Here is a 57,671-nt window from a genome sequence, read left to right as displayed (position 1 = left end):
AAAACATTACTTTTCACTTCACATATGGATACAGTTAGTCCTGGTATAGGAGTAAAACCTATAATAGACGAAGCTAATGGCATAATAAAAAGTGATGGAACAACAGTACTAGGGTCTGATGATAAAGCTGGTATAGCTGCTATATTAGAGGCATTAAGAACAGTTAAGGAAAATGATATCCAACATGCAGATATACAAGTTGTATTCTCAATATGGGAAGAAGGCGGATTATATGGTGCTAAGTACTTAGATTATTCTAAAGTAAATGCAGACTATGCATTTGTTTTAGATAGTGGTGGAGCTCCAGGAGAAATAATAATTCAAGCGCCAGCACAAGATGCTATAAAGGTCAAAATAATAGGAAAACCAGCTCATGCAGGTCTTGAGCCAGAAAATGGAGTAAGTTCAGTAATGGTTGCTGCAAGAGCTATAGAAAATATGAATTTATTAAGAATAGATGAAGAAACTACTGCTAATATAGGTATAATAAATGGTGGAATAGCAACAAATATAGTTATGCCAGAATTAGAAATAGCAGCAGAAGCTAGAAGCTTAAGCGAAGAAAAATTAGATGCTCAAACAAACCATATGGTAGATGTATTCAAAAAAGCAGCTAAAGAATTTGGAGCTAAAATAGAAATAGAAACTACAAGAGCTTATGCACCATTTAATATATCTGAAGATGATGAAATAGTAGTGCTAGCTAAAAAAGCTTTTGCTAATATGAATATAGAAGGTCACACAACATCTACAGGTGGAGGTAGTGATACTAATATATTAAATAAAAATGGAATAAAAGCAGTTAACCTAGGTATAGGTATGAAGAATGCTCATACATTAGAAGAATATATAGCTATAAAGGATATAGAAAATTCTGCTAAAATGGTAACTGAGTTAATAAAAGAAGCATAAATTAAAAATTTAAAACTAATTAGAAATAGTATCTAAATTGCTTTTAGATACTATTTTTATGTTAAAAGATAAGAAAAAATGTATAAAAATTAAAAAATGTACAAGTATTTATGTAGAAGGGTGTAGTAATTTCCCTGGAAATAAGTATAATAAGTAATTATGTCTTACAAAAACTACATAAAAGTAATATAATTATCTTATGATTATATGGATAAAGGAGGCGTGAAGATGGCTAAGAAGAAAAAAATCAAAAAAAAGGTTTTAGTAGCTCTTACTGTAGTGTTATTCTTTGTATGCTATTTCTTAGGATTTACCTTGTTCAAAGATACAAAAGACAAAGAACCAGGACAACAAACGACAGAGGCATTAGAAGATGACACAAGATCATTAATAAAACAATTGAGCTCTAAAAGTAAAATATACTTATCAGATTCAAAAGTAGAAAGTGTTAGAATAGAAAAGGATTATTGGGATAATATAACTGTGTTATTTACAGAATTTACAAAAATAAGAAAGCCACAATCATACACTCCTATATACAATGGTAACTCAGATGATGGAATTAGATTTTCAACAGACTTGAATTACTTTAGGGTATACACTGTCAGCAAAGAAGAGTACTATAAAGTTCCGGTTGCTACAAAAAAAGAACTTAGTAAGCTTTTAAGTGAGAGTATATATTTGTCATTTGACTTTATAAAGCAGTATAAGAGTTGGGATACTGTAAAAATAACTTATAAAGATGAAACTAAGAAAATATTTGGCTGGAATTTTAAAGACCTAGCACTTAAAATGGTTCAAAAGAGAATGGTTGGCAAAGTTCAGCCAGAAAAGAGTAAAGAAAGAAGTAAGTACAACTTTACTATAAACATTCAAGGCGAGAACTATGATGCGAAAGTAGAAACAATGGGTAAAGATTATGTAAAAATAACACAGGGTGAAGGAAAGAATAAAATTCAAGCATATTATGAAGTCCACACTGGATTATATGATTATCTTGTAAAAGACATATTTAAATTAGAGGAATAAGTATTTTAATAAGCAAAAAGGATATACTAGTTAGTATATCCTTTTTGTTTATTAATTTTCAACTAATTCTTCAGCTACCTTGTATATAGGTCCTGCACCAGCAGTTATTACTAAATCATTAGAAGAGACATTATCACGAAGATAGTCAACTATATCTTCAAACTTACTTATATAAGCAACATCAACATGGTTTTGATATAACTTTTCAACTAAATCTTTAGAATGAATATCTCCTGGATCATTTTCTCTGGCAGCGTATATGTCAGTTATAATAACTTTATCAGCAGAATAAAATGCTTCAGCAAATTCATTTAAAAGAGACTTAGTTCTAGTGTAAGTATGAGGTTGGAATATACACCATAACTTAGACTTCTTCATCTTTTTAGCAGCAGATAAAGTAGCCTTTAATTCAGTAGGGTGATGAGCATAATCATCAATTATTAATGCATCATTATATTTACCCTTAACCTCAAATCTTCTTCCAACACCAGAATAAGATTTTATATTTTCTCTTATAAGCTCTAATTCTATATTAGAAACATAAGCAACTAATATAGCAGCAGTAGCGTTGTAGATGTTATGAAGTCCTGGAACAGAAAGTTCAAATACACCTAAATTTTTACCATTCAATTCTATCTCGAATATACCATGACCTTTTTCATTGAAGCTTATATTTTTAATTAAAGCATCATTATCTAAATTTGTACCGTATTTTATAACAGTAGCTTTTACGTCGTGTAATATATCATTTGTATTTTCGTCATCTCCATTTATTATGAAATAACCATCTTTAGGAAGTAATTTACCAAATTTATTAAAAGATGCTTTTATTTCATCTAAGCCTGAGAAGTAATCTAAATGGTCTTCCTCTATATTTAAAACTGTTGATATCTTAGGGTTAAAGTTTAGGAAACTATCAACATATTCACATGCCTCTGTTATGAAATGATCAGAGTTACCTATTTTAACATTACCACCTATACTACTTAAATTTCCACCAACTAATATAGTTGGATCTAAATCCGCATATTGGAATATAGTAGATAACATAGAAGTAGTTGAAGTTTTACCATGAGTACCAGAAATTGCTATAGAATTTTTGTACTCTCTCATTATTTGACCTAAGAAAGTAGCTCTGTTTACAACAAGTTTATTCTTTTCTCTAGCTGCAATAAGCTCAGCATTATCATCATGAACTGCCGCAGTGTAAACAACCATATCTACATCATCTGCCAAATGTTCTTTTTCATGTCCTATAAATATATTAGCGCCTTGAGATCTAAGTTTATCTAATAAGTAAGATTCGTTTGAATCTGAACCAGAAACTTTATATCCTTTATTAAGGCATATTTCAGCTAAAGCACTCATGCTTATGCCACCGATTCCAATGAAATGTATCTTCATAAGAAAACCACCTTTCTTTTAATTAAGCCCTACAATATGAACTATGTTTGTGGTATAATAGTATAATGTTCAATATTTAATGATTAATATACATATACTATATTACATATACAATATATTAAAAAATTGCTTAAAACATAACCATTATTATATCATAATAAACATGGTTATGCATTATTTAGTTTATATAGAAGAAGCTGCAATCGTAGGAGGTTAAATGCATGAAATTTAAAAGAACGGAAAGAATTGGTGCCATAGTAAAGATATTATCGGACAATCCAAATAAGATATTTACATTAGGCTATTTTACAAATAAATTTAATGCTGCTAAATCTACAATAAGTGAAGATTTAATAGTAGTAAAAAATGTCTTTGAAAAATTAGAACTAGGGAAAGTAATAACAATATCAGGAGCAGCTGGTGGAGTAAAATATATACCAAAGACATCAAAAGCAGAAAATGAAGAATTTTTAATGGAATTATGTCAAAAAATAAGTGACGAATCTAGAGTATTATCAGGAGGATTTTTATATTTAATAGACTTAATATATGATCCTACTATAGCATCAAAAATAGGTAAAATATTTGCATCAAATATAGATTATGCAGAAGCTGATTGCGTAGTGACAATGGAAACTAAAGGAATTCCAATGGCTCTTATGACAGCTAAAGCAATGAATTTACCACTTGTTATAATAAGAAAAGATATAAAAGTATCAGAAGGACCTACACTAAGTATGACTTATGTTAGTGGAAATACTTCTAAAGTGGAAAGTATGAGTTTACCAAGAAGAGCAGTTAAGCCGAATAGCAAAGTTATATTAATAGATGACTTCATGAGAGGTGGAGGTACAATCAAAGGTATGACAGATCTTATGAGTGAGTTTGGAGCGGAAGTTATAGGAACGGGAGTATTTATATCTACAATGAAGCCAGAAGACAAAATGGTAAAAGATTATATATCTTTAATTCAATTAGATGTAAATGGAGATAATATAATAGTAGAACCAAATTTAAAGACATTTAAAGATGAATATCAGAAAGAATTTGTCGAAGGGGATTGTGACATAGAAGAAATAATAGAAGATTAGGTAAAAAATAAATTTACAAAAACCATAAATTTTCAAAAAATAAAAAAGGATATTCAAATATTTAATAGAATACTAAACTATAAGTAAATATATATATAAAATTTATAAATACATTAATTTGTCAAATTCAAAAGGGGGATATAAAAGGATGAAGATAACTGACGTAAGAATAAGAAAAATAACTGACGAAGGAAAAATGAAGTGTATAGTGTCTATAACTTTTAACAACTTATTTGTTGTACATGATATAAAGGTTATAGAAGGACATAATGGTTTATTCATCGCTATGCCAAGTAGAAAAATAGGGGAAGGTAATTTTAGAGATATAGCTCATCCAATAAACGCAGAGATGAGACAAGTATTAGAAGATGCAGTACTAAATGCATATCATGAAGCAGTTGCTCAATTAGAAGTTGCAGCTGAATAATTAAATAGAATTTTTTTATTGTTTATTATAAAGAGTCGAACTATTCGACTCTTTTTTATATTTAAAATTTTTGTTTAAATGTATACTTTTTTGACAAAAGGTGTTATATTAATTAGTAGTAACAAAGTATTGTATACAAACTATATTATATACATAATATAATAACATAGATAAAATAGTTATAAAGAATGGAGTGGAGAAATGAACTTTAAATCTATAATCCTTGCAGCAGGAAAAGGAACGAGAATGAAGTCTAAATTCCCAAAAGTAATTCATAAAGTATGTGGAAAAGAAATGGTTAACCACGTAATAGATGTATGTAAAAATTCAGGGGTTAACGATATAGTAGCAATATTAGGCCACGAAAGTGAAGTAGTAAAATCAAAACTACCAGAACATACAATGATAGCAATGCAAACGGAGCAATTAGGTACTGGTCATGCTGTCATGATGGCTAAAGAATACATAAATGATGAAGATATAATCGTAGTATTATGCGGAGACACACCTTTAGTAAAAGAAGAAACACTTAAAAAACTATTCGATTATCACATAGAAAATGAGTATCACACAACAGTGCTTACAACAGTAGTAGACAATCCAACGGGGTATGGAAGAATAATCAGAGATGAAAATTCAGATTTACTAAAAATAGTAGAGCAAAAAGATGCTTCAGAAGAAGAAAAGTTAGCTAAAGAGATAAACTCAGGAATATACTGCTTCAATGGAAAGAGTTTAAGAGAATCTTTAGATTTATTAGATAACAACAATGCACAAGGAGAGTACTACCTAACAGATACTATACAAATAATGAGAAATAAGGGTCTTAAAGTAGGAGCTTTCAACGGTTCTACAATAGAAGAACTAATGGGTGTAAACTCAAGAGTAGAGTTATCTAGAGCAGAACAAATAATGAGACAAAGAATAAATGAATCTCACATGGTAAATGGAGTAACAATCATAGATACTAATTCAACATATATAGAAGCTGGAGTTGAAATAGGAAATGATACAGTAATATATCCAGGAACTATGTTAATGGGAAGTACAAAAATAGGTTCAAGTTGTATAATTGGAATGAATTGTAGTATAACAAATTCAGAAATTGGCGATTATACAGAGGTGAAAAATTCAACTATAGTTGATAGTGTAGTAGGAGAAAACACTACAGTAGGACCATATGCATATTTAAGACCTAAGAGTAACATAGGGAACAATGTAAAGATAGGAGACTTCGTAGAAGTTAAGAATGCTACAATAGAAGATAATTCTAAAGCATCTCACCTAGCATATATTGGAGACGCTTATGTTGGAAAAGGTGTAAACATAGGATGTGGAGTAGTATTTGTAAACTATGATGGTAAAAATAAAGCAAAATCTATAGTAAAAGATGGAGCATTCATAGGTTCTAACTCTAATCTAGTAGCACCAGTAACTGTAGAAGAAAAAGGGTATATAGCAACAGGTTCAACTATAACAGACAATGTTCCACAAGGGGCGCTTGCAGTAGCAAGACAAAGACAAGTGAACAAAGAAGGTTGGGTAGAGAAGAAAGATCAAAAGGATAAAAAATAGCAACTAAACAGCTTATTATTTTTTTAGGCAAAAGCCTAGATTTTAAATAAATTAAACAAAGTTTCAAAAATTTTGGGAGGATTTACATGAACACTAGCGGAAGCGAAATAAAAATAATAGCAGGAAATGCATCTAATGAATTAGCTAAGAAAATAGCAGATCATATAGGTGTAGAATTATGTGACTGCCAAGTAAGTACATTCAGTGATGGTGAAATAAGCGTAAACATAAATGAAACAGTAAGAGGTTGTGATGTTTTCGTAGTTCAATCAACTAATAGTCCAGTTAATGACAACTTAATGGAATTATTAATAATAATAGATGCATTAAGAAGAGCATCAGCAGGAAGAATAACTGCAGTTATACCTTACTATGGATATGCAAGACAAGACAGAAAAGCTAAGGCAAGAGATCCAATCACAGCTAAATTAGTTGCAAACTTAATAACAGCAGCAGGTGCAGACAGAGTATTAACTATGGACTTACATGCTGCACAAATACAAGGTTACTTCGATATACCACTAGATCATTTACAAGGAGGAAGCATATTAGCTGATTACTTCAACAAAAAGAATATAGAAGATTTAGTAGTAGTTTCACCTGATTTAGGAAGTGTAACAAGATCAAGAAACTTTGCTAACAATTTAAACGGAGATGTTCCAATAGCTATAATAGACAAGAGAAGACCTAAAGCTAACGTATGTGAAGTAATGAACATAATAGGTGATGTGCAAGGTAAGAATGTTATATTATTAGATGATATGATAGATACAGCGGGAACTATAACAAATGCAGCAAATGCTTTAAAAGAATTTGGTGTTAAAGATGTATATGCTTGCTGTACTCATGGAGTATTATCAGGACCAGCTATGGAAAGAATAGAAAACTCTGCAATAAAAGAATTAATAGTTTTAGATACTATACAACTTCCAGAAGAAAAGAAAATAGATAAAGTACAAATAGAAACAGTTGCTCCATTATTTGGAGATGCTATAAAGAAAATATTTGCTAACGAGTCAGTTAGTAAGTTATTCTAGTCAAATAGATAAAGGATACCTATATAGGTATCCTTTTATTTTATCGCAATTAAAATGGATAAAAGAATATTTGATAAAGTTTAATATGGAATTTAAGGTAAAATAAGTGATTCAGGTAAAATTAAGCTAAAAAAAGATTTAGGACATTGACTATATATATTAGCTTAAATAATTTCTGAAGTAATGAGAGAAGTTGAAGATCAAGGTCAGGAGTTACTAGACCTTGTATTAACAGATACAGAAATAACGAAGTTAAAGAAGCCTTAAAAGTTTTTGAAGAATTTAATCTAAAGCTAGAGGAGATATTTCAGCTAATATCCAATTTATAGTCTATAGATCAGAAAAAGATATCCTTAGGTTAGACACAGATAACCCTCAATACTAAAAAGCCAGAAAAGTATAATCTATTTCAAGATACACTAAAATTAAAAATTTAATATACAACATTCAAATTGCATCTTAAATTTTATAAGATGCAATTTAATTATATAAGTTTACTATAGCAGTATATTTAAAAACTATAATATATGAGGAGAAAATTATGAATATATTTAATTTATTAGAAATGGCAGTAGAGTTAGGAGCATCAGATGTACATATAACAGTAGATACTCCTCCGATAGCTAGGATAAAAGGAAGCTTCGTAAAGTTAAATGAAGAAAGTTTAACTGAAAAAGACACTGAAATTATGGCCAGGGAAATAGCAGGAAATAAAAAATTTAAAATTCTAGAAGAACACGGAGAAGTGGATCTATCCGTATCTTTTAAAAGTGGGGATAGATTTAGAATAAATGCATATAAGCAAAAAGGTAAATATGCAATAGCTGTAAGGACTATAACATCTAAAATACCGTCATTTAAAACCTTAGGATTACCTGATATTATAGCTAGTTTTACAGAAAAGAGTAAAGGGTTAGTACTCGTAACGGGACCAACAGGAAGCGGTAAAAGCACAACTTTAGCTAGTTTAATAGACACAATAAACTCAACTCAAGAGAGACATATAATAACGCTAGAAGATCCTATAGAATATGTTCATCATCATAAAAAAGGAATAGTAAATCAAAGAGAAATAGGTAGCGATACAGAAAACTTTAATTCAGCACTTAGATCAGCGCTTAGACAAGACCCAGATGTTATTTTAGTGGGAGAAATGAGAGATCCTGAAACTGTTTCAATAGCTTTAACTGCTGCAGAAACAGGACATCTAGTTTTCTCAACTTTACATACAGTAGGCTCGGCTAAGACAATAGATAGAATAGTTGATATGTTCCCACCGGAACAGCAACAGCAAATTAGAACTCAATTATCAACAGTATGTGAAGGGATTATATCACAGCAATTAATAAAAACTATAGATGGAACAAATAGAGTCGCAGCATTAGAAGTTATGGTAGCCACACCAGCAATAAGAAACTTAGTAAGAGAAAATAAAACATATCAAATACAAAATATTATACAAACAAGCTCTAAGTTAGGTATGCAATCTATGGATCAAGGGTTGGTAAATTTATACAGAGAAGGAAAAATATCAAGAGATAGTGTATTAAGTAAGTGCTCTGACTACAAATACACATCTAGATTAGTTGGAGGGATTAATTATTAATCAAGCAACTAAATATAAACAGTTTAATACAAAAATATATAGATAAAATTGGAAAATATAATGAGAAAAAGTAAAATTTTTTATAGATGATATAAACTTGATACTAAAATTTAAATGTGACTCAGGATATGTAAACTATTTATAATATGATAAAAAATTAAACAAGGAGATAAATTGACAGATGGGAATGTATTATATATATTTTTTTATATTTGGAATAATATTTGGCAGCTTCTTTAACGTATGTATATACAGAATACCAAATAAACAATCAATATCAAATCCCCCATCACATTGCTACAATTGCAAAACACGACTAAGGCCATTAGATTTAGTCCCTGTACTTAGCTGGACTTTTCTAGGAGGAAAATGCAGATACTGCAAACAAAAGATACCGCCAAGATATGCATTAGTAGAACTTCTAACAGGTATATTGTTTGTATTAGTATATAAAGTATACGGACTAAACACTATAACACTATACTACTTGTTATTAGTATCACTATTAGTAATAATAACCTTCATAGATATAGATCACTATATAATACCCGATGGATTAATAATTTTCGGTAGTATAGGAGCTCTAGCTTTTAATATCCTAGGACAAGGAATCGGGTTAAAAGAAAGTTTACTAGGAGGGCTAATCTGTGGAGGAGGTACACTAGTACTAATATATCTGATAGAGCTATTAGTAAAAAAAGAAGTAATGGGTGGGGGAGACATCAAACTTTTTGGTATGGTAGGACTATTTTTAGGAATGAAATATGGACTACTAACAGTATTATTAAGTGTATATGTAGGAGCAATTTACGGAGTTTGTACTATAATATATAGCAAGATAAAAAACAAAGAATATAATTCAATGATACCTTATGGACCATTTATATCCATAGGAACATTAATTAATGTTCTATGTGGAACATCTATAATAGATTGGTATATGAGTTTGTTTTTATGATTAGATAATATAAATAGGGTCAATAATTAAATTGACCCTATTACTATGTTTAGATTATGATATATATAGTATTAATTTCAATAATAACATCATATATATGCAATAAAAAAATATATAAAATATGTGATGAACTTAATCAAAATAAGCTAAATACAATAATAATTTACACATTAAATCTGTTATCAATGTCTTTAATCTACTACAAATATGGAGTAAACGCAGAGTCAATAAAGTACTTATCGCTAATACCATTTATAATAGTTATATCAATAATAGATTATCATACTACATATATATATGATATAACTGTACTTAGTGGTATAATAATTCAAGGTGGAATTTTTCTAATTACAATAAAGTATGATGTTAACACAATGAGCCATATCATTGCACTATTAATAGGACTTATTGTACCATATATATTAGCCACAACAACAAAATCATTAGGACAAGGAGACATAGGCGTATACTGCTTATGTTGTTTTGTATTAGGGCATAACTATTCAATGTATTTAATCGCCTTATCATTTATTTTAGCTTGTCCGTATTCGATATATATACTTTTGTATAAAAGTAATAAGGAGAGGAAAATACCATTTGCACCATTTATATCTTTAGCAACAATAACAATAATAATAACAAATTATGATATATTAAATTTATATTTTGGCATAATAAGTAAATAGAGGAGGACAAAATATGTACGTAGTAGTAGGGTTAGGTAATCCAGGCAAGAAATATGAAAAAACTAGACACAATGTTGGTTTTGATGTTATAGATATTCTTGCAAAGGAATATAACATATCAGTGACGAAAATAAAGCATAAGGCCTTAATAGGAGAAGGAAGAATAGGTTCTGAAAAAGTTCTATTAGTTAAGCCACAAACATACATGAATTTAAGTGGTGAAACTTTAATAGATATATATAAATACTATAAGGTAGATTTGAGCAATATAATAGTAATATATGATGATATTGACTTAGATGTGGGTAAACTAAGAATAAGGAAAAAAGGTAGTGGTGGAACTCATAATGGTATGAGATCTATCGTTAAGTGCTTAGGTTCAACAGAATTTCCAAGGGTTAGAGTTGGAGTATCTAAGCCTATGCCAGGCCAAGATTTAGCAGATTTCGTTCTTTCAAGATTTAGAAAAGAAGAAGTTGATGATTTAGAAAGAGGTCTTGAAAAAGCATATCATGCTGTTGAGACTATAATAAAGGAAGATATAGATTTATCTATGAACAAATATAATGGATAGTGAGGGGGAATTAATATGAATGATGTATTTGTATACCCTTTGCAAAATTCCAAAGAATATAAAGAAGTTATAAACTCTATACAGAAAAACAAAGGCTCATTACTTATTAATGGGCTTTTACCTGTACAAAAACCTCATATAGCATATTCACTATACAAGGACTTATCTAGACAAATGATAATTATAACAAGTAGTGATTTAGAGGCTAAAAAAGTATATGATGATTTAAACTTTTATATTAAGGATAAGGTGGAGTATTTAGGTTTTCAAGATATTTACTTCTACCATTTAGATGCAAAGGATAGAAATGAAGAAGCTAGAAAATTAAAGGTGTTGCTAAAATTGGCTAAAGGTGAGGAAATAATTTTGGTAACATCTATTGAAGCTGCTTTAAAAAAATATATACCTAAAGATGTTCTTTTAGAGAATATATCAACTCATAAGATAGGTGATACTCTAAATGTAGAATCACTAAGTGAGAGATTAGTTGAGTTAGGATATGAAAGAGTTTCTAAGATAGAAGGTTTTGGTCAGTTTAGTATAAGGGGAGGAATAATAGATATATTCTCCCTAGAATACACAAATCCAATTCGTATTGAGCTATTTGATGATGAAATAGAATCTATACGAACTTTTGATGTTTTTACGCAAAAATCTATTGAAAAGATACAAGAATTTTCTATAACTCCGTCTAGAGAGTTTATATACCCTAAAAATATAGATGAATCTGTGGCTAGAATGAAAAAAGATGTTAGTAAGCATACAGATGATGATGTTTTACAGAATATAGATAAGATATTCAATAAGACTTACTTTGAAGGAATAGAAAATTATATAGATTATATATATACAGATGAAAATAAGAGTATTTTTAATTATTTAAGTGAAGATGCAATAGTATTTATAAGTGATATAAGCAGACTTAAGGAAAGATGTGAAAATTATATACATACTTTCAAAGAAAATTATAAGGTAAATCTTGAAAGAGGATTGGCACTTAAAAATCAAGGGAAACTTTTATATCATTATTCAGATTTAGAATTTATTGCATCTAATAAAAAGTTTGTAATAAACACTTTACTACCAAAGCCTATAAATGATTTTAATATAAAATCAATTGTAAACTTTGAGGCTAGGGAAATACCAACTTTTAATGCTAAGGTAGATATATTAGTAGAGGAATTAAATAGATTAAAATATAATGGATATAAAATAATTTTAGCTACAAATACTCTTGATAGAGCTAAGAAATTAAATTCAGATTTATTGGATTTAGGGCTTGAATCAACTATCTCAGAAAGTAGGGATATAGAGATAAAATCGTCTCAAATAATAATAATACCAGCTCGTATAAGCAGTGGATTTGAGTATAAATCTATAAAGTATGCAGTTATAACTGATAATGAAATGATAGGTGTACATAAAAGAACATCGTCATCTAAGTCTAAAAAATCTAAAAAAGGTAAAAAAATAGAATCTTTCTTAGAGTTAAGTGTAGGAGATTATGTTGTACACGAGAATAATGGAGTTGGTAGATACACAGGAATAGAGCAAATAACTGTGAATGCCGTAAAAAAAGACTATATGAAGATAGTCTATCAAGGTGGAGACAATTTATATGTACCAATAGACCAAATGGACAAAGTCCAAAAGTATATTGGGGTAGAGGAAGAGAAGGTAAAGCTTAATAAATTAGGAACAAATGAGTGGACTAAGGCAAAAGCTAAGGTTAAAAAAGAAATAGAGGATATGACAAAAGACCTTATAGAGCTATATGCTAAACGTGAAAAAGTAAAAGGTTACAAATTCTCTGAAGACACTCCTTGGCAGCTAGAGTTTGAATCATTATTCCCACATCAAGAAACAGATGACCAACTAAAAGCCATAGAAGATACTAAAAAAGATATGGAATCAGATAAAGTTATGGATAGACTTGTTTGTGGAGACGTTGGGTATGGTAAAACTGAGGTAGCTATAAGAGCTATTTTTAAAGCTTGTATGGAGCAAAAGCAGGTTGCAGTATTAGTTCCAACGACAATACTAGCTCAACAGCATTATAATACTTTTAGGGAGCGTTTTGATAATTACCCAATAAGAGTAGAAGTATTAAGTAGATTTAAAACTCCTAAGCAACAAAAACAAATAATTGAAGATGCTAAAAAAGGTTTGGTGGATGTACTTATAGGTACTCATAGAATAGTTTCTAAGGACATAAACTTACCTAACTTAGGATTAGTTGTTATAGATGAAGAGCAGAGATTTGGAGTAAGACATAAAGAGGCTCTTAAAAAGATAAAATCAACAGTGGATGTATTAACTTTATCAGCAACACCTATACCTAGAACACTACACATGTCGCTAAGTGGAATAAGAGATATGAGTGTTATAGAAGAGCCTCCTCAAGAAAGACATCCTGTAATAACTTATGTTACAGAAGCAAAAGAAAGTGTTATACAAGATGAAATAGAGAGAGAACTAGCAAGAGGAGGTCAAGTATTCTTTGTATATAATAGAGTAGAAAGAATTGAAGAAATGGCTAGTATGATACAACGTTTAGTACCAGATGCTCAAGTAGCCGTAGCTCATGGTAGAATGACTTCTAAAGCTTTAGAAGATATAATATTAGGTTTCTTAAATAAAGATTATAATGTATTGGTTTGTACAACTATAATAGAAACTGGTATGGACATATCTAATGCTAACACTATGATAGTATATGATGCAGATAAGATGGGCCTTGCACAACTTTATCAGTTAAGAGGTAGGGTAGGAAGAAGTTCAAGACAAGGCTATGCTTATCTAATGTATGAAAAGGATAAAGTATTAAGTGAAGTAGCAGAGAAAAGACTTAAAGCTATAAGGGAGTTTACAGAATTTGGTTCTGGGTTTAAAATAGCTATGAGGGACCTTGAAATAAGAGGTGCAGGAAATATACTTGGATCTCAGCAACATGGGCATATGGCTGTAATAGGATATGATTTATACGTCAAGATGTTAAATGAAGCCATTAAAAAGGTTAAAGGTGAGGCTATTATCGAAGAAATAGATGTAGAAATAGATTTAAGTGTAAATGCTTATATACCAGATAGTTATATAAGTGATGAGTTAATGAAAATAGAAATGTATAAAAAAATTGCATCTATAGAAGATAAAGAAGATATGAAGGAAGTAGAAGAGGAATTAGAGGATCGATTCTCTGATATACCTAAATCTGTTAAATGTTTATTAAGAATAGCATATATAAAAACATTGTGTAAAAAGCTAAAGATAGAAAAAGTTAGACAGTTAAAAGATGAAATAATACTTGCTCCAATAACAAGATACAAAACAAGTGAAAAAATAGGGTATAATATAGTGATTGAGTTGGAAGAACTATTAGAAAAGATGTGTAGTATAAAATAAAATTAAATGAGGTGTTCAAATGAAAAAACTAATGTCAGTTGCAGTAGCTATGATGGTAGGGTTATCTGTCACAGCTTGCTCAAACTCGCCTAAAGGTGATGGTACGGTAGCTACAGTTAATGGTCAAAAGATAACTGTTAGTGAATACGAAACAACTCTAGCGTTATACAAGCAATCAGTAGAGGCTATGTATGGAAAAAATGTATGGGACACAGAAGTTGAAAAAGGCGTTAAATATAGAGATAAGTTTAAAGAAAATATCTTAGACCAAATGATAAATGTAGAAGTAGTATATGAACAAGCAAAAAAAGATAATTTACTACCTACTAAAGAAGAAGTAGACAAAAAATATAATGAATTAAAGAAAAATATAGATTCAGATAAAGAGTACAAGAAAGATATGGAAAAAATAGGAGCTAATGATGAGTTCCTAAGAACTCAACAAGAACAAGATTTAGCTGTTCAAAATTATAAAGAACATTTTGATAAGACTATTAAAATATCTGATGAAGAAATGAAAAAGTATTATGAAGACCATAAAAAAGACTACTACAAAGATGAAGTTAAAGCATCACATATATTAGTTTCAACACAAGATAAAAATGGAAAGCCACTTTCTGATGAAAAGAAAAAAGAAGCTAAGAAAAAAGCAGAAGATCTACTTAAGAGAGCTAAATCAGGAGAAGAGTTCTCAGAACTTGCAAAAGAAAATTCTGACGATCCAGGTTCAGCAGCACAAGGTGGAGATTTAGGGTACTTTAGCAAAGGAATGATGGTTCCTGAATTTGAAAAAGCAGCATTTAATCTTAAGCCAGGTGAAATATCAGACATAGTAGAAAGTAGCTTTGGGTACCATATAATAAAAGTTACAGATAAAGTAAATGAACAAACTCCATATAATGATGTAAAAGATTCAATAAAAACTATATTACTTAATGAAAAATTCACTGAACAAGTAACTAAACTTACAAAAGAAGCTAAAATAGAGAAAAATAAAGATGTATTAGACAAAATAAAAATATAAATATAAAGGCTATGCAAATTATGCATAGTCTTTTTTGTATATTTTTCTTATCATTGGTAAAAATAAGCTTAAAGTAATTTATGGAGGGATAAACTAAACATGAGAGCGACAGGAATTGTTAGAAGAATAGATGATTTAGGAAGGGTTGTTATTCCTAAAGAAATAAGAAAAACTTTAAGAATAAGAGAAGGAGATCCTCTAGAAATATTCACAGCTAAAGATGGAGAAGTAATCCTAAAAAAATACTCACCAATTGGAGAGTTAAATGAATTTTCTCAAGAATACACAGAAACTTTAGGAGAAACACTTGGTTTAGGTGTTGTTGTTACAGACTTAGATTCTATAATAGCTGTTTCTAAATTACCTAAAAAAGAATATAAAGAAAAAAGTATAAGTGATGAATTAGAACAATTAATAGAAAATAGAGAAACAAAAACTAGTAAGGATACTAAGCTGATACCTTTACATAAAGATGACAGCATGGATTATAAAAAACAAATTATAATACCTATAATAAGCTCATCAGGTGACTGTATAGGATCAATAGCACTAGTAGCAAAAGAATCAGATGATATGTCAGAAGCTGAAGAAAAAATATTAAAAATAGCAGCAAACTTCTTAGGAAAGCAAGTACAGTAAAAGATATAAAGTCAAAGACCCAAATAAATTTGGGTCTTTTTTATAGGGAATATTAAATTAAATTTTTAAAATGTTGAAAAACTGTAAGTATAAGTAATATCAATTGATTTACATATATATAAAAGTAATTTAGATTAAGATACAAAGTCGTTTGGTTCATCAATAAAGCTAATTATTTAAAGTTATAGTAATATATTGAACATACTATTGAATATATGATATATTAAAGTTTGTTATACAAAAAATATGGAGGTCGTGTTATGAGTAATAACAAGAACAAAGACTCGTTCTTAAAAGGTGCCCTTATACTTGGATTAGCAGGTATAATTGTAAAGATAATGGGGGCATTCTTCAGAATACCTCTTGGAAACCTAATTGGGGCAGAGGGGATGGGATATTATCAAGCTGCATATCCTGTTTACACTTTATTTTTAACACTAGCAACAGCAGGATTTCCAACTGCACTTGCAAAGTTAGTATCAGAAAAGAACGCAATTGGAGACCATAAGGGTGCTCATAAAATATTTAAAGTGTCATATACAGTTTTATTTATAACTGGTTTAGTGGCATTCTGTATATTCTTCTTTGGAGCAGATTACATAGTAAATGACATAATGGAAAATCCAGGTGCATACTACGCTATGATGGCTATATCACCAGCGCTTTTATTCGTACCAATGATGTCATCTTATAGAGGATATTTCCAAGGTAAAAGAGAAATGACAAAGATAGCTATATCTCAAATCCTTGAGCAGTTCTTCAGAGTTATATTAGGGTTAGGATTAGCTTACTATCTAATGAATAATTATGGTCCAAAACTAGGAGCTGCAGGGGCTATAATGGGGGCTACAATAGGTGCAGTAGCATCTATAGGTTATTTAATACTAGTTTATTTAGGACAAAGAAAACAACGTAAATATGAGAATGAAGCTAGTGCTCATTTCAAAGACGAATCAGTGTCTAGGATAATGAAAAATCTTCTAGTAGTAGCTATACCTATAACAATAGGTGCATCTGTTATGCCTTTAGTAAATATGATAGATAATGTAATAGTTATTAGAAGACTTACAGAAGCAGGATATACTCCTGGTCAAGCATTAGCGTTATTTGGGCAATTAACAGGATTAGCTATGTCTATAATCAACTTACCATCAGTTGTTACAATATCTATGAGTATGAGTTTAGTTCCATCTATATCAGAATCATATGCTGTTAACAACAAAATTAAGGCAAGAAAAGATACAAAGACAGCTATAAAAGTAACTTTACTAATAGTTTTACCAGCAGCATTTGGTATTGCATCATTAGCAGGTCCAATAATGCATTTATTATATCCTAAAGAGCCAGCATACGTAGGAACTATATTATTAGTACTTACACCATGTATAATATTCTTAGGATTAATACAAACAATGAATGGTATACTTCAAGGTATGGGTAAACCAATGGTACCTGTAATAGCTTTATTAATAGGTATGCTATTTAAGGTAGTAATAAGTTATACATTAACAGGTATATATGAAATAAATGTATTAGGTTCAGCTCTAGGTACAGTTACTGCATATCTAGTAGCAGCGCTAATCGAAATCATTTACATAAGAAAAGTGATGAAAGTAAAATTCTCACCAAGTGAATTTATTATAAAACCACTAATAACAGTTATAAGTATGTTTATAGTTGTTAAGTTAAGTTATGGATTCTTATTTGGAATATTAGGTAATACATTATCTACTGTAATCTCAATATGTATAGGTGCTGTCATCTATGGATTAGTACTTATATTTATAGGTGGAATTAAGAAAGAAGAATTATTAACTATTCCAAAAGGTGATAAACTTTATAGAATACTTAAAAAATTTAATCTTATGAAATAGAAAAACACTACTATAGAACATCATATGTTAAAATAATTATAGTTGTTGTTAAATATAGTCAAAAAATTATGCCTAATACTAATAAGAATTAGGCATAATTTCCTTAAAATTAAATAAAAAGGCAGATTCATGAACATAATATTTATGAATTAGATAGTACATATTTATAAGATAACTAACAATTGAAATAAATTAAGAGGAGTGGTATTATGGGTAAGATAAGTATTGTAGGACTTGGCCCTGGAGATTATTCTTTAATTAGTCAGGGAGCATTAGAAGCCTTACAGTCAGCTCAAAAGATATTCTTACGAACAGAGAAACATCCAACAGTGGACAAGCTAAAAGAATCTATAAAATATACTTCTCTAGATTATTTTTATGAAAAAGAAGAAAACTTTGAAGACGTATATACAAAGATTTCAGAATTTATAATAGAAACATCTAAAGAAGGGGACTTAGTATATGCTGTCCCAGGGCATCCAAGAGTTGCAGAAAAGTCTGTAGGTATAATAGAATCTATGGCAAGAGAAAAGGGCATAGAAGTAGAAACAATTGCATCTATGAGTTTTGTAGACGCTATGTTTAACTACTTAGCAGTTGACCCTGCAGATGGATTTAAGTTGATAGATGCATTTGAGATACAAAATTCCTATATAGATACAAATACTGCAATGATAATAACTCAAATATATGATAGCTTTATAGCTTCAAATATTAAGTTACAATTAATGGAGTATTATGATTATGATCAAGAAGTATGTATAGTAAGTGGTGCAGGTGTCAAAAATCTAGAAAGTAAGAAATATGTACCTTTATTCGAGCTAGATAGAATGGAAAATAAATTCGATTATTTAACGAGTTTATATATACCAAAAAGCTCTAAAAAAGTGTATAATACAGTAAATGACTTATATCAAATAATGGAAACTTTAAGAGGTCCAGGTGGTTGTGACTGGGATAAAAAGCAGACTCATGAATCATTAAAAAAATATGTCATAGAAGAAGCGTACGAGCTTTGTCAAGCTATAGATAACGATGATATAGATGAAATGATAGAAGAACTAGGAGATATCCTTTTACAAGTTATATTCCACTGTCAAATAGGACAAGAAGAAGGATTATTTGATTTAAAAGAAGTTGTAGCTGGTATATGCGAAAAACTTATACATAGACATCCTCATGTTTTCAAAAATGAAGATATTGATATGAATACATTTGATAAAACATGGGAAGAGTTAAAAAAAGAAGAAAAAGGTGAAGACACCGTAACAGAAGGATTAAAAAGAATACCTAAATATTTACCTGCTCTTACAAAGGCTGAAAAAATACAATATAAAGCAGCTTTAGTAGGATTCGACTGGGATAATATTGATGATGTATTAAAAAAAGTTGAGGAAGAATATAAAGAATTACTTGACGAACACAAACAAGGAAATATAAAATACATAAAGGAAGAACTAGGAGATTTATTATTCTCAATAGTAAATTTATCCAGATTTTTAGGTATAAATCCAGAAGAAGCATTAAACCTTACAAGTCAAAAATTTATAAATAGATTTGAATTTGTTGAGGAAGGCTCAAGAAAATTAAACAAAAAATTAGAAGATATGAGCCTTGAAGAAATGGACAATCTTTGGAATGAAGCAAAAGCTAATAAGTTATAATTTTTAGCTAAAAACTAGAATTTAAAAATAAGAATTCTATTATTATATAAATTTTTTAGGAGGTAAGTATCGTGAATAAAGCTGAATTAGTTGCAAAAATGGCAGAAAAGAGTGAATTAACTAAGAAGGAAGCAGAAGCAGCATTAAACGCTTTTATGAAATCAGTAGAAGAAGCATTAGTAGGTGGAGAAAAAGTTCAATTAGTAGGATTTGGAACATTCGAAACTAGAGAGAGAGCTGCTAGACAAGGAAGAAACCCAAGAAACCCAGAAGAAGTTATAGAAATACCAGCTTCTAAAGCTCCAGTATTCAAGGCTGGAAAAGGTCTTAAAGATATAATAAATGGATAATTATTAAATTAAAAAGTGTGGAATTTTATACCACACTTTTTCTATATACTAATATAAATATAATTTTTTAAGGAAGTGAACTTAGATAATGAGATTAGATAAATTTTTAAAAGTGTCTAGAATAATAAAGAGAAGAACAGTAGCTAAAGAGGCTTGTGATAAGGGGATAGTTACTATAAATGGGAAAGTTGCAAAATCTTCATCAGAAGTAAATGTAGGGGATTTATTAGAAATAACTTTTGGAGAAAAAGTTATGAAGGTAAAGATAAATGAAATAAGAGAGCATGTATTAAAAAATGATGCAAAAGAAATGTATGAAATAGTAGAATAAAAATAGGATATCCTCAGTATATTTATAGTAGTATTAATTGAAAATTTACTGGGGGGGTACTATGGAACATAATATAACCTTAAAGGATAGGAGCAATTTAATTGTTTCTGGTGTAGAGCACATCTACTCCTTTAGCGATAAAAAGGTAGAAGTTAAAACAAGCGCAGGTGAAATGGTAATAGAAGGTGAAAACCTAGATATGAGTAAGCTGAGCATAGACGAGAAAGTTATAAATGTAGATGGAACCATAAATGCTATAATTTACTCCAAGGAAAGAAAAACACAAGAAAGCTTTTTTAAGAAGGTGTTTAAGTAGATGACTCCGTTTACTCAAGATGCTAGTTATTTTTTTGCAACTATTTACGGTGGGATAGTTGTAGGCGTATTATTTGATATTTATAGAGTTATAAAATCAAATTTTAAATTTATAAAATACTGCTCTTTAGTTTTTGATGCATTATTTTGGATTTTAACTACAATAACAGTTTTTATAACCGTAAATGCAATAGAATCTTTTGAACTGAGATATTATCATTTTTTAGCCTTATTTATTGGTTTTATTTTATATTACAACACCATAAGCAAATTTGTTTTAGCAATAATGAATAAAGTATTATATATTTTAACAGCATTAATCAAAAATACCACAAAGTACATAGTCAGTATTTTGAAGAATTTGTATTACGTTATGATATACACACTACACTTTTTATTTGATATGATATTTTATATACCTAATATGATTGTACTTATAAATAGGGGAGTAAAGAGAAAAACATTAGGTAAGATAAAAATAAGAAAAAAGGTGTAGGTTAATATGAACTTAAGAAAAAAATTTTCGAGCCAGTTTATAGTATTAACATTATTTTTAGGTGTCATAATAGTAGGCATGATGAGTGGATTTATATTTCAACTAAAAAAGTATAAGGAATATAAAGAAGAAATTTATAGTCTCAATGAGCAAATAAAAGAGACTAGGCTAGAAATAAAAGAGGCTGAAAAAGCAAAGAGTAATAACGACCTAGAGACTATGGCTAGAGAACGCTTAAATATGGTTAAGCCAGGGGAAATCATATATATTGATATAAAAGAAGGTAACTAAGTTACCTTCTTTTTAGATGATAAATATTTAAGGTATGTGAATGCATGTAAATATGAGATAATTAACATATATAGTTAAAAAATTAGTTGTACCTTATTATTGAACAAAAAAGACAAAGGAGATATACCAATGAAGATAGGAGCAATTGATATTGGAACAAACTCAATGAGACTTTTAGTGGCTGATTATATAAATGGCAAGATAGAAAATAGAAAAAAATTTATAAATACTACACGAATAGGACAAGGTGTAGATAAAGAAGGATATATAAATAAAGAAGCGATAGATAGAAATATAAAAGCACTAGAAACATTCTCTGATATATGTAAAGAAGAAGGTTGTGAAAAAATATATGCAATGGGAACTTCTGCATTAAGAGACAGCAAGAATAAAAATGAATTTATAGACTTAGCCAAAGAAAAAACAGGCATAGATATAGAAATAATAAGTGGCGTAGAAGAGTCAAATTTAGGATTTAAGGGTGTGTTAGAAGGTCTAAATGAAAAAGATAATATATTAGTAATAGATATTGGTGGAGGATCAACAGAGTTTATAATTGGAAACCGAAAAGGAATAAGTTTTGCTAAAAGTGAAAATGTAGGAGCCTTAAGGATGACAGAAAAATTTTTAAAAAAAGATCCAATAGATAACAAAGAATTTGAAGATATGGAAGTTTTCATAGAAAATACATTAAAAGATACATTAGAGTATATAAAAAGTTGCAATATAAGTTATCTTGTAGGCATAGGCGGAACTATAACATCTTTATCAGCAATTAACCAGGAATTAGAAGTCTATTCTATGGAAAAAATACACAATAGTGAAATATGCAAAAAAGATATAGATATAGTTCTACAAAGTTTAAAGAATATGACACTAAATGATAAAAAAAGATTAAAAGGATTACAGCCTAAAAGAGCAGATATTATAACTGCTGGTGTAAAAATACTAGATAAAATAATGGAAAAACTAGAAAGTCAAAAAATAATTGTAAGTGAATACGATAATTTGGAAGGATTAATCTGTCAAAAATCAAAAAATATGTCTTAATGTTTTTATTATAGAGAACTCATTATGACAAAAACATTACCCCCCTCTTTGTTACAATCTCATTATAAACAAAAGAGGGGGATTTTTTTATGGAGAAGAGTTCAGTAAAATTAAAAGATAAAACTATTAAAATTAATTATAGAAAATTTAATAGATATATGGAATTAAACACAATTGTATTTATATTAATGGCATTTTTGCTAAGTAGGACTATTTTGATGGATACTATAGCACCTCTGGGATTAGCATTTTTCATATATGTATCTAAGATAGAAAAATATAGACTTCCTGCTTTTATGGCAACGTTGTTGGGAATAATTTTATCCGGAAACACTATGCCTTATATTTTGAAGTATATCCTATGCTTAATTATATATATGTCAATAAACAAGAAAATTAAAGGTGTTAATTCAACCTGGAAGATAGCTCTTTTGGGAACTTTTATTATATTACCTATATCTATTGGACAAGCTCTTTTATCTAATAGATATGTATATGATATTTTTATAGCAATTATGGAATCATCTATAGTATTTATCGGAATATATATATTTTCTTATGGTATTGATTTGCTGAGTAATTCTAATAAGAAAATAACTATGAATGTAGAAGAAATTATATCTTTAAGTATAATAGTTACTTTAAGTATTATGGGAATAGGAGATATGTATATCTTAGGGGTGTCTTTAAAAACAGTCTTGTCTACAATACTTATTCTTATGGCATCTATTATTGGAGGTGCAGCTATGGGAGCTACTTCTGGGGTTATAGTTGGAATAGCATTTATGATAAGTGATATAACTAGTGCTATATATATGGGAGTGTTCTCTGTATCGGGACTAATAAGTGGGGCTTTTAACAAATTAAACAAATATATTTGTATAATAGGGTATATATTATCTTGGTTTATGATATATGGCTATAGTCTAGGTGTTGGATTGGATATTCAACAAATGAGGGATATGTTAATAGGGTGCTTAATAGTATTATTATTACCAAAGAAAGCTTTTGATAGAATAGAAAATAGGATAAGAGTTAATGTGAACTCTAATGAAGTAGTTAATGACTATATAGATAGAATGAAAAGCTTAACTAATAATAGACTATTAAATATGAGCAAAGCTTATGATAGTATAGCAGATACTTTTGATAAGATTAGAGAAAAAGAAAAAGTTGTAGATCAAAAGGATATAGCAAGTATAATAGATATGATTTATATTGATCAGTGTAAAAACTGTGGAATGAAAAGAAGATGCTGGGACTTAAAATTTAATTATACATATACTCTTATGAATGAGATATTACAAAGGATAGAGGAAGAAGGAGAGCTTAAAATAGACAGCGTACCAGAAGATTTTGTAAAAGAGTGTATAACTCCAGAGGGAGTAATTAAAACAATAAATAATTATTATAAATTATTTTTAGTAGATTATAACTGGACAGTAAGATTTTCAGAAAGTAGAAAATTAATAGCAAACCAAATAAGAAGTATATCAAAATCTATGAAGTCTATATCCTATGATTTAGAAAATAATATTGTGCTAGACTTAGAGAAAGAAAATGATTTAAAAGATGAATTAGAAAGAAACTGCATTTCAGTAAACAAGATAAATTATATAACAAAGAGTGATGATGACTTTGAAATAGTAATAAATAAAGATAACTGCATAGATGGATGTCTATGCGATAAAAAGCTAACAAATATTATATCTGATTATATGGGAACTAGTGTATCTGCTCAAAAGGTTGGATGTAGATCTTTAGGTCAAGAATGTAAAATAACTTTTAGTAGAAGTCAAAAATATAAAGCTATAACTGAAGTGATATCAATGTCAAAAGATGGACATATATTGTGTGGGGATAATTATACACATATGGAGATAAGAGATAGTAAATATATGATGGCCATAAGCGATGGAATGGGTAAAGGTCGAAAAGCATATGAAGAATCATCTATAACTATAGATATATTAGAAAAAATGATGGATGCGAAAATTGAAGATGAAATAGTTATCAACACAATTAATAACATGTTATTATTAAAATCGTCAGATGAGATGTTCTCTACATTAGATTTAGGAATAGTTGATTTAAAAAGAGGAATACTAGAAACTATAAAGATGGGGGCATGCCCTACATATATAATGAGAGATAATAAAGATATAGATTTAATATCCTCATCATCATTACCAGTGGGGATTTTATGTGATATAAACTTAGATAGAAAGACAACAAAGGTTAAAGATGGTGATTATATAATTATGGTATCTGATGGAATATTAGATGCTGGTAAGAATAACAATATGGGTGATAACTGGTTAATATACTTCATAAAAGATATGCAAACTACCAATCCAAAAGAGATAGCTAATTTAATACTAGACAAATCTCTTGAAATGCAAGGTGAAACTATAGAGGATGATATGACAGTATTAGTTACTAAGATATATAAAAATTAACTTATCAACATATTGTTAATAATATGTTATTAAAATGTGGATAAGTTTAGAGTTGAGTAATATTAGCCTATATATATTGAAAACACAAAGTTCGACAAAGTAAAACAATAAATAAAAAAATATTTTTTTGATGCAATGAAATTGTATACAAATAAACTAAAAGTATTTATTAACAATATAAGTGAATAACCTACAAAAACTTGTTGATAAGTATTAAATAATTGTTAATAAGTATGTTAAAAGTCAAAATTAAAAAAATTCCAATAGAATAAGAATATTGGAAAAACTAAATATTTGTCGTAATATAGATTGTTAATATGTTGATAAGTATGTGGATAAAGTGTTTATGTATAAATATTTAAAATGGTAATAGTTGAATAATAAGGAACAAAAAAGCCATCCTATAAGTAAGTAGATTTTATTGAAAGGATGGCTTTTTATGAGCAATAAAATATATTATAAAGCAATTATGATTTTGTCTATATCTGTTTTTTGTATAGGAGCTATGCCAGAAATATCTTATGGTAATGATTTTTTGCATAATAAAAGTATTATAGCAATAGACAATCAAGAAGAGACTAAACAAGAAAATAAGAAACATATTGACTATAATAAGATGTGTTGGAATCTACAAGCATTATATAAAAATGATGCTGAATGGGAAAAAGATTTAAAAAAATTTACAAAAGATATAAAGGAATTAAAAAATTATACAGGTAAAATTACCAAGTCTAAGACTCATTTGGATTTTGCACTAGAAATAAAAGAAAGATTAGATATAAAATTAAATAAGCTTGGAGGATATGTAAAATTAAAAAAGGATATAAGTAAAAATTCGTATAAATACTTAGCAATGGATGAAAAATTAGATAATGTATATAGAGACTATAGAATGGTATGTTCAGGTTTAGAATTAGAGGTTCTGAAATTATCAGATAAAGAATTTAAAGAAATCTCATCTAGTAAGAAAATAAAAAGTAAATATAATAGATATTTGTCAAGTATAAGAAGTTCTAAAGATTATTATCTAGATCAAACTTCAGAAAACATACTTGCAGATGTATCGAAAATAACATCATTACCAGGATATATATATGAACTCTTTAGAAATATGGATAAAAAAACAAATTTAAATCCATCTGAGTATAGTCAAGCTTTAGAATCTTTTGATAGAAATGAAAGAAAATCAGCTTACCAAAATGAATTTGTATCTTATAATGACAATATAAATACTTTAGCAGGGCTATTAGTAGGACAAGTAAATAAGAATATATTTTATTCCACTCAAAGAGGATATGAGTCTTCTTTAGATATGTACTTAAAAAGTGATGGGGTAAACACCAAAGTATATGATAGATTAATCGAAACTGTGAGTGATAATACATCTAGCTTGCATAAATATATATCCTTAAGAAAAAAGGCTCTTAATTTAGATAAAGTATATTATTATGATATGTTTGTTCCGATAGTAGATAGTGTTGATAATAGTATAGGATATGAAAAAGCACAAGGAATTATATATTCAGCATTAGCACCTTTAGGTAAAGAATATAGTGATATAGTATATAAAGCTTTTAATGAAAGATGGATTGATGTATATTCGAAAGATGAAAAAGTAAGTGGTGCATATTGTTTATCTGTTTATGATGCTCATCCATATATATTATTAAATTATGGAAGCAATTTAAGTTCAGTATCTACATTAGCTCATGAACTTGGGCATGGAGTATACTCTTATATGAGTGCCAAAAATCAAAATTATTATAATTCAAATCCATCTATATTCACTCATGAGGTAGCATCAACAACTAATGAAGCTTTATTGTATGAAGTGTTAATAAAGAATGCTACAAATGATAAAGAAAAGGCATATTATATAACTCAATACTTAGACTTAATAAAAGATACAGTATTTATTCAGACTATGTATGCTGAGTTTGAAAAAATTATACATGAGATGATGGAAAATGGAGAAGTTTTAAATACACTAGTATTAGATGATACTTGGGGAAAATTACTTCAAAAATATTATGGTAAAGATTATGAATTAGATCAATTAGCAAAAGTAGGATGGTCTAGAATACCGCACTTCTATAATAGTTTTTATGTATATAAGTATGCTACAGGATGTAGTGCAGGTGTTGCATTTGCACAAGATATCTTAAAAAATGGTTCAGATAATTATATTAGTTTTCTAAAAAAAGGAAGTTCAGATTCCCCTACAAATCTTCTGAAAAAAGCAGGAGTAGATTTAACGAGTACACAACCTATAGAAAATACAATAAATAAATTTGATGAATTAGTTAAAGAGTTAGAAACGATTATAGTTAAATAATATAGGTTATTAGTAATATAACTATATAAAAAGTCCTATTTTTGCTAAGTAGGACTTTTTATATAGGATTGATTATTAATGGAAGGAAAGTCATATATAAGAATATAAAATGATTTTTTAAGTTATCAAAAGCATATTTAATATGATTAATACAATATGGATATAATTGAAGCAAAAAAGTAATTTTAAAAGATACTTATAAATATGGTATAATAGCAGCTAAGTATATAGAAGAGAGATTTTAAAGAATAATTTGTGGAGTACATTAACTCAATTATAGAGAGTATAATAAATAATTTATTTGAGGTGGAATAAATGGCAAAAAATCAAAAGAAAAAAAATAAAATTATAGCAATATCAGTAGTAGTAGTACTTGTTGCTACTAGCATGACGACACTATTTGGATTATTAGCAGCTATGATGTAAGAAACTAACCCTTTGGTTAGTTTTTTATTTTAAAGAAATTAAATTAGGTTCTATATAAAATATTAATTTATAAGATTTGTATTAGACATTAAAAAAATATATCTTTATATTAATTTATCATCTAATAAATTAAGTAAAATTTATTTAAAATATAACATACTAGTATGTGTAGGGTTATTATAATACACTAAATAATAAAAAGTGATACACATGTTTACTAATTAACAAATATAATATATAATTTTTCTTAGTAAAACTAACTAAGGAGATGGAGTATATTATGGATAGAAATTTAGCGCTAGAACTTGTTAGGGTAACGGAATCAGCTGCATTAGTATCTTCTAAATTCATGGGTAAAGGAGATAAAAATGGAGCAGATGGAGCAGCAGTAGAGGCTATGAGGAGAGCTTTTGAATCAATAAAAATAGATGGTGAAGTTGTTATAGGTGAAGGTGAACTAGACGAAGCACCAATGCTTTATATTGGGGAAAAAGTTGGTATGAGAACGAAGGGGAGTATGGAAGTTGATATAGCAGTAGATCCACTAGATGGGACTACATTAATAGCTAAAGGACTTCCAAATGCTATATCAGTAATAGCCATGGGAGCTAAGGGAAGTTTATTAAATGCACCAGATACTTATATGAAAAAAATAATAGTAGGGCCAAAGGCAAAAGGAAGTATAGATTTAAATAAATCTCATGAAGAAAATATAAAAAATGTTGCTAAAGCTTTAGGTAAAAAAACAACTCAAATGACTATAATAGTTCAAGATAGAGAAAGACATAATGATATAATAGAAGCTGCAAGAAAACTAGGGGCTAGAATAAAAATGTTTGGAGATGGAGATGTAGCAGCTGCTATAGCTACTTGCTTCGAAGAAACAGGAATAGATATGCTTATGGGAATAGGTGGAGGACCAGAAGGTGTAATAACTGCTGCTGCCATAAAATGTATGGGAGGAGATATGGAAGGCCAAATATATCCTTTAAGTGAACAAGAGAGAGAAAGATGTCATGAAATGGGATTTTCTGATGAGGACTTACAAAAAGTTTTAACTATTGATGACTTAGCAAAAGGAGATGAATTATTCTTTGCTGCTACAGGAATTACAGAAGGTGATTTATTAAAGGGAGTAATACAAATAGGGAACAATAGGGCTAAGACACAATCTGTAGTTATGAGAGCAAAAACTGGGACTATAAGGTTTGTTGATGCAATACATAATTTAGATAAAAATGATATATTAGTAGATTTAATGAAAAAATATAATATGGAATAGAAGTATAATAAATATAGGTTTATTGTCTGAATAAGCCTATATTTTTTTATCGAGGAAATATAAATATACATAAATAGTTTAAAGTTTTTAAAAATAGTATAATATATAGTATATAGAATAATTATTATATATAGCTATGTTTGTATGTTGACCAGTATAGAAGATAAGTGATATTATAAAAATTAATTATAAGTAAATCTTTTCTTTTTCACACCTTTAAATCCCATAGATTAAATGGAAGATATAATAAAGAGATATAGATGAGGAGGATTCTTTTGAATATAGATAACATAAAAGTATCTGAATTAGACGATAAGACTCTACTTCAGTTAAAAGAGATAGCAAAAGAAATAGGCATAAAGTCTATAAGCAAGTATAAAAAGAATGAATTAATAGATATAATAAAAGAAAGTTTAGAAAAAGACAGTGTAGAGAAAGAACAGAAAGTTAAACAAATAGAAGTTAAAGAAGAGAGAAATAGTCAACAAAGAAACGAAGAAAATAGAAATAATCGTAATACAGAAAACAGAAATCATAGAAATAATACGGAAAATAATCATAGAAATCATATAGAAAATAACAATACTAGAAATAATAAAGGATACTATACTCAAAAGGTAGTAGATGAATCTAAAATAATAGATGAATTTAATACATCAAAAGATGATGAGGTAGTAGGAGTTCTTGAAATACTTCCAGATGGGTTTGGATTCTTAAGAGGGTCAAATTACCTATCTACAGAAGGAGATGTTTATGTATCGCCTTCTCAAATAAGAAGATTTAATATGAAAACTGGAGATAAGATAAAAGGAATAACTAGACACCCTAAAACAGGAGAAAAGTTCAGGGCTCTTTTATATGTTCAAAAAATAAATGACGAGAAGCCTGAAACAGCGATACAAAGAAAGGCCTTTGAATTATTAACTCCAATATACCCAGAAGAAAGACTTACATTAGAAAGACATCAACATGATATAGCTACCAGATTAATAGATTTAATATCTCCGATAGGAAAGGGTCAAAGAGGATTAATAGTTGCACCTCCTAAAGCAGGTAAGACAAGCTTATTAAAAAATGTAGCAAATAGTATAGCTAAAAATCATCCTAATGTAGAACTTATAGTACTTCTTATAGATGAAAGACCAGAAGAAGTTACTGATATGAGAGAATCTATTAATGGAGATGTTATATACTCAACATTTGACCAAGTATCTAGCCACCATGTTAAAGTCGCTGAAATGGTATTAAATAGAGCACAAAGACTAGTTGAACATGGAAAGGATGTAGTTATATTATTAGATAGTATAACTAGACTTGCGAGAGCTTATAATTTAACAATATCTCCAACAGGAAGAACTTTATCTGGAGGACTTGATCCAGGAGCATTACATGGGCCTAAGAAATTCTTTGGTGCAGCTAGAAATATAAGACAAGGTGGTTCGTTAACTATACTTGCGACTGCTTTAGTAGAAACAGGTTCTAGAATGGATGATGTAATATTTGAAGAATTCAAAGGAACTGGAAATATGGAGCTTAACTTAGACAGAAAGTTAGCTGAAAAGAGAATATTCCCAGCTGTAGATATATACAAGTCAGGAACAAGAAGAGAAGATCTATTACTTACAGAAGAAGAGAAGTCAGCTTTATATAAATTAAGAAGAGAAATGAGTAATAATTCTGTATTAGAGGTTACAGATAAAGTTATAGAATTATTAAAAAGAACAAAGAATAATGAAGAGTTTATCAAATCGATAAAAGGAATTTAATCTAAAGAAAAACTGCTTGTACCAATAAAAAACTTATGTTATAATGGTGTAGTTGATAATGCAAAACGAAAAAATTAATATAGTTAATTTATAAAATTTGAGAAGAGGTGAATATGATGCAAAAAGATATACAACCAAAATACGAAGCTGTAGAAGTACGTTGTGCTTGTGGGAACACTTTCAAAGCTGGTTCTGTTAAGGACGAGATAAAAATAGAAATATGTTCTGAGTGCCATCCTTTCTATACTGGAAAGCAAAAGAATATAGAAGCAGGTGGAAGAATAGACAAGTTCAAGAAGAGATTCAAAATGGACTAATCTTTACAAAAATGGAGTTGGGCAGCCAACTCCTATTTTAATGTAATCTAACAATCATAGGGGGTACGAAATATGTATAGACCTGTAAATCACGGGTATATAGAGGTTGTCATAGGACCTATGTACAGTGGTAAAAGTGAAGAGCTTATAAGAAGATTGAGAAGAGCTAAAATAGCAAAACAAAATGTAGTAGTATTTAAGCCTCAAATAGATAATAGATATAGTAAAGAGGATGTTGTTTCACATAATGGAGACAGTATAAATGCAATACCTATAAGTAATGCAAGAGAGATATATAATCATATAGATAATAAGACTCAGGTGGTAGGAATTGATGAAGTTCAGTTCTTTGATGAAGAAATAGTTGAAATAGCTATGAACTTAGCAGATAAAGGTATAAGAGTTATTGCTGCTGGTCTTGATATGGACTTTAAAGGAGAGCCTTTTGGACCAACACCAAAGTTATTAGCTGTTGCAGAATTTGTTGATAAGATACAAGCTATATGTTCAGTATGTGGACAGCCAGCTAATAGATCTCAAAGATTAATAAATGGAGAACCTGCAAGATATGATGACCCTATAATACAAGTAGGGGCTGTTGAAACTTATGAAGCTAGATGCAGAAAATGTCATGTGGTTTATAAAGATAAAAAATAATTGAAAGTAAAGGGAGTTTCTTAAAATGATGTTAATCACCAAGGAATGCTCCCTTTTATAATATAAAAAGTCTATTTTAATACATACTCTTATATTATAATAAAGAAATAAGTAAAGTATAAAATAAAGAGGTGAATTAATGAAGAAGCAATCTGTAGGTGGTCAGGCTGTAATCGAAGGGGTTATGATGCAGTCTAAAGAAAAAAGAGCCGTTGCAGTGAGGAAAAGCAATGGGGAGATTGTTGTAAAGAAAAATAGAGTAAAAAGTTGGATAAAAGATAAGAATATAGATAAAATACCATTTTTAAGAGGTTCATTTGTATTAATCGAGACAATGGTAGAAGGTATTAAAAGTTTAAACTTCTCATCAGAATTTTTTTTAGATGAAGAAGAAGAGGATGCTTTTGACAGGTTTTTCAAGAGTATATTTAAAGATAAAGCTAATGATGTGATGATAGGTTTGACTATGATAATATCTATTATTTTATCAATAGGATTATTTGTACTAATTCCTACTGTAGTAGGAGGTTTGTTTTCAAAATATATACAAAGCGATTTCGTATTAAACCTAATAGAAGGCTTTGCTAGAATAGCTATTTTATTTATATACATAGTAGGAATATCTAAGAGTAAAGATATAGAAAGGGTATTTCAATATCATGGTGCCGAGCATAAATCTATATACTGCTATGAAAGTGGAGAAGAGCTTACAGTAGAAAATGCTAGAAAATTTACTAGACTACACCCGAGGTGTGGGACTAACTTTTTATTTATAGTTATGTTTACGTCTATTATACTATTCTCTTTCTTTGGATGGCCTAATCCCATATTAAGAGTGGTTATGAGAATAATATGTATTCCTGTGGTTGCTGGAATATCTTATGAAATAATAAGATTTCTTGGGAAATATAATAATAGTCTTACTAAAATTGTCGCATATCCAGGAATGTTTTTACAAAACTTTACAACTAAAGAACCTGATGATGAGCAATTAGAAGTAGCACTAACAGCATTAAAAGCTGTAATAGAAGAAAAATAAAGGTGATAATATGACAATAAGAGACATACTTATAAAGTATATGGAGGAATTAAAAGAAATAAGTGACACTCCAAGATTAGACACGGAAATTATTTTACAAAAAGTACTTGGAGATGTGGATAGAATTTATATCCATTTAAACTTAAATAAAGAATTAACTAAAGAACAATATAAAATGTTTTTAAGTTTAATATCAGAAAGGATAAATGGAAGACCGATAGCTTATATAGTAGGTAATAGAGAATTTATGGGACTTGATTTCTTTGTAAAAGAAGGTGTTTTAATACCTAGACCTGATACAGAACCTTTAGTGGAAGAAATTATTGAACTTTGTAAGGATAAAGAAGTTAATATAGTGGATATAGGAACAGGTTCAGGGGCTATAACTGTAAGTCTAGCTAAGTATATAGAAAAATCTAAAGTTGTATCTTTAGATATATCGGATATACCTTTAGAAGTGGGAAAAATAAATGCAATAAACAATGGTGTAGATGATAAGGTCGTATTTAAGAAATCAGATTTATTTTCAGCTATTGAAAATATAGAAACTAAATTTGATGTTATAGTTTCAAATCCACCATATATACCTAAAAGGGACATAGAAACACTTCATACGCAAGTTAAAGATTATGAGCCATACAATGCCTTAGAAGGTGGAGAAGATGGACTTGATTTCTATAGAGATATAACCAAACAATCAGTAAGATATATTAAAGAAAATGGAATATTGGCATATGAAGTTGGGCATGATCAAGCAGAAGATGTAAAGCGAATTATGGAAGCTAATGGATACACAAATATATATACAAAGAAGGATATACAAGGTATTGATAGAGTTGTTATAGGCTATAAACTATGATATAATGAAAAATTGATATGTTACAATAAACGAGGTGAAAAAGGATGCTAAAAAAATTAGATGTATTAGAAGATAAATACAAAGATTTAACAGAAAAAATAAGTGATCCGGAAATAATAAATGATCAAAAAACTTGGCAAAAGTACATGAAAGAACATTCTGACTTAGAGCCAATAGTAATGAAGTATAGAGAATATAAAAATGTTTTAACTAGTATAGCTGATTCAAAGGAAATACTACAAGAAGAATCAGATGAAGAGTTAAGAGACCTAGCTAAGATGGAATTATCTGAGTTAGAAGAGCAAGTAGAACCTCTAGAAGCGGAATTAAAGATATTATTATTACCAAAGGACCCTAACGATGAAAAGAACGTAATCGTTGAGATAAGAGGAGGAGCTGGTGGAGATGAAGCAGCTCTATTCGCAGGGGACCTATTCAGAATGTATTCAAGATACGCTGAAAGAAGAAGATGGAAAATGGAATTATTAAGTGCAAGTGATACTGGTGTTGGTGGATATAAAGAGGTATCATTCTTAATAAAAGGTAAGGGAGCTTACTCAAGACTTAAATATGAGTCAGGAGTTCATAGAGTTCAAAGAATACCATCTACTGAATCAGGAGGAAGAATCCATACATCTACTGCAACAGTTGCAGTTTTACCAGAAGTTGAAACAGTAGAAGTAAACATAAACCCAAATGACTTAAGAATAGATGTTTTCCGTTCTTCAGGAAATGGTGGGCAAAGTGTTAACACTACTGACTCTGCGGTAAGAATAACTCACATACCTACAGGAGAGGTAGTATCTTGTCAGGATGGTAAATCACAGTTAAAAAATAAAGAACAAGCATTAAAAATACTAGTAGCAAGACTTAATGATAAAGCTATAGCTGAGCAAAACAAAGATATAGCAGCGGAAAGAAAGAGTCAGGTTGGTACTGGAGATAGATCTGAAAGAATAAGAACTTACAACTTCCCTCAAGGAAGAGTTAGTGATCATAGAATAAACTTAACATTATATAAGTTAGATTCATTCTTAGATGGAGATATAGATGAAATGATAGATGCTTTAATAACTGTAGATCAAACTGAGAAAATGGCATCACTATAATTTGATTAAATCTAATCCTTCTATTAATCCCTATTAATTTAGGGATTTTTATATAACATGAATAAATATGTTCCTTCTTTAAGTATACATTAGTATATAAAATTTAAAGGAGGAGCATATGATACTTAAAATAACATTAATAGGACTTTTAGCAGGTGTAATAGGAACTGGTATGGGTGGTGTTATATCCGCAGTTTTCAAGAAAAATGTGGACAAATATCTTAGTTTTTTTATGGGGATATCTGGAGGCATAATGTTAGCTGTAGTAGTTTTCGATTTGATGAATGAGTCAATGGAGGAAATGGGAATAGCATATACTTCCTTATTTGTATTAATTGGTGTACTTATCACCATGTATATAAAAAATAAGCTCGATATACCTAGTGACTTAAAATCTGGATATCTTGTTTTTATTAGTATATTACTTCACAATCTACCGGAGGGGTTAGCGATTGGATCGTCTTTTATATCGGAGGAATCCTTTGGTATAACTTTAGCAATAATAATTGGAATTCACAATATTCCAGAAGGATTAGCTATGGCACTTAGTTTAGTGGGGTCTAAAATTAAAATACCAAAAGTGATTGGATTTACACTGTTAGCAGGAGTTCCTATGGGTGTGGGTAGTTTTTTAGGTGGTTGTTTTGGGATAGTATTTAATTCTTTAATGGGTATTTTTCTTTCTTTAGCTGCAGGAACTATGATATATGTAGTTTTAGAAGAAATATTTCCAAAGTCAACGACATTACATTGTATAATTGGTTTTTTAGTAGGTACAATAATTGTAAAGTGTATTTAAGCTAAAAATGAAAGTAGGCATACAAAAGATGAAAACAATAATAAGTAAAATAGATGTTAATAACATAAATGTAGAAGAATTAAAAAAACAAGCAGAATTATTAAAAGAAGGAAAGACTGTAATATTCCCGACTGAAACAGTATATGGTCTAGGAGCAAATGCTCTAGATGAAAATGCCGTAAAGAAAATATATGAAGCTAAAGGCAGACCTAGCGATAATCCACTTATAGTACATATATATGATAGAGAAGAAGTTAGAGATCTGGCTAAAGATATAAGTAATAAAGCCGAGATTGTTATGGATAAGTTTTGGCCAGGACCAATAACTATAATACTTAATAAAAAGGACATAGTTCCTAACACGACTAGTGGAGGATTAGATACGGTAGCTATAAGGATGCCGTCTCATAAAATAGCAAGAGAACTTATAAAACAATCAGGACTACCTATTGCAGCACCATCTGCTAATATATCAGGTAGACCATCTCCAACTAAAGGTAACCATGTAAAAGAAGAAATGGATGGAAGAGTTAGTGGTATTGTTTTAGGTGGAAATTGTGATTTTGGACTGGAATCTACAGTGTTAGACCTTACAGGTGAGGTACCTATGATACTTAGACCTGGAAGTATAACAAAAGAAGATCTAGAAGAAGTTTTAGGAGAAGTTTTGGTCGATCCTTCTCTATTAAAAAAAGAAGATAATAAAAAAGCAAAAGCACCTGGGATGAAGTATACACATTATTCTCCTGATGCAGACGTATACATAGTGTCAGGGAATGATAAAGATGTTATCAATAAAATAAATCAAATCATACGTGAAAACTCTGAAAATGGTATTAAATCTGGAGTGATGTGTGTAGAAAAAAATAAAGAAGTATATGAAGGAGAAGTTATTTCTTTGGGGAATACTTTAGAAGAAGTAGGAAGCAATTTATTTGATGTACTAAGAGAAATGGATAAAAGAAATGTAGATATAGTTTATTCTGAATCCTTTGAAATGACTGGTGTAGGTCAAGCTATAATGAATAGATTACTTAAATCGGCAGGATATAAAGTAATAAAAGCATAAATTTATGGCAAAAGTAGGTTAAAATATATTATAATAATATAAATTGGAGGACTAGGCAGATGAAAATAGGACTAGGTAGTGATCATGGAGGATATAATCTTAAGGAAGAAATAAAAAAGCACTTAGAAGCTAAAGGCATAGAGTGTGTAGATTTTGGACCAAAAAATGACTTAGAATCAGTGGACTATCCTATATATGGGGAGATAGTTGCCAATTCAGTAGTAAATAAAGAGATTGATTATGGAATAATTTGCTGTGGAACAGGAATAGGTATATCTTTAGCAGCTAATAAAGTTAAAGGAATTAGATGTGCTGTAGTATCTGATGTTTTCTCAGCTAAGATGTCTAAAGCTCATAATGATGCAAACATGTTATCTTTAGGCGAGAGAGTTTTAGGAAGAGGATTAGCTTTAGAAATAGTAGATGCATGGATAAATACAGAATTTGAAGGCGGTAGACACTCAAAAAGAGTTGATATGATAAAAGAAATAGAAAAAAAGCACAGCAAATAGGAGGTAGTCATAATGGGTAAAGTAATAATCACAGATCATCCATTAATACAACACAAGTTAACATTAATGAGAGATAAGAACACTGGGTCAAAGGATTTCAGACAACTTTTAACAGAAATAAGTATGTTAATGGGATATGAAATAACAAGAGACTTACAATTAGAAGAGGTGGAGATAGAAACACCAGTAGTAAAAACTGCATCTAAGGTTATAGCAGGTAAAAAGTTAGGAATAGTACCAATACTAAGAGCAGGTTTAGGTATGGTAGATGGACTTATAAGTTTAACACCAGCTGCAAAAGTTGGTCATGTAGGCTTATACAGAGATCCAGAAACATTACAACCAGTAGAATACTACTGTAAATTACCACAAGATATAGAAGAAAGAGAAATGATAGTTGTAGATCCAATGCTTGCTACGGGTGGATCTGCAGTTGCAGCTATAGATGTACTTAAAGCAAGAGGGGCTAAGTTTATAAGATTAGTTAACTTAGTTGCTGCTCCAGAAGGTATAGCAGAAGTTCAAAAATATCATCCAGATGTAGATATATATGTTGCATCAGTAGATGAAAAATTAAATGAGCATGGTTATATAGTTCCAGGTTTAGGAGATGCAGGAGACAGACTATACGGTACAAAGTAATAAGACAACATGGAAAAGGTATCTATAAAATTTATAGATGCCTTTTTAATAACGAGTAAGGAAAAGGATATCTGTTAAAGAGGTGAAGTTAAAAAAATAACAAAACTTTAAATGAAGAAATTTCTATATTATGCTAGTCGGTTTAAATTGTTATTGAGAATCAGAATATTTAATTATTAATCTTAAAACATGCATAAATGAGTGAATAGGTAGAATAATATACAAAAACCATTAAAATTTTATAAATATATATTAAATATTATTTAAATGGGATAGAAATTGTATAGTTTGAATAATATATTTATGAAAACATTTTATTCAAGTTATATACCTATAATGGCTTAAATTGGTGCTTTCACAAAACTTCAAATGAATTCAAAAAAAATCAAATTTAATAAAAAAATGTTTAAAAATTGCTGAAAAAGTGGTAATATAGGATATATGGTTTTTTATATAAAGGGCTCAAAGTGGGTCTTATAAATCATGTACATAAGTAAATTTAATGAATATATAAGAAACTATTCATAGAGAGGTATCTAATGTATGAGTAAACACAAGATATACATGGAAATAGCTAAGATGCTTTCTTTGATAAGTCAAGTAGGGTTGATGATATTAATTCCTATATTTGGGTGTACCTTTTTAGGAAAGTTTTTTGATTCCAAATTTAATACAGAACCAATATTTATGATAGTATTTTTATTATTAGGAGTTGGTGGAGCATTTATGGGAGTTTATAAAACTTTAATAGTATACACAAAAAGGAAGTGATTATATGCATACAAAACTACAAGATGAAATAAACTACGTAACAAAGGGAGTTATAGTTTACGATCTTATAGCTATTATATTATTGTTGATAACTTCAACATTTAGCAAAGAAATGCTTTTAGGGTTGATATTTGGTACGATAATAGCTGTACTTAATTTTAGATTGTTAGCTATAACAATAGAAAAATCGGTAACTATGCCTGTTTCTAAGGCTCAAATATACTCAGCTGGTCAATATTTGCTGAGGATGACTGTGACAGGAGTAGTGCTATTTGTCTCTGTAAAAGCCCCATACATACATGTATTAGGGGTTGCAATAGGGTTATTAAGTCCTAAGTTTGTTATATTAACAAAAACATTCTTAATAGACAAACTCAAAAGAAAGGAGGCGTAAGTATGAGCCAAGCAAAATGGGTTATATTTTTCGGTAACTTTAAATTAAGTGAAACCGTAGTAACAAGTTGGTTAATACTTGCAGGGCTTGCTTTAGCTTCTTACTTAATGACAAGAAACCTAAAGAAAGTTCCAACAAGTAAATTGCAAATATTCTTAGAATTTGCTATAGGTGGGCTTGCTAAATTAGTAGAAGATACTATGGGTAAGGAAACTGTAAAAAGAATGCCAAATGTGGTTCCGTACATAGGAAGTTTATTTTTATTCTTTGCGGTTTCTAACTTAATAGGATTATTAGGATTTAGATCACCTACAACAGATTTAGATACTACATTAGCATGGTCATTAATAACATTCGTTATGATTTATTATGCAGGTGTTAAATTTAATGGTCCAGTATACTTCAAAGGATTATTAGAGCCAAACCCACTGTTATTACCACTTAACTTAATAGGAGAATTAGCGAAACCAGTTTCACTAAGTTTCCGTCCATTTGGTAATATACTTGGTGGAGCCGTTATAATGGCTTTACTATATGACTTCTTGGGATATCTATCAACATTAATCCCAGGTGTTACAATACCTTTTGGTCAGTTAATAATACCAGTACCACTGCACTTATATTTTGATATATTTGCTGGATTATTACAGTCATTTATATTCATAATGTTAACGATGGTATTCGTAGGAAGTGCAGCAACAGAATAAAAAAATATTAAATAATCAAAATTTTAAAAAATTAGAATTTCTAAGGAGGAAGTAATTATGGAAACAGCTATAATAGCAGCAGCTTCAGCTATAGGAGCAGGTATCGCAGTTGCAACAGGTATAGGAGCAGGAATAGGACAAGGATTCGCAGCAGGTAAAGGTGCAGAAGCAGTTGGAAACCAACCAGAAGCACAAGGTGATATAATAAAAACAATGTTACTTGGAGCAGCAGTAGCAGAGTCTTCAGCAATATACGGACTAGTTATAGCAATAATCCTTCTATTTGCTAATCCATTAATGTAAGGAAATTATGAATGAATATTAAGAAATTTTGTAAATAGGAGATGGGGAGAGCCATCTCCTACTTACGAATTGTGATTAGTAGGAAGGAGGATAACATATGGAATTCAAGCCACTTATAGGCATATCATATGAATTAATATTCCAGCTTATAAATACATTCCTAGTATTTGTAATATTAAAGAAACTTTTATTCAAACCAGTATTAGGAATAATCGAAGCTAGAGAAAAAGACATCAGAGAAAACTTAGCACAAGGAGAAGTTGCTAAGACAGAAGGTTTATCTTTAAAGAAAGAATATGAAGAAAAGATAATCTCAGCTAAAAACGAAGGTCAAGAAATAATAAAACAAGCTACATTAAGAGCAGAGCAAAAAGAATCTGAAATGATAGCTAATGCTAAAAATGAAGCACAAAATATAAGAGAAAAAGCTAATAAAGATATAGAACAAGAAAGACAAAAAGCTATGAATGAAATCAAAAACGATATATCTGATATAGCATTATTAGCAGCATCTAAAGTTATTGAGAAAGATATAGATAAATCTAAGCACAAGGATTTAATAGATAACTTTATAAAAGAGGTAGGCGAAGCTAAATGATGAATGTAGTCGCGAGTAGATATGCTGAAGCCTTATTTCAAGTAGGAGAAGAAACTAACACAACTGCTAGTTTAAATGAAGAATTAGTAGCAGTTGTAAACATACTAAAATCTAACGAAGATTTTTTCAATGTTTTAAAATCTCCTCTTGTAGGAAAAGGAGAAAAGAAAGACTTATTAAAGAAGGTTTTTCAAAATCAGTTGAGTGAAAATTTAAGCAATTTCTTAAAAATAATGATAGATAAAGATAGAGTTTCAGTTATAGAAGCTGTTCAAAACTCATTTAAAGCATTATTAAATGAAAAAGAAAATGTGTTAGAAGGAACTGCAATAACTGCAGTACCTATGTCTCAAGAAGAAATTAAAGAACTTGAGTTAAAACTTTCAAAAAAATACAACAAAAATGTTACTTTAGAAAACAACGTTGATGAATCTATACTAGGAGGAGTTCTAGTTAGACTTGGAAACGAAGAGATAGACGGAACTGTTAAAACTCGTTTAGCAGGAATGAAAAATATACTATCTCAAGTAATATCTTAGAATGGTGGTGAACCCATGAACTTAAGACCTGAAGAAATAAGTTCTATAATTAAAGAGCAAATAAAAAATTATGAGAATAAAGTTGAATTAACAGATACAGGTAGTGTTTTAAAAGTTGGGGACGGTATAGCTAGTGTTTACGGATTAGATAAAGCTATGGCTGGTGAATTATTAGAGTTCCCAGGAGAAGTATACGGAATGGCTCTTAACCTTGAAGAAGACATGGTTGGGGCAGTTATATTAGGTAACGACTCTGGAATAAAAGAAGGAGATATCGTTAAGAGAACTGGTAATATAGTTCAAGTTCCAGTTGGTGATGCTATGATAGGTAGAGTTGTAAACTCACTAGGGCAACCAGTTGATGGAAAAGGACCTATAAACACTAATAAATTTAGACCAGTTGAATCAGAAGCTACAGGAATAATGGCTAGAAAGTCAGTTCATGAGCCTCTACAAACAGGAATAAAAGCTATCGATGCCATGATACCAATAGGTAAAGGACAAAGAGAGCTTGTAATAGGTGATAGACAAACAGGTAAAACATCTATATGTATAGATACAATACTTAACCAAAAAGGTAAAGATGTTATATGTATATACGTTGCAATAGGACAAAAGCGTTCGACAGTTGCACAAGTTGTTAGTACATTAGAAAAAGGCGGAGCTATGGACTACACAATAGTAGTGTCTGCTACAGCATCTGAATCTGCACCACTTCAATTCTTAGCACCATATGCAGGAGTTGCTATGGGTGAAGAATTTATGTTCAACGGAAAACATGTATTAATAGTATATGATGATTTAACTAAGCACGCGGTTGCATACAGAGAAATGTCATTATTACTTAAGAGACCACCAGGACGTGAAGCTTACCCTGGGGATGTATTCTACTTACACTCAAGATTACTTGAGAGAGCAGCTAAATTATCTGATGAGTTAGGTGCAGGATCTATAACTGCATTACCTATAATAGAAACTCAAGGTGGAGACGTTTCTGCTTATATACCAACTAACGTTATATCAATAACAGACGGACAAATATACCTTGTGCCAGAATTATTCTACTCAGGAATAAGACCAGCAGTTGACCCTGGTATATCAGTATCAAGAGTTGGTGGATCTGCTCAAATAAAATCAATGAAAAAAGTTGCAGGACCATTAAAACTTCTTTACTCTCAATATAAAGAACTTGCAGCATTCTCTCAATTCGGATCAGACTTAGATGAAGATACTAAGAAGAGACTTGCTCAAGGGGAAAGAATAGTTGAGGTTCTAAAACAAGGTGAACATCAACCTATGGATGTTAAAGATCAAGTAATAGCTATATTTGCAGTTGTTAACAACTTATTAGCAGATATACCTGTAAATAATATAAAGAGATTTGAAGCAGAATTAATTGAATTCATAGATGCTAATTATCCACAAATAGGAGAAAAAATTCTTGCGAATGGAGATTTCACTCAAGAATTAACAAACGCTATAAACGATTTCAAGAAGAAATTTGTTATAGAAGCGTAATCCTTTTTAAAAAAGGAGGTAACCCAATTGGCAGGAGCTGGAATGAAAGAAATTAAAACTCGTATTGCCAGTGTTGAAAATACTAAGCAAATAACTAAAGCTATGGAATTAGTTGCTTCTTCAAAGTTTAGAAAAGCTAAGGAAAGAGCAGAAAGTTCTAAGCCATATTTTAATACTTTACAAGAAGCTGTTCAAAATATAGCTAAGAATACGAGTGGAGTTAAAAGTGAATTTCTCAAAGAAAGAGAAGTTAAAAATAAATGTTATATAGTTATAGCAGGAGATAGAGGACTTGCAGGAGGATACAACTCGAATGTATTTAAAACATTAGTTGCAGAGACTCAAGGTTCTAATAATGTTAAGGTTGTAGCTATAGGAAAAAAAGCAAAAGAGTTTGTTAGCAAAAGATCTTTTGACTTAATTGGAACAATAGATTCTGTTGAAGACGTTAAGTATGAAGATATAATCGAGATATCTAATAATATAATGGATTCTTATCAAAACGGAGATATAGATGAAGTTAAGTTAATATATACAGAGTTTGTTTCAGCATTAAGTCAAGAGCCAAGAGTAACTAGATTGTTACCAATAGCAGTAGACAAAGATAAAGAAGAGAAGAATAGTAGAGCTTCTGTTCAATACTTACCTTCTCCAGATGCTGTACTTGGTTTTATCGTACCTAAGTATGTTTCAGGAAGAATATACGGAGGTATAGCTGAAGCTTATGCTTCAGAACAAGCAGCGAGAAGAACAGCTATGGAATCAGCTACAGACAATGCTAATGAAATGATATCTAATTTAGAGTTACAATACAATAGAGCAAGACAAGCAGCAGTTACTCAGGAAATATCTGAGATAGTTGCGGGGGCTTCTTCAGCTCAATAATAAGGAGGTTAGGACATGGCAAATGTAGGTAAAATAGTTCAGGTTATCGGTCCAGTTGTTGACGTAAAGTTCGATGATGAAAAAAGCTTACCTAATCTATTAAATGCATTAGAGATAAAGCACGGAGATAAAAAAATAGTTATAGAAGTTGCACAACATGTTGGTGATGACACAGTTAGATGTATATCGATGAGTTCTACTGATGGACTTGTAAGAGGTATGGAAGTTGTTGATACAGGAGCTGCAATAAGTGTACCTGTAGGAGACGAAACTTTAGGAAGAATATTCAATGTATTAGGTGAGCCAGTTGATGGTAAGGAAGCACCAAAAAATGCTCCTAAGAGTCCTATACATAGAGAAGCTCCAGCATTTGACGAATTAAAGCCAGGTGTTGAAATACTAGAAACAGGAATAAAAGTTGTTGACTTACTAGCACCATACTTAAAAGGTGGTAAAATCGGTCTATTCGGTGGAGCCGGAGTTGGTAAGACAGTTCTTATACAAGAGCTTATAAACAATATAGCTACTCAACACGGTGGTATATCAGTATTCGCAGGTGTTGGGGAAAGAACAAGAGAAGGTAATGACCTTTACGGTGAGATGAGTGAGTCTGGAGTTATTAAAAAGACTGCTCTAGTATTCGGACAAATGAACGAGCCACCTGGAGCAAGAATGAGAGTTGCTTTAACTGGTCTTACAATGGCTGAGCACTTCAGAGATCAAGAAGGACAAGACGTTTTATTATTCGTAGATAATATATTCCGTTTCACTCAAGCAGGATCTGAGGTTTCAGCATTACTTGGACGTACTCCATCAGCAGTTGGATACCAACCAACACTAGCTACGGAGATGGGTAAATTACAAGAGAGAATAACATCTACAAATAAAGGGTCTATAACATCAGTTCAGGCTGTATACGTACCTGCCGATGACTTAACTGACCCAGCACCAGCTACAACATTCACACACTTAGATGCTAAAACAGTTTTATCTAGACAAAAAGCGTCTCTAGGTATATTCCCAGCTGTTGACCCATTAGAGTCTACATCTAGAGTACTTGACCCAGCTGTAGTTGGAAAAGAACATTATGAAGTTGCAGTAGCTGTTCAATCTATACTTCAAAAGTATAAAGAACTTCAAGATATAATAGCTATACTTGGTATGGACGAATTATCTGATGAAGATAAGGTAACAGTACAAAGAGCTAGAAAGATAGAGAGATTCTTATCTCAACCTTTCACAGTTGCTGAGCAATTCACAGGATTTGAAGGTAAATATGTACCTGTTAAAGAAACTGTAAGAAGTTTCAAAGAAATATTAGAAGGTAAGCATGATGACTTACCAGAATCAGCATTCTTATTCGTAGGAAGTATAGAAGAGGCAGTTGCAAAAGCGAAGGAGAGTAGATAATAATGGCAAGCGAATTTGCGGTTAAAATTGTTACTCCTGATAAAATCTTCTATGAAGATAAAACAGAGATGATAATAGTTAGAACTACTGAAGGAGACAGAGGTATATTAAAAAACCATAGACCTTTAGTTGCAGGATTATCTGATGGAACTCTACGTCTAAAAAAAGAAGGTAAATTTAGAGAAGCAAAAATATCTGGGGGATTCATGCAAGTTGAAAAAGAACAAGCTGTTATTTTAACTGAATCTGCAGAGTGGTTATAAAAAAAGACTAGAGTTAAACTCTAGTCTTTTTATTTTAAAAAAACATCAGTACTAATAGAAAATTCTAATTATCTATTAAAAATAATTCTACTGTAGTATTATAATAGGCATATGACAGGATTTTATAATGTCGAGTTGAATATATTTATATATATGCAACAAAATAATACTATAATAGGAACCGGAGGCATCTATGAATATATTAGATATTGGTATAGATATAGTGGAGATAGGAAGAATAAAAGAAGCTATAAATAAAAATAATAGATTTTTAGAAAAGATATTTACAGAAAATGAAATAGAATATTTTAAATCTAACAATTTTAGAGTTGAAAGTATAGCAGGGAATTTTTCAGCCAAAGAAGCTATAAGCAAGTCTTTAGGGACAGGTATAAGAAATTTTAATTTTAAAGATATAGAAATATTAAGGAATGAAATAGGAAAACCTATAGTTAAAACCTATAATAATTTGGAGAAGATATGCATAGACTATAATGTTTTAGAAATAAAAGTATCTATATCTCATTGTAAAGAATATGCGGTAGCTAATGCTATAACTATAATTAAGGAGTGATATTATGAACAATAAAATAGCTAAGGACATAATGACAACGGATGTAATAGTGGCAAATAGAGAAGAAAGTATAGTTAATGTTGCAAGGTTACTAATTAAAGAAAGAATAGGAGGGGTACCTGTAGTAGATGAAGATAATAAGGTAGTAGGTATTATTTCTGAGACAGACATAATGAAGAAAGAACAGCATGTAGAAGCTCCTCATATAATTAACTTTTTCCAAGGGTTAATATTTTTAGATGATTACAAGAAGATGGAAGAAGAGTTTAAAGAAATAGCAGCATACAAAGTAAAAGACTTAATGTCAACTGATATAGTAACTGTAAATGAAGAAGATAATTTTGATGATGTAGCTAATATTATGATAAAAAAATCAGTAAATAGAGTTCCAGTAGTAGATAAAGAACATAAATTAAAAGGAATTATATGTAGATACGATATAATTAGAGCTATGTATAATGAATAAGAATTAATATAGGAGGATTTTGTGAGAAGTAAGCTAACGCTACTAGCAGTGCTTATTATAAGTATGCTAGTTATTATTGTAGGTTGCCAAAAAAGGCAATTAACTAAAGAAGAGGCCTATGAAGAATTTCAAAAGGTAATATCTGAAATTGACTCATATACATGTAAGGCTGAAGTAGAAGTAGTTGGCAATAAGAGTTCACATAATTACGTATTTATTCATAATTATAATAAGCCAGATAATTATAAATTAGAGTTAGTATCACCAGAGCATTTAAAAGGTAAAACTATTGAATACAAATCAGATAAAATAATAGTAAAAAACCCAGGAATAAAAGATGAAATTGAACTACCTAATGTAGGTGAAAATGATCAAAATATGTTTATTGGGGATTTTATAAAAAATTACCTGCAAAGTGAAGAGGTTGATATAAAATTATCTGATGGTAGTCTTGCCTTAGAAACGTACATACCAGGTGAAGATGAATATTTTAACAAACAAATATTGTATATTAATATTAAGACTAAACAACCAGAAAAAATGGAAATAATAGATTCTAAAGGAATGATTAGATTCACTATTACTTACAAAGATTTTCAATATGAAAAGTAAGGGGGAACTAAAGAAATGAACAAAATAACAGCTCCGACATGGGCAGAGATAAATCTAGACAATATCAAATTTAACCTTGATAATATAAAAAAATCCTTAAATGAAAATACGAAAATTTGTGGTGTGCTAAAGGCTAATGCCTATGGGCACGGTTCAGTACCGATTGCAAAATTATTAGAAAAAGAAAATATTGATTATATAGCAGTAGCTAGATTAGAAGAAGGAATAGAATTAAGACAAAATAAAATAATGCTTCCTATACTTTGTTTAGGTTATATTCCGGAAGAAGCATTAGCAACTGCTATAGACAATGATATAACTATTACTATTTACTCAGTAGAAATGGCTCAAAAACTTAATGATATCGCCAAGCATATAGGTAAACATGCTAAAATCCATATTAAAATTGACACAGGTATGTCAAGGATAGGGTTTATACCTAATTCTCAATCAATAAATGATATAAAGTCGATAAATGATTTAGAGTTTGTAGACATTGAGGGTATCTTTACACATTTTGCTACAGCAGATGAAAAAAGTAAAGAATTCACTAAGCTTCAAGTACAAAGATTTAAATATATGGTTGAAGGGTTAGAAGCTATAGATATAAATATACCTATAAAACATGTATCAAATAGTGCTGCAATTATAGATTTACAAGATTTGAATCTTAATATGGTAAGATGTGGAATAATACTATACGGTCATTATCCATCAGAAGAAGTAGATAGAGACATTATTCAATTAAAGCCTGCAATGACTTTAAAAACGAGAGTAGCTCATATAAAAGATGTGGATAAAGGTACTGGGATAAGTTATGGATTAAAGTATAGAAGTGATGAAACAGAAAAAATCGCAACTATACCTATAGGATATGCAGATGGATTTTCTAGAATACAAAAAAATCCTAAGGTGATGATTAAAGGAAATATATTTGATGTCATAGGTAGGATATGTATGGATCAGTGTATGGTCAAAATTAACAAGAATATAGACATAAAAATTGGCGATGAGGTTATAATATTTGGGGAAGAGAAATTGACAGCAGAAGATGTAGCAAAAAGCCTAGAGACTATAAACTATGAAGTGTTATGTATGGTATCAAGAAGAGTAGATAGAATCTATATGGAAAGAAATTCAATTTTACAATCAGATAGTTATTTGATAAAATAATAATGATAGTATACCCCGGGAGGCGATTTTGTGCACAAAAAAAGTAAGGAAAAGATAGTATTTACTTTACCGGATTCCCTCGTTTCTGAGGTAGACCATATCGTTGAGATGGAGAATAGTAATAGAGAAGATTTTGCAAAGGCTGCCTTTCAATTTTATATAACTCAAAAGAGAAAAATAGACATAAAAGAGTCTATGATCAAAGGTTATAAAGAAATGGGGCAAATTAATCTATCGCTGGCTGAACTAGGTATGACAAATGAAGTATCTTCTGAGGATTGTATTGAAGGGAAGATAGCCCAGGGTGAGTATTAACCTAGACATAAAGCGAGGAGATTTATACTACGCTGATTTAAGCCCTGTTGTCGGATCGGAACAAGGTGGAGTTCGTCCTGTTTTAATTATACAGAATGATATAGGAAATAAATATAGTCCAACGGTAATAATAGCTGCTATAACATCACAGATTAACAAGGCGAAATTACCAACACATATAGAAATTAGTGCGAACGAATATGGGCTTAATAAAGATTCTGTTATTCTCTTAGAACAGATACGGACTATAGACAAAAAAAGGTTAAGAGAAAAAATTGGTTGTCTAGATGATAATATGATGGTAAAAGTTGACAGTAGTCTTCAGATAAGTCTAGGACTATTTGCGTTATAAAATTATTGGTATTATTTTTAATATCAATAATTTTTTTTTATTAAAAATGAAATATGATATATTAAAGATAAAAAAAGTGTATCATAAATAATGTCTAATATATATTTTGATATATAAAAATCATAATTGTTAAAAATTATATATCAAAATATATAAAAAGTATACATAATATATCTAAATTAAAAAAATAAAGTAAAAAAAATCTATAAAAGTGATATAATAATATGAGATTACAAAAATATATTACATAAGTAATATTTACTTTATGAAAAACAGGGAGGTAATTACATGAGAGACCATAAGGGATTAAATGAGATTGCACGTATTATCAGAAAAGATATAGTCTCTATGATACATGAATCTAAATCTGGACATCCAGGAGGATCATTATCAGCTGTAGAAATACTAACAGCTCTTTATTTTAATGAAATGAATATAGATCCTAACAATAGCAAAATGGAAGATAGAGATAGATTTGTTTTATCTAAAGGACATGCAGCACCAGTACTTTATGCAACTTTAGCTCAAAAGGGTTACTTTGCTAGAGAAGAATTAATGAAGCTAAGAAAAATAAATAGTATGTTACAAGGTCATCCTGATATGAAGGGAATACCTGGAGTTGATATGTCAACGGGTTCATTAGGACAAGGTTTTTCAGCAGCTTGTGGTATGGCTATGGCATCTAAATTAGATAATGCACCATGGAGAGTGTATACTATACTTGGGGATGGAGAAGTTCAAGAAGGGATAGTTTGGGAAGCTGCTATGAGTGCAGCTCACTACAAACTTGATAATATGGTAGCATTCTTAGATTATAATGGTCTTCAAATAGATGGAGCAGTAGAGAAAGTTATGAACATAGGTCCTATAGTAGATAAGTTTAAAGCTTTCGGATGGAATGTAATAGAAATAGATGGACATGATTTCGATCAAATTTTTGCAGCTTTAGATATGGCTAAAGAAACAGTAGGAAAGCCAACAATGATAATTGCAAAGACTATAAAAGGTAAAGGTGTATCTTTCATGGAAAATGAAGCTGGATGGCATGGAACAGCTCCAAGTGATAGCGATTTAGAAAGAGCCTTAGAAGAATTAGGGGGTGCAGACAATGAGTAAGATAGCAACTAGAGAAGCATACGGAAAAGCATTAGTTAAATTAGGACAAATAAACGATAATGTTGTAGTATTAGATGCAGATTTATCAAAATCAACTAAGACAAATGATTTTTATAAAACATTCCCAGATAGATTCTTCAATATGGGTATAGCTGAACAAAACTTAATAGGTGCAGCTTGTGGATTTGCTGCAGCTGGTAAAATACCTTTTGCAAGTAGCTTTGCTATGTTTGCAACAGGAAGAGCTTTTGAAGTTATCAGAAACTCTGCTTGTTATCCAAAGTTAAACGTAAAAGTTTGTGCTACTCATGCTGGTATAACAGTTGGAGAAGATGGAGCAACACATCAAAGTGTAGAAGATATAGCTATAATGAGAAGTATACCTAATATGACAGTTATGGTTCCTGCTGACGGTGTAGAAGCAGAACAAATGATATTTGAAGCAGCTAAAGTTTACGGACCTATGTATGTTCGCTTAGGAAGAAGTGCAGTTCCTACAATATTTGATGAAAATTATAAATTTGAAATAGGAAAAGGTACAGTAGTTAGAGAAGGAAATGATTTAACAATAATAGCCTGTGGAATAATGGTTAACGAAGCTATAATAGCATCAGAAGTTTTAAAATCAGAAGGTATAAATGCTAGAGTTATAAATATGTCTACTATAAAGCCTATAGATAAAGAGTTAATAATAACTGCCGCTAAAGAAACTGGTGCAATAGTAACTGCTGAAGAACATAGTATATTAGGTGGTCTAGGTTCAGCAGTAAGTGAAGTTGTTACTGAAGAATGTCCAGTTGTAGTTAAAAAAGTAGGTATAAATGATACTTTCGGAGAATCAGGTACACCTGCTGAATTAGTAAAAAAATATGGATTAACATCTAACGATATAGTTAAAGCTGCTAAGGAAGCAATAGCTAAGAAATAATATAAAAAGGATATAGCGTAAGCTATATCCTTTTTAATTATCAAATTTATTTACTATAAAAGATTTTATATTTTCGTTATATTTCACTAAATACATATCATATAATAACATTCCTCAAACAATAGAAGGTAAAATCCAACTAGTTTTGTATCTTAAATAATTTCATAAATTTTAAAATATTGTATTTTAGCAATGGATATGGTCTTTTGAGATATTAAGATGTTTGTCATCACGTAGATTAATCAAGCAAATTTTTTATGAGGTTTTGGAAATATACTAATAAATAATATTCTAAGGCTCGTATAAATTTCATATATTAAAATATATGGGGGTGAAATAAATGAATATAAAATTTAATGTAAAGGGAGTTATATATGGAGTACTTCTATTAATACTAGTAATAGGTGGGTTTATAGTAATCCCAAATATGTTTATGGAAAAGTCAAATCCAGTAGATTACACTATAGTACAAAGAGAATCTATACCAGAAAAGATACTTGATATGATGGACAAATATACAGATGAAGAAAGAGCTTTAGCTGTGAAGTTAAACGAAAAGATATATGTTATTGTAACCAGAGGTAAAGATAATGAAAAGGGAATAGAGATGAATAAAATAGAAATGGTTCAAGAAAATGATAGAAGTTTAATGAAAGTAAAAATTTCATATAAAGAAAAAGAAAAATCATATCCGTACATAGTTGTAGAAACCAATTTAACTGATCTTCCTGAAAATATAGAATTAAATGTGACAGAGGAATAACAGACTACATATTATATTAATAAGAATTTAGAAAAATAAACATGTACATAAGCTAATAAAAATCGCCTTAAAATATTTTAAGGTGTTTTTTTATGTCTAAAAGATATTTTTAAATTTTAAATAAAATAATTAAATTAGATGAATTTATTAAAAAAATATTATTATTGCATATTAACTAATTATTTATCAATAAGCGGGGAAAAATAAAACTTAACATAATATGAAGAGGTGAATGATTGTTGAATATAGATAAATATAAAGTTAGAGTAGAAGACTTAAAACCGAGCTCATTGATAGAGAATCTATCATTTAGTACTACAGAAGAGATAGATTCTAAAAGAGAAATAATAGGCCAAGATAGAGCTGTGAAGGCTATTGAGTTTGGACTTAAGATGAAAAAAAGTGGATATAACATATATGTTGCAGGTACAAATGGATTGGGAAGAGTTAGTTACACTAGTGAACTTATAAAAAAGTATACCAGCAATAATAAACAAAATAATAATAGAGATTGGGTATATGTAAATAATTTTAAAAACATTAATGAACCTACAGCTTTATCTTTCAAATCAGGGGTAGGAAAAATATTTAAAGAAGATATAGAAGAAATAATTCAAAAATTAAAGTGCGAGGTACCTAAATTATTTAATTCAAAAGAATATGAATACCATAGCAGAATACTTATGAGTGAACTTGAAAATAGTATTCAAGGAATAATATCAGAGTTAAATGAATTTGCCAAGCCTAGAGGATTTAAGTTTGAAGTTACAGAAAGAGGACTTGTTAGTATCCCAATAAAAGAAGATGGAACATTAATGCAAGAACAAGAGTTAGGTCAACTAACTCCTACACAAATTAATAAATTAAGAGAAGAGGGTCTTAAGCTAAATCAAGATAGCAAGGAATATATAGATAAGATAAAAAATTGTGAAGATGATTATAAAAATAAAACTATTGATTTAGATAAAAATGTAGGAAGAAGTTTAGTTGGGTTTTATGATAAATACTTACTAGATAAGTATGGAAAAGAAGAAAAAATACAAAGATATATAAATGATTTATGCAATGATATAGTTAATAACATTGATAAATTTAAGGATAAAAATGAAGGTAATCAACAAAACCCTATGGCGCTATTTGGTATGATGGGTCAAAAAAATGATGATAAGTTTTTTAATAGATACAAAGTAAATTTATTTATAGATAATAGTGAGTGTGAAGATTGTAAGATAATAGTAGAAAGCAATCCTACATACTATAATTTGATAGGGTGTATAGAGTATAAAAATGAGATAGGAGCTTTAACAACAAGTTTTACGGAAATAAAGCCAGGAGCCTTACATAAGGCGAATGGAGGATACTTAATCATAAATGTAAAAGATTTATTATCGAATCCTTTTTCTTGGGATTGTCTAAAGAGAAGTTTAAAAACAGGAAAGATATCAATAGAATCTCTTAATAAACAATATGGATATTTAGTAACATCTACATTAAAGCCAGAACCAATAGATTTAGATGTGAAAGTCATATTAATAGGAGACAGTCGTTATTATGGACTTTTATACTCATATGAAGAAGATTTTAGAAATCTATTTAAAGTGATGGCTGACTTTGATATAGAAATAGATAAAAATGATGAAAATATATATAAGACAATTCAGCTAATAGCTGATACTTGCAACAATGAAAAATTAAAACACTTTGAAAGAGATGCAGTTGAAAAGGTAATAGAATATAGTATTAAGTTAAGTGACAATAAAGATAAATTAACAGCAAGAGTTAGTAATATAATAGATTTAGTATATGAGTCAGAGGCTATAAGTGATGATAGTGAGTTATATGTCACTGCAAAAGATGTTCAAAATGCAATAGAACAAAAAGTATATAGAAATAATAAATATGAAGAAAAATTAAATGAGATGTTTGAAGACAAAACTCTGTTAATTGATATAGAAGGAGAGAAAGTAGGTCAAATTAATGGATTAGCTGTTATGGGTACAGGTGAATATTCATTTGGTAAGCCATCAAAAATAACAGCATCTACTTATAGGGGAAGACATGGTGTAATAAATATTGAAAGAGAAATAAAGCAAAGTGGAAGTATTCATGATAAAGGAGTTTTAATATTAAGTGGATATTTAGGAGAAAGGTATGGAAAAGAGAGACCATTATCTATAACTACATCAATAACTTTTGAACAAAACTATAGTGGTGTAGATGGAGATAGTGCATCTAGTACTGAATTGTACGCTATAATATCTAGTATAGCTGATATACCTATAAAACAAAGTATTGCAGTAACTGGTTCTGTTAGTCAAAAAGGAGAAATACAACCTATAGGCGGAGTGAATCAAAAGATTGAAGGATTTTTTGATGTATGTAAGTTAAAAGGTTTCTCTCAAAAACAAGGTGTTATGATTCCGATACAAAATGTTAAGAATTTAATACTAAAAGATGAGATAGTGGAAGCTGTAAAAGCTGGAACTTTTAGTATATATGCAATAAGTAGTATAGAAGAAGGATTAGAGATACTTACAGGTAAGACTATAGATGAAATAGATAATTTAGTTAAGGATAAGCTTGAGAGTTTAAGACAAATAGATAAAAAAGATAGAGATGATAAAAAGGAATAAAAAATACTAAGGGTTAAAATACTAAGTTTTAACCCTTAGTATCATTTTTAAATTAATATTATCTAAAATTTATTAGGTGTAAGTATTTGGCTTTCTGTAATTATATAGTCAAGTTGAGCATCGTGATCTTCTTTAGGTACAGAATCAAAAATTTGTAAATCAAAAGCAATTCCTACTGTGATAGCATCTTCTCTTAACCTTTCTATGAATCTATCATAAAAGCCACCACCGTAACCGAGTCTATAGCAATCTTTATCATAAGCAACGGCTGGAACTATTACTACATCTATATCTTTAACCTCTACCTCTGGAGAGCATTCAGGTTTTGGTTCCCTTATTCCATAAGCACCGATTTTTACTCCATCTTTTAAATCAATTATTTGAGATGGTATTAATTTTTTTTCTTCTTTAATCGTTATAGGAGATGAGACAGTTTTACCCAAAGAAAGAAGCTTAACTATAAGTTCATCTGTTTTAACTTCATTATTAAAATCAAGATAAAGCATAATATTTTTAGCTTTTTTTATACAATCTAAAGCTAATATTTTTTGAGTTATTATTGATGAGTTTTTACATAAAGATTCATAATTTTGGTTATTTCTATCAGAAATAACTTTTTTTCTAAATTCCTTTTTCATAAAATCTACCCCTTTTACTATGGTATAATATGGATATGTATCCATTATAAATTTTAGTACATAAGTTAAAAACTAAGCAACAAAAATAGAAATGGTAATAAAAAGAATAGCTAGTCATATAATATATACTAGATTAGATAAAGGAGATGCCTAGAATGATATCAAAGAAAAGAGCTATCGTGTATGGAATAGTTTTAGTAATAGTAACAGCTTTGTTTACCTCTACTTTGCAAATAGGATTAGGTAATAAGGTTGTAGTGTCGAAAGATTTATATGAAAAATATAGTAAGTACAATAAGATGATAGGTCTAGAAGGAGCTATAAAAGAAGATTTCTATCAAAAAACAAAAGATGATAATTTGGTTAATGGAGCTATAAAAGGAATGTTTTCAGGATTAGATGATCCATATTCTCAGTATTATACAGAAGATGAGTTTAAAAGATTGAAGGAACAAACGAGTGGGTCTTTTGTTGGTATAGGTGTGATAATAAGTCCTTCTCCAGATGATGATTACTTAACAGTAGTATCTCCTATACAAGGTTCTCCGGCAGAAAAAAGTGGAATAGAAGCGGGAGACAAGATAGTAAAGGTAGATGGAAAGAATGTATTTGCTAAAAATTCAGATGAAGCAATTAGCATGATAAAAGGTAAAGAGGGCACAACTGTAGAATTAACTTTAAAAAGAGATGGCAATGAATTTGATGTTAAAGTTAAAAGAGAAGAGATTGTTTCAAAAAGCGTAGAAGGTAAGATGCTAGAAGATAAAATAGGATATTTAAGAATAACTTCTTTTAGCGAAAATACATATAAAGAATTTAAAACTGTACTAGATAAATTGAAATCAGAGGGAATGAAGGGGTTAATATTAGATGTAAGAGATAATGGTGGAGGACTATTAAATATATGCAAAGATATAGCCGATGAGTTAATAGGAGAAGGAACTATAGTTTACACTAAAGACAATAAAGGAAATACAGAATACTTAAAATCAGATAAAGATAAGCTAGGATTGCCAATAGCTATTTTAACTAATGGGAATAGTGCATCAGCATCAGAAATATTAACAGGAGCTATTGTAGATAATAAAGCTGGTATCTCAATAGGAACTACAACTTTTGGTAAAGGTTTAGTACAAAGTGTAAGAGAACTTAAAGATGGTACAGGTTTTAAATTAACCACTGCTCAATATTTTACTCCTAATGGAGATTATATAAATGGAAAAGGAATAAAACCAAATATAGAGGAAAAAAATCCTGAAAAGCAATTAGATAAAGCTATTGATTGGATGAAAAAGGAAATAAAATAGAATATATCAATAAAAACAGGCATAAAATATAAAAAGTGCCTGTTTTTTAATGAAAAATATAATTAAAATTTATAAAAAAATAGAATGTAAAAATATAACATATTATAAAGAATTAAAATATAAAATATGAATATATTTAAGAAATTTTGTATATTTTATAGAAGGGAATATTAATTAAGTATAGAATTAATATATTAAGTTTATAATTAAAATAGGAAGTGGTTATTATGAAGAAGAACAGAGGAAAAGTTGTTAACTTCAATGAATATAAAGAGCATAAAAAACAAATGGAAGTAGATAGAGTGGAATTATTAAACCTTATAAAGAAGCTAGTTACTACAAAATAGAGAGTGTGAAAACTCTCTATTTTTGTAGTTTAATATCTAATTTTAAAATTTAAAATGAAAAATAAAATTAGTTATGACATCTTTAAATCATTAATATATCCTTGAAATTGATTAAATTCATTTTCATCTGATATCTCAATAGTTTGAGAATCTTCAGAATCAAAATTCTTAAGATATATAGTGTAATTATTATCTGTACAGTTATGGTAAATACATCTGTAGCCATCCTCATATAAATCTTTGATTTTGTTGAAAGTAGACATAGAATTTGTTAGCTATAATTATATATAGCATCTCCTTTCTTAGAGTTTATACAAGTATATAAAGTTGTATTTATTTAATATTTTATGAAGTTTAAGAATTAATATTCAATATCGTGGGTAATATATATGTAAACATTAGTATATATAGTAATTTAAATGAAAAGATAAATAAAATTAGAAAAAAACAAAAAAAGTGTTGACGAAATGGATTTGAGATGGTATAGTTATACTTGTCCTTAAGAAAAGGGCAAACACAAAAGAAAAGGAACAGAAAAAAGTTGACAAAGTAAAATTACTTTGGTAAACTAAAGAAGTTGTAAAAAAGTAGCGCCGACACGGTCGCTTAAAATGAACTTTGAAAATTAAACAGTAGGTTAATTTAAATAACTAATGATTCTTTAAAGAATCGAATACAACCAAGCCAGATATTCAGATAATGATAGTCTGAGCGGGTAACAACTTTTATTTGAGAGTTTGATCCTGGCTCAGGATGAACGCTGGCGGCGTGCCTAACACATGCAAGTCGAGCGATTTACTTCGGTAAAGAGCGGCGGACGGGTGAGTAACGCGTGGGTAACCTGCCCTGTACACACGGATAACATACCGAAAGGTATGCTAATACGAGATAACATGAGAGAGTCGCATGGCTTTCTTATCAAGGCTTTTGCGGTACAGGATGGACCCGCGTCTGATTAGCTAGTTGGTAAGGTAACGGCTTACCAAGGCGACGATCAGTAGCCGACCTGAGAGGGTGATCGGCCACATTGGAACTGAGACACGGTCCAAACTC

General features: G+C 29.7%; 58 protein-coding genes and 1 rRNA gene (1 of these 59 running past the window's edge). 56 read left to right on the top strand and 3 right to left on the bottom strand.

The annotated features are described in order from the left end of the window. Positions 1-912: the 3' portion of a M20/M25/M40 family metallo-hydrolase gene (locus tag I1959_RS12900; protein WP_166504663.1), read on the top strand. Its footprint begins 204 nt before the window's first position; only the last 912 of its 1,116 coding nucleotides appear in the window; its start codon lies beyond the left edge, outside the window; its stop codon occupies positions 910-912. Positions 913-1,140: 228 nt separating this feature from the next. Beyond that, on the top strand, positions 1,141-1,941 hold the full coding sequence (locus tag I1959_RS12895; RefSeq protein ID WP_092921471.1) for a hypothetical protein: 801 nt from the start codon (positions 1,141-1,143) through the stop codon (positions 1,939-1,941). A gap of 51 nt (positions 1,942-1,992) precedes the next feature. On the opposite strand, the gene murC is transcribed toward I1959_RS12895, so the two are convergent. Then, on the bottom strand, positions 1,993-3,345 hold the full coding sequence (murC, locus tag I1959_RS12890) for a UDP-N-acetylmuramate--L-alanine ligase (RefSeq protein WP_092921469.1): 1,353 nt from the start codon (positions 3,343-3,345) through the stop codon (positions 1,993-1,995). Between the two features lie 221 nt (positions 3,346-3,566). Between murC and purR the strand changes: the two genes are divergently transcribed. The 52 genes from purR to I1959_RS12630 all read left to right on the top strand — a co-directional run bounded on the left by purR (position 3,567) and on the right by I1959_RS12630 (position 54,326). Further along, a complete protein-coding gene (gene purR / locus I1959_RS12885; RefSeq protein ID WP_166504664.1) occupies positions 3,567-4,436 on the top strand; it encodes a pur operon repressor in 870 nt (289 codons plus the stop codon). Positions 4,437-4,584: 148 nt separating this feature from the next. After that, positions 4,585-4,863, top strand: coding sequence for a septation regulator SpoVG (gene spoVG, locus I1959_RS12880; RefSeq protein ID WP_092921465.1), 279 nt, complete (start codon positions 4,585-4,587; stop codon positions 4,861-4,863). Between the two features lie 201 nt (positions 4,864-5,064). Next, positions 5,065-6,438, top strand: a complete 1,374-nt coding sequence (glmU, locus tag I1959_RS12875; RefSeq protein ID WP_092921463.1) for a bifunctional UDP-N-acetylglucosamine diphosphorylase/glucosamine-1-phosphate N-acetyltransferase GlmU — start codon at positions 5,065-5,067, stop codon at positions 6,436-6,438. A gap of 86 nt (positions 6,439-6,524) precedes the next feature. Next, complete coding sequence (locus I1959_RS12870; protein ID WP_092921462.1) at positions 6,525-7,475, top strand: ribose-phosphate diphosphokinase; 951 nt, start codon at positions 6,525-6,527, stop codon at positions 7,473-7,475. 541 nt (positions 7,476-8,016) lie between these two features. Next, complete coding sequence (locus I1959_RS12865; protein ID WP_195238524.1) at positions 8,017-9,081, top strand: type IV pilus twitching motility protein PilT; 1,065 nt, start codon at positions 8,017-8,019, stop codon at positions 9,079-9,081. 181 nt (positions 9,082-9,262) lie between these two features. After that, positions 9,263-10,039 (top strand): prepilin peptidase, encoded by a 777-nt coding sequence (locus tag I1959_RS12860; RefSeq protein ID WP_092921458.1) that lies wholly within the window; start codon positions 9,263-9,265, stop codon positions 10,037-10,039. Positions 10,040-10,095: 56 nt separating this feature from the next. After that, positions 10,096-10,725, top strand: coding sequence for a prepilin peptidase (locus I1959_RS12855; protein WP_092921456.1), 630 nt, complete (start codon positions 10,096-10,098; stop codon positions 10,723-10,725). A gap of 13 nt (positions 10,726-10,738) precedes the next feature. After that, positions 10,739-11,299 carry an aminoacyl-tRNA hydrolase gene (pth, locus tag I1959_RS12850; RefSeq protein WP_092921454.1) on the top strand — a complete coding sequence of 187 codons (561 nt, stop codon included), beginning with the start codon at positions 10,739-10,741 and terminating at the stop codon, positions 11,297-11,299. A gap of 15 nt (positions 11,300-11,314) precedes the next feature. Then, positions 11,315-14,701: a transcription-repair coupling factor gene (gene mfd, locus I1959_RS12845; protein ID WP_195238523.1), complete on the top strand. Its 3,387-nt coding sequence runs from the start codon at positions 11,315-11,317 to the stop codon at positions 14,699-14,701. 19 nt (positions 14,702-14,720) lie between these two features. Next, positions 14,721-15,725 carry a peptidylprolyl isomerase gene (locus I1959_RS12840; RefSeq protein WP_166504666.1) on the top strand — a complete coding sequence of 335 codons (1,005 nt, stop codon included), beginning with the start codon at positions 14,721-14,723 and terminating at the stop codon, positions 15,723-15,725. 99 nt (positions 15,726-15,824) lie between these two features. After that, entirely contained in the window at positions 15,825-16,364 is a 540-nt protein-coding gene (locus I1959_RS12835; protein ID WP_092921448.1) for a stage V sporulation T C-terminal domain-containing protein, read from the top strand. 260 nt (positions 16,365-16,624) lie between these two features. Then, on the top strand, positions 16,625-18,238 hold the full coding sequence (locus I1959_RS12830; protein WP_166504667.1) for a putative polysaccharide biosynthesis protein: 1,614 nt from the start codon (positions 16,625-16,627) through the stop codon (positions 18,236-18,238). Positions 18,239-18,447: 209 nt separating this feature from the next. After that, positions 18,448-19,902, top strand: coding sequence for a nucleoside triphosphate pyrophosphohydrolase (gene mazG, locus I1959_RS12825; protein WP_092921444.1), 1,455 nt, complete (start codon positions 18,448-18,450; stop codon positions 19,900-19,902). Positions 19,903-19,973: 71 nt separating this feature from the next. Then, positions 19,974-20,252: an HU family DNA-binding protein gene (locus I1959_RS12820; RefSeq protein WP_092921443.1), complete on the top strand. Its 279-nt coding sequence runs from the start codon at positions 19,974-19,976 to the stop codon at positions 20,250-20,252. An 88-nt stretch (positions 20,253-20,340) separates the two neighbouring features. Then, complete coding sequence (locus tag I1959_RS12815) at positions 20,341-20,583, top strand: RNA-binding S4 domain-containing protein (protein ID WP_092921441.1); 243 nt, start codon at positions 20,341-20,343, stop codon at positions 20,581-20,583. Positions 20,584-20,644: 61 nt separating this feature from the next. After that, positions 20,645-20,899, top strand: coding sequence for a YabP/YqfC family sporulation protein (locus I1959_RS12810; protein WP_092921439.1), 255 nt, complete (start codon positions 20,645-20,647; stop codon positions 20,897-20,899). Then, entirely contained in the window at positions 20,900-21,394 is a 495-nt protein-coding gene (gene yabQ / locus I1959_RS12805) for a spore cortex biosynthesis protein YabQ (protein WP_092921437.1), read from the top strand. Between the two features lie 6 nt (positions 21,395-21,400). Next, positions 21,401-21,685: an FtsB family cell division protein gene (locus I1959_RS12800; protein WP_166504668.1), complete on the top strand. Its 285-nt coding sequence runs from the start codon at positions 21,401-21,403 to the stop codon at positions 21,683-21,685. Between the two features lie 129 nt (positions 21,686-21,814). After that, positions 21,815-22,735, top strand: coding sequence for a Ppx/GppA phosphatase family protein (locus I1959_RS12795; RefSeq protein WP_166504669.1), 921 nt, complete (start codon positions 21,815-21,817; stop codon positions 22,733-22,735). Positions 22,736-22,824: 89 nt separating this feature from the next. After that, entirely contained in the window at positions 22,825-25,194 is a 2,370-nt protein-coding gene (spoIIE, locus tag I1959_RS12790; protein WP_195238522.1) for a stage II sporulation protein E, read from the top strand. Positions 25,195-25,810: 616 nt separating this feature from the next. After that, entirely contained in the window at positions 25,811-27,529 is a 1,719-nt protein-coding gene (gene pepF / locus I1959_RS12785) for an oligoendopeptidase F (protein ID WP_416389771.1), read from the top strand. A gap of 706 nt (positions 27,530-28,235) precedes the next feature. Next, positions 28,236-29,237, top strand: a complete 1,002-nt coding sequence (glpX, locus tag I1959_RS12780) for a class II fructose-bisphosphatase (protein ID WP_092921429.1) — start codon at positions 28,236-28,238, stop codon at positions 29,235-29,237. Positions 29,238-29,497: 260 nt separating this feature from the next. After that, positions 29,498-31,003, top strand: a complete 1,506-nt coding sequence (rho, locus tag I1959_RS12775) for a transcription termination factor Rho (RefSeq protein ID WP_092921427.1) — start codon at positions 29,498-29,500, stop codon at positions 31,001-31,003. Between the two features lie 116 nt (positions 31,004-31,119). Further along, a complete protein-coding gene (gene rpmE / locus I1959_RS12770; protein ID WP_092727659.1) occupies positions 31,120-31,320 on the top strand; it encodes a 50S ribosomal protein L31 in 201 nt (66 codons plus the stop codon). A 72-nt stretch (positions 31,321-31,392) separates the two neighbouring features. Continuing rightward, positions 31,393-31,977: a thymidine kinase gene (locus tag I1959_RS12765; protein ID WP_092921425.1), complete on the top strand. Its 585-nt coding sequence runs from the start codon at positions 31,393-31,395 to the stop codon at positions 31,975-31,977. A gap of 139 nt (positions 31,978-32,116) precedes the next feature. Then, positions 32,117-33,016: a DUF1385 domain-containing protein gene (locus I1959_RS12760; protein WP_092921423.1), complete on the top strand. Its 900-nt coding sequence runs from the start codon at positions 32,117-32,119 to the stop codon at positions 33,014-33,016. A gap of 10 nt (positions 33,017-33,026) precedes the next feature. Beyond that, the gene (gene prmC, locus I1959_RS12755) at positions 33,027-33,875 is read left to right on the top strand and encodes a peptide chain release factor N(5)-glutamine methyltransferase (RefSeq protein ID WP_092921421.1); all 849 of its coding nucleotides are present in this window, start codon (positions 33,027-33,029) and stop codon (positions 33,873-33,875) included. A 44-nt stretch (positions 33,876-33,919) separates the two neighbouring features. Next, entirely contained in the window at positions 33,920-34,984 is a 1,065-nt protein-coding gene (gene prfA / locus I1959_RS12750) for a peptide chain release factor 1 (RefSeq protein WP_092921419.1), read from the top strand. A 118-nt stretch (positions 34,985-35,102) separates the two neighbouring features. Beyond that, positions 35,103-35,783, top strand: coding sequence for a ZIP family metal transporter (locus I1959_RS12745; RefSeq protein ID WP_092921417.1), 681 nt, complete (start codon positions 35,103-35,105; stop codon positions 35,781-35,783). A 28-nt stretch (positions 35,784-35,811) separates the two neighbouring features. Beyond that, positions 35,812-36,852, top strand: a complete 1,041-nt coding sequence (locus I1959_RS12740) for an L-threonylcarbamoyladenylate synthase (RefSeq protein ID WP_166504673.1) — start codon at positions 35,812-35,814, stop codon at positions 36,850-36,852. Between the two features lie 59 nt (positions 36,853-36,911). Next, the gene (rpiB, locus tag I1959_RS12735) at positions 36,912-37,364 is read left to right on the top strand and encodes a ribose 5-phosphate isomerase B (RefSeq protein WP_195238520.1); all 453 of its coding nucleotides are present in this window, start codon (positions 36,912-36,914) and stop codon (positions 37,362-37,364) included. Between the two features lie 12 nt (positions 37,365-37,376). Next, entirely contained in the window at positions 37,377-38,006 is a 630-nt protein-coding gene (upp, locus tag I1959_RS12730; protein WP_166504675.1) for a uracil phosphoribosyltransferase, read from the top strand. A gap of 543 nt (positions 38,007-38,549) precedes the next feature. Further along, the gene (locus I1959_RS12725; RefSeq protein WP_092921409.1) at positions 38,550-38,777 is read left to right on the top strand and encodes an AtpZ/AtpI family protein; all 228 of its coding nucleotides are present in this window, start codon (positions 38,550-38,552) and stop codon (positions 38,775-38,777) included. 4 nt (positions 38,778-38,781) lie between these two features. Next, on the top strand, positions 38,782-39,171 hold the full coding sequence (locus I1959_RS12720; protein ID WP_092921407.1) for an ATP synthase subunit I: 390 nt from the start codon (positions 38,782-38,784) through the stop codon (positions 39,169-39,171). A 2-nt stretch (positions 39,172-39,173) separates the two neighbouring features. Then, complete coding sequence (atpB, locus tag I1959_RS12715) at positions 39,174-39,878, top strand: F0F1 ATP synthase subunit A (RefSeq protein ID WP_166504676.1); 705 nt, start codon at positions 39,174-39,176, stop codon at positions 39,876-39,878. A 57-nt stretch (positions 39,879-39,935) separates the two neighbouring features. Continuing rightward, on the top strand, positions 39,936-40,181 hold the full coding sequence (gene atpE / locus I1959_RS12710; protein ID WP_092921403.1) for an ATP synthase F0 subunit C: 246 nt from the start codon (positions 39,936-39,938) through the stop codon (positions 40,179-40,181). A 97-nt stretch (positions 40,182-40,278) separates the two neighbouring features. After that, the gene (gene atpF, locus I1959_RS12705) at positions 40,279-40,779 is read left to right on the top strand and encodes a F0F1 ATP synthase subunit B (protein ID WP_092921401.1); all 501 of its coding nucleotides are present in this window, start codon (positions 40,279-40,281) and stop codon (positions 40,777-40,779) included. Then, on the top strand, positions 40,779-41,318 hold the full coding sequence (locus I1959_RS12700) for a F0F1 ATP synthase subunit delta (protein WP_243240047.1): 540 nt from the start codon (positions 40,779-40,781) through the stop codon (positions 41,316-41,318). The genes atpF and I1959_RS12700 overlap by 1 nt, the downstream gene beginning before the upstream one ends. 15 nt (positions 41,319-41,333) lie before the next feature. Then, on the top strand, positions 41,334-42,836 hold the full coding sequence (gene atpA / locus I1959_RS12695; protein WP_166504678.1) for a F0F1 ATP synthase subunit alpha: 1,503 nt from the start codon (positions 41,334-41,336) through the stop codon (positions 42,834-42,836). A 27-nt stretch (positions 42,837-42,863) separates the two neighbouring features. Continuing rightward, positions 42,864-43,721 (top strand): ATP synthase F1 subunit gamma, encoded by an 858-nt coding sequence (gene atpG / locus I1959_RS12690; protein ID WP_092921398.1) that lies wholly within the window; start codon positions 42,864-42,866, stop codon positions 43,719-43,721. Positions 43,722-43,736: 15 nt separating this feature from the next. Continuing rightward, positions 43,737-45,131 (top strand): F0F1 ATP synthase subunit beta, encoded by a 1,395-nt coding sequence (gene atpD, locus I1959_RS12685; RefSeq protein ID WP_092921397.1) that lies wholly within the window; start codon positions 43,737-43,739, stop codon positions 45,129-45,131. Positions 45,132-45,133: 2 nt separating this feature from the next. Then, on the top strand, positions 45,134-45,394 hold the full coding sequence (gene atpC / locus I1959_RS12680; RefSeq protein ID WP_195238518.1) for an ATP synthase F1 subunit epsilon: 261 nt from the start codon (positions 45,134-45,136) through the stop codon (positions 45,392-45,394). A 193-nt stretch (positions 45,395-45,587) separates the two neighbouring features. Next, positions 45,588-45,968 (top strand): holo-ACP synthase, encoded by a 381-nt coding sequence (gene acpS, locus I1959_RS12675; protein ID WP_092921394.1) that lies wholly within the window; start codon positions 45,588-45,590, stop codon positions 45,966-45,968. A 4-nt stretch (positions 45,969-45,972) separates the two neighbouring features. After that, the gene (locus I1959_RS12670; protein ID WP_092921392.1) at positions 45,973-46,434 is read left to right on the top strand and encodes a CBS domain-containing protein; all 462 of its coding nucleotides are present in this window, start codon (positions 45,973-45,975) and stop codon (positions 46,432-46,434) included. Positions 46,435-46,455: 21 nt separating this feature from the next. After that, positions 46,456-47,046: a germination lipoprotein GerS gene (gene gerS, locus I1959_RS12665; RefSeq protein WP_166504679.1), complete on the top strand. Its 591-nt coding sequence runs from the start codon at positions 46,456-46,458 to the stop codon at positions 47,044-47,046. 15 nt (positions 47,047-47,061) lie between these two features. Beyond that, positions 47,062-48,219 (top strand): alanine racemase, encoded by a 1,158-nt coding sequence (gene alr / locus I1959_RS12660; protein WP_195238516.1) that lies wholly within the window; start codon positions 47,062-47,064, stop codon positions 48,217-48,219. A gap of 30 nt (positions 48,220-48,249) precedes the next feature. Then, on the top strand, positions 48,250-48,534 hold the full coding sequence (locus tag I1959_RS12655; protein WP_092921386.1) for a ribbon-helix-helix protein, CopG family: 285 nt from the start codon (positions 48,250-48,252) through the stop codon (positions 48,532-48,534). Further along, positions 48,524-48,886: a type II toxin-antitoxin system PemK/MazF family toxin gene (locus I1959_RS12650; protein WP_092921385.1), complete on the top strand. Its 363-nt coding sequence runs from the start codon at positions 48,524-48,526 to the stop codon at positions 48,884-48,886. The genes I1959_RS12655 and I1959_RS12650 overlap by 11 nt, the downstream gene beginning before the upstream one ends. 288 nt (positions 48,887-49,174) lie before the next feature. Continuing rightward, entirely contained in the window at positions 49,175-50,002 is an 828-nt protein-coding gene (locus tag I1959_RS12645; RefSeq protein WP_092921383.1) for a transketolase, read from the top strand. Next, positions 49,995-50,930 carry a transketolase family protein gene (locus I1959_RS12640; RefSeq protein WP_092921381.1) on the top strand — a complete coding sequence of 312 codons (936 nt, stop codon included), beginning with the start codon at positions 49,995-49,997 and terminating at the stop codon, positions 50,928-50,930. Before I1959_RS12645 ends, I1959_RS12640 begins: the two co-directional genes overlap by 8 nt. A 340-nt stretch (positions 50,931-51,270) precedes the next feature. Then, entirely contained in the window at positions 51,271-51,693 is a 423-nt protein-coding gene (locus I1959_RS12635) for a hypothetical protein (protein WP_092921379.1), read from the top strand. A gap of 239 nt (positions 51,694-51,932) precedes the next feature. After that, a complete protein-coding gene (locus I1959_RS12630; RefSeq protein ID WP_195238514.1) occupies positions 51,933-54,326 on the top strand; it encodes a Lon protease family protein in 2,394 nt (797 codons plus the stop codon). A 62-nt stretch (positions 54,327-54,388) separates the two neighbouring features. On the opposite strand, the gene I1959_RS12625 is transcribed toward I1959_RS12630, so the two are convergent. Beyond that, entirely contained in the window at positions 54,389-54,964 is a 576-nt protein-coding gene (locus I1959_RS12625; protein WP_166504681.1) for a 5-formyltetrahydrofolate cyclo-ligase, read from the bottom strand. A gap of 155 nt (positions 54,965-55,119) precedes the next feature. Here I1959_RS12625 and I1959_RS12620 point away from each other — a divergent pair, with 155 nt between their 5' ends. Next, complete coding sequence (locus I1959_RS12620) at positions 55,120-56,271, top strand: S41 family peptidase (RefSeq protein WP_166504682.1); 1,152 nt, start codon at positions 55,120-55,122, stop codon at positions 56,269-56,271. A gap of 418 nt (positions 56,272-56,689) precedes the next feature. Here I1959_RS12620 and I1959_RS12615 read toward each other — a convergent pair whose 3' ends face one another. Then, complete coding sequence (locus I1959_RS12615) at positions 56,690-56,881, bottom strand: hypothetical protein (protein ID WP_092921369.1); 192 nt, start codon at positions 56,879-56,881, stop codon at positions 56,690-56,692. Between the two features lie 462 nt (positions 56,882-57,343). Here I1959_RS12615 and I1959_RS12610 point away from each other — a divergent pair. Beyond that, positions 57,344-57,671, top strand: a 16S ribosomal RNA gene (locus tag I1959_RS12610); the annotation flags it as partial.

Origin of the sequence: Romboutsia sp. 1001285H_161024_C4, assembly GCF_015550185.1 — a bacterium.
Classification (GTDB): Bacteria; Bacillota; Clostridia; order Peptostreptococcales; family Peptostreptococcaceae; genus Romboutsia_C; species Romboutsia_C hominis.
The sequence above is the reverse complement of the archived record's forward strand: the minus strand, read 5'-3'. Positions and strand labels throughout refer to the sequence as shown.

What these genes read in the sequence shown, in the direction of transcription:
- I1959_RS12740 (WP_166504673.1), top strand. Translation starts at nt 35,812, where the DNA reads ATGAAAACAATAATAAGTAAAATAGATGTTAATAACATAAATGTAGAA.
- atpC (WP_195238518.1), top strand. Translation starts at nt 45,134, where the DNA reads ATGGCAAGCGAATTTGCGGTTAAAATTGTTACTCCTGATAAAATCTTC.
- I1959_RS12625 (WP_166504681.1), bottom strand. Translation starts at nt 54,964, where the DNA reads ATGAAAAAGGAATTTAGAAAAAAAGTTATTTCTGATAGAAATAACCAA.
- prfA (WP_092921419.1), top strand. Translation starts at nt 33,920, where the DNA reads ATGCTAAAAAAATTAGATGTATTAGAAGATAAATACAAAGATTTAACA.
- alr (WP_195238516.1), top strand. Translation starts at nt 47,062, where the DNA reads ATGAACAAAATAACAGCTCCGACATGGGCAGAGATAAATCTAGACAAT.
- I1959_RS12745 (WP_092921417.1), top strand. Translation starts at nt 35,103, where the DNA reads ATGATACTTAAAATAACATTAATAGGACTTTTAGCAGGTGTAATAGGA.
- I1959_RS12835 (WP_092921448.1), top strand. Translation starts at nt 15,825, where the DNA reads ATGAGAGCGACAGGAATTGTTAGAAGAATAGATGATTTAGGAAGGGTT.
- I1959_RS12700 (WP_243240047.1), top strand. Translation starts at nt 40,779, where the DNA reads ATGAATGTAGTCGCGAGTAGATATGCTGAAGCCTTATTTCAAGTAGGA.
- upp (WP_166504675.1), top strand. Translation starts at nt 37,377, where the DNA reads ATGGGTAAAGTAATAATCACAGATCATCCATTAATACAACACAAGTTA.
- prmC (WP_092921421.1), top strand. Translation starts at nt 33,027, where the DNA reads ATGACAATAAGAGACATACTTATAAAGTATATGGAGGAATTAAAAGAA.
- acpS (WP_092921394.1), top strand. Translation starts at nt 45,588, where the DNA reads ATGAATATATTAGATATTGGTATAGATATAGTGGAGATAGGAAGAATA.
- I1959_RS12615 (WP_092921369.1), bottom strand. Translation starts at nt 56,881, where the DNA reads ATGTCTACTTTCAACAAAATCAAAGATTTATATGAGGATGGCTACAGA.
- I1959_RS12645 (WP_092921383.1), top strand. Translation starts at nt 49,175, where the DNA reads ATGAGAGACCATAAGGGATTAAATGAGATTGCACGTATTATCAGAAAA.
- mfd (WP_195238523.1), top strand. Translation starts at nt 11,315, where the DNA reads ATGAATGATGTATTTGTATACCCTTTGCAAAATTCCAAAGAATATAAA.
- rpiB (WP_195238520.1), top strand. Translation starts at nt 36,912, where the DNA reads ATGAAAATAGGACTAGGTAGTGATCATGGAGGATATAATCTTAAGGAA.
- I1959_RS12760 (WP_092921423.1), top strand. Translation starts at nt 32,117, where the DNA reads ATGAAGAAGCAATCTGTAGGTGGTCAGGCTGTAATCGAAGGGGTTATG.
- atpA (WP_166504678.1), top strand. Translation starts at nt 41,334, where the DNA reads ATGAACTTAAGACCTGAAGAAATAAGTTCTATAATTAAAGAGCAAATA.
- I1959_RS12720 (WP_092921407.1), top strand. Translation starts at nt 38,782, where the DNA reads ATGCATACAAAACTACAAGATGAAATAAACTACGTAACAAAGGGAGTT.
- I1959_RS12800 (WP_166504668.1), top strand. Translation starts at nt 21,401, where the DNA reads ATGAACTTAAGAAAAAAATTTTCGAGCCAGTTTATAGTATTAACATTA.
- murC (WP_092921469.1), bottom strand. Translation starts at nt 3,345, where the DNA reads ATGAAGATACATTTCATTGGAATCGGTGGCATAAGCATGAGTGCTTTA.
- glpX (WP_092921429.1), top strand. Translation starts at nt 28,236, where the DNA reads ATGGATAGAAATTTAGCGCTAGAACTTGTTAGGGTAACGGAATCAGCT.
- atpF (WP_092921401.1), top strand. Translation starts at nt 40,279, where the DNA reads ATGGAATTCAAGCCACTTATAGGCATATCATATGAATTAATATTCCAG.
- rho (WP_092921427.1), top strand. Translation starts at nt 29,498, where the DNA reads ATGAGGAGGATTCTTTTGAATATAGATAACATAAAAGTATCTGAATTA.
- pth (WP_092921454.1), top strand. Translation starts at nt 10,739, where the DNA reads ATGTACGTAGTAGTAGGGTTAGGTAATCCAGGCAAGAAATATGAAAAA.
- yabQ (WP_092921437.1), top strand. Translation starts at nt 20,900, where the DNA reads ATGACTCCGTTTACTCAAGATGCTAGTTATTTTTTTGCAACTATTTAC.
- I1959_RS12860 (WP_092921458.1), top strand. Translation starts at nt 9,263, where the DNA reads ATGGGAATGTATTATATATATTTTTTTATATTTGGAATAATATTTGGC.
- I1959_RS12810 (WP_092921439.1), top strand. Translation starts at nt 20,645, where the DNA reads ATGGAACATAATATAACCTTAAAGGATAGGAGCAATTTAATTGTTTCT.
- mazG (WP_092921444.1), top strand. Translation starts at nt 18,448, where the DNA reads ATGGGTAAGATAAGTATTGTAGGACTTGGCCCTGGAGATTATTCTTTA.
- I1959_RS12765 (WP_092921425.1), top strand. Translation starts at nt 31,393, where the DNA reads ATGTATAGACCTGTAAATCACGGGTATATAGAGGTTGTCATAGGACCT.
- I1959_RS12725 (WP_092921409.1), top strand. Translation starts at nt 38,550, where the DNA reads ATGAGTAAACACAAGATATACATGGAAATAGCTAAGATGCTTTCTTTG.
- atpD (WP_092921397.1), top strand. Translation starts at nt 43,737, where the DNA reads ATGGCAAATGTAGGTAAAATAGTTCAGGTTATCGGTCCAGTTGTTGAC.
- glmU (WP_092921463.1), top strand. Translation starts at nt 5,065, where the DNA reads ATGAACTTTAAATCTATAATCCTTGCAGCAGGAAAAGGAACGAGAATG.
- I1959_RS12840 (WP_166504666.1), top strand. Translation starts at nt 14,721, where the DNA reads ATGAAAAAACTAATGTCAGTTGCAGTAGCTATGATGGTAGGGTTATCT.
- rpmE (WP_092727659.1), top strand. Translation starts at nt 31,120, where the DNA reads ATGCAAAAAGATATACAACCAAAATACGAAGCTGTAGAAGTACGTTGT.
- I1959_RS12635 (WP_092921379.1), top strand. Translation starts at nt 51,271, where the DNA reads ATGAATATAAAATTTAATGTAAAGGGAGTTATATATGGAGTACTTCTA.
- I1959_RS12830 (WP_166504667.1), top strand. Translation starts at nt 16,625, where the DNA reads ATGAGTAATAACAAGAACAAAGACTCGTTCTTAAAAGGTGCCCTTATA.
- I1959_RS12640 (WP_092921381.1), top strand. Translation starts at nt 49,995, where the DNA reads ATGAGTAAGATAGCAACTAGAGAAGCATACGGAAAAGCATTAGTTAAA.
- I1959_RS12870 (WP_092921462.1), top strand. Translation starts at nt 6,525, where the DNA reads ATGAACACTAGCGGAAGCGAAATAAAAATAATAGCAGGAAATGCATCT.
- I1959_RS12670 (WP_092921392.1), top strand. Translation starts at nt 45,973, where the DNA reads ATGAACAATAAAATAGCTAAGGACATAATGACAACGGATGTAATAGTG.
- I1959_RS12815 (WP_092921441.1), top strand. Translation starts at nt 20,341, where the DNA reads ATGAGATTAGATAAATTTTTAAAAGTGTCTAGAATAATAAAGAGAAGA.
- I1959_RS12620 (WP_166504682.1), top strand. Translation starts at nt 55,120, where the DNA reads ATGATATCAAAGAAAAGAGCTATCGTGTATGGAATAGTTTTAGTAATA.
- spoIIE (WP_195238522.1), top strand. Translation starts at nt 22,825, where the DNA reads ATGGAGAAGAGTTCAGTAAAATTAAAAGATAAAACTATTAAAATTAAT.
- I1959_RS12865 (WP_195238524.1), top strand. Translation starts at nt 8,017, where the DNA reads ATGAATATATTTAATTTATTAGAAATGGCAGTAGAGTTAGGAGCATCA.
- spoVG (WP_092921465.1), top strand. Translation starts at nt 4,585, where the DNA reads ATGAAGATAACTGACGTAAGAATAAGAAAAATAACTGACGAAGGAAAA.
- purR (WP_166504664.1), top strand. Translation starts at nt 3,567, where the DNA reads ATGAAATTTAAAAGAACGGAAAGAATTGGTGCCATAGTAAAGATATTA.
- pepF (WP_416389771.1), top strand. Translation starts at nt 25,811, where the DNA reads ATGTGTTGGAATCTACAAGCATTATATAAAAATGATGCTGAATGGGAA.
- atpE (WP_092921403.1), top strand. Translation starts at nt 39,936, where the DNA reads ATGGAAACAGCTATAATAGCAGCAGCTTCAGCTATAGGAGCAGGTATC.
- atpB (WP_166504676.1), top strand. Translation starts at nt 39,174, where the DNA reads ATGAGCCAAGCAAAATGGGTTATATTTTTCGGTAACTTTAAATTAAGT.
- I1959_RS12795 (WP_166504669.1), top strand. Translation starts at nt 21,815, where the DNA reads ATGAAGATAGGAGCAATTGATATTGGAACAAACTCAATGAGACTTTTA.
- I1959_RS12855 (WP_092921456.1), top strand. Translation starts at nt 10,096, where the DNA reads ATGATATATATAGTATTAATTTCAATAATAACATCATATATATGCAAT.
- I1959_RS12895 (WP_092921471.1), top strand. Translation starts at nt 1,141, where the DNA reads ATGGCTAAGAAGAAAAAAATCAAAAAAAAGGTTTTAGTAGCTCTTACT.